Here is a 57671-nt window from a genome sequence, read left to right as displayed (position 1 = left end):
TGAGCGGCGACGGTATCTTCGCGCGCATGCAAGCGCCCCAGCGATTTGGGTCGACGACGTGGCTCGTTGTCGCCCTTTCTCTCACGAATACCGCATGTAACCTGTCTGGGCTCGGAAAGCTTATTTATGATCCGGAGCAGGCGGCGCTCGAGGAAGACGCGAAGAAAAAGCGCGCCGAGGTCGGGCAGACGGAAGACGGCTCGTGCAAAACCGCGGAGCAGTGCAAGTACCGGTGCGAGGTCCTGGAGCGGGCGCTCGATTGCTACAAAACGGGCAAGGCAGCGCTCCGGGGCCGGGATGTCCATTACGCCGGTGGCTGGCGCGTCGATCGTGTTTCGGGCTCCACCGACGACATAAACGTGCGCTACGAAGAGGACAGTGAAGGCGAAGACCTCACAATGATCCCGCTCGCACGAGAGTCCTTCAACAAGGCCTGTGCTGCCAACCACGCCGAGTCGTGTCGATATTCAGGCATCATGATCGAGAAACACTCCGCCAAAGACGCCGCTGCCTTCTACCGGAAGGGCTGTCATCTGAAGGACGAGGAGTGCTGCAAGAAGCTCGAAGGTGATGAATAACGTTCCTTGAAAGCACGCAAATAGCCCCCCGGTATCGAGCGTCATGGCTCCGGAGCCGGAGGCTTCCCCTTGCAAGACCTGCCTCCTGGGGCTTAAAGTCCCCACCAACCAGCCAATGGACGAAGAGAGGCGCCGCAGGAACCTCGCGACCGATGCGCGAGCGAGGATCGTTTTTGCGACGATGGCCCTGGTCATCCCGCTCGTGCTCGGGCTTCTCTTTCGACGCCAGGAGCTGCGGCTGCGTGCGCTCGCCGATCATGGGCGCCCCGGCACCGCGACCATCACGGCCATCACGCGACAGGGCTCGGCCTCCAATACGCATTATCGGTACGAGGTCGACGGCGTCACCCATACGTGGAACGTCGACCGGAAAAACCTCCAGGGCGATCCCGGCGAGACGTTCGATATCACCTACCTGCCCGAGGATCCGTCCCTGAGCCGTCTCGGGGTGTATTCGCAGGTCGAGCTCGACAAGGAGCTCAACTTGCCCTTCCGGCGCGGCTTTCCGCTCGGGCTCTTCGTGCTTTTTGGATCCATCGCCGCGCTTTGTCACCGCAACGTCCGCCGCCTCCAGCAGGGCGCGCCTCTCGCGACAAAACCTCGGATCTCGCCCGAGGGCGCGGGGCGCATCGTCGCGGCCTTGTTCCTCGGGTGCGTGCTCGCCGTGAACCTCGATCCGAACGTCCGCGCCGTGCAGGTCGCCGCGTTCGGGCCGGCGCCGTTCGGCCTCCCCGTGGGGCTCGTGGTCGCGCTCGCCGAGGTTCTGCTGTTCGCGCCGTTTTTCTGGGTTCTTCCGCATTTGATGCGGCTCGTCATGGATCGATTCGCGCAGGGTGGGTCGCTCTCGAAGCTCGGGATCGTGCTCGCCGTCGCCCAGGCCGGGCCGGAGGGCAGGCGCTCGCGGCGCATCGTCGTCGCCGGGCTCGTTTATTTCATCGCGCTCGTGGCCGGCTGGATCATGTTCGCCGCGAGCCGCGGGATCTGACGGCCGGCGGGCCGGCGCCGCGAGTTCGCTGTCGCGTCCGAAAACGGCCAGACATCGGGGCGCGGCCGCGCTACGAGGGGAGGGCGATGATGGATGCGGAGACCTGCTACCGAGCCCTCTGCGCGCGGGATGAGCGCTTCGATGGCCTGTTTTTCGTGGCCGTACGGACGACCGGCATCTACTGCCGGCCGGTGTGCCGGGCCCGGACACCGGGGCGCGATCGATGCGTGTTTTATCGGTACGCGGCGGAGGCCGATCGCGACGGGTTTCGCGCGTGTTTTCGCTGCCGGCCCGAGCTCTCGCCGGGCGGCGCGCCGCAGGACTCGGTGCCGCGCCTCGTCCGCGCGGCGCTCGCGCGGATCGAAGGCGGTTTTCTCGACGAGGGCTCCGTCGACGATCTCGGGCGCGCGCTCGGCGTGACCGGGAGGCACCTCCGGCGCGCGATGGAAGCCGAACTCGGCGTGGCGCCCGTCGAGCTCGCCCAGTCGCGGCGCCTCGCGCTCGCGAAGCAGCTCTTGCAGGATTCTTCCCTGCCGCTCACCGAGATTGCGTTCGCGAGCGGGTTCGGGAGTGTGCGCCGGTTCAATGCGCTGTTTTCGGCCCGGTTCGGCAGGCCGCCGTCCGCGCTCCGGCGCGCGCTCGGGGAGGCGGAGGCCGGCGTCGCCATCACGCTGCGGCTCGATTATCGGCCGCCGCTCGACTGGGATGCGCTCCTCACGTTCCTCGCGGCCCGCGCGATTGCCGGGGTCGAGTCGGTCGAGGGCGGCGTGTATGCCCGCTCGGTGCGGCTCGGCGAGCGGACAGGGTGGCTGCGGGTGATGCATCCGCCCCAGAAAAACGCGCTCCGCGTGAAGGTCGCGCCCGAGCTCGCGGGCACGCTCGGGCCTCTGCTCGGCAGGCTGCGCGCGCTTTTTGATCTCGACGCTCATCCGCGCCTCATCGCGGAGTCGCTCTGCCGGGATCCTCTGCTCGCGCCGCTCGTCGCGCGTCATCCGGGGCTGCGCGTGCCGGGCGCGTTCGACGGATTCGAGGCGGCCGTGCGCGCCATTCTTGGGCAACAGGTCTCCGTGCGCGCGGCGACGACGCTCGGCGGGCGCATCGCGAAGCGATTCGGGACGGCCCTGGATACGCCGATCGCGGGCGTGACGCACCTCTTCCCGCCCGCGTCGGTGCTCGCCGAGGCGCCGCTCTCCGACATCACGCAAATCGGTTTGCCCGCGGCGCGCGCGCTCTCCATCCAGGCGCTCGCGCGCGCCGTCACGCAGGGCGAGGTCCGCTTCGAGCGCGGCGAGGATCCCGAGGCTGCCGCGGCCGCGCTCGTCGCGTTGCCGGGCATCGGCGCGTGGACGGCGCACTACCTCGGCATGCGCGTGTATCGATTCCCCGACGCGTTTCCGGCCTCGGATCTCGGCGTCCGCAAAGCGCTTCGCGTGATATCGACGCGCGAAGCCGAAGCGCGCGCCGAGGCGTTCAGGCCGTGGCGGGCCTATGCGGTCCTTCATTTGTGGCAGGGCCTTTCAGAAGGAGCATTTGAGGAATGAACATGTTGTATGAACGCCGTATTTCGAGCCCCGTCGGCGATCTCCACGTCGTCGCTGCGGAAGAAGCGATCGTGGGCGTCTACCTGCCTGGGCACAAGGGTGCGCCGGAGATCGTGGCCCACGACGGGCAAAACCATCCGCTCCTCGCCGAGGCCGCACGCCAGCTCGCAGAGTACTTTGCCGGAGGGCGCGAGTTTTTCACGTTACCGCTCGATCTCCACGGAAGCGCTTTTCAGCGTGAGGTCTGGCGCGCGCTCGTCGAGATTCCCTTTGGCGAGACGCGCTCCTATGCGGAGCTCGCGCGGGCGCTCGGCCGGCCGCAGGCGGCGCGGGCCGTCGGCGCGGCGAATGGGAAGAACCCGATCAGCATCATCGTCCCTTGCCACCGCGTCATCGCCGGCGACGGCGCGCTCACGGGGTATGCGGGCGGCGTCGCGGCCAAGCAGTGGCTCCTCTCGCACGAGCAAGAGCACCACGCGCCCCACCACGTCATTCACTAGAACATAGAGCGGTTTGACAACCGCTCTATGTTCTAGCTCTTTTGTCCCGAGGGGGACGCCTCGCGTCCCCCTCTCGCCCGGGCAAAGCCCGGTCGATTCACCCCCCGAGGCGAGCTCGCTTTGCGATCTCGCAGAGCGCCGATCCGTTCAACTTCCCCGATCCTTTCGATTCGCGCACAGGCCGGCAAGGTCGCCAAGGAGCCGCCGCTCAAGGATCTGCTCGAAGCTCAGAGCCATCCATTCCCGGACGTCGCTCCTCGGACGCTGGAGATTTTGTAGCGACCGCGAAGAAAGTTGCCCCGCGCGGCGTTCTTCCGTCATGTCGCTCTCGATGCCCCTCCGCGCCGCCTCCTCGCTCGCCTTGACGCTCTCTGCTCTGCTCTTCGCGGGCGCGACCGGGGCGGGCTCGCCGGCGCCCAAGGTCGAGCGCGTCGACATCGATAACCAATGCAGGATGAGCGTCATACCCGTCTGGAGCGTCGAGGTAATTCGCTGGACCCCCGACCGCGGGCCGCCGGCCAGGTTCGTGGCCGATACTTACCTCGCGGAGGGGCCGGATGTGTTCATCGCGCTCGGGGTCGCGCAGGGCGCCTTTTGGGCCATCGAGGGGGTGACTCCCAGCGACGCTTGCGACGATTGCGCGCGCGTCGATCTGGTCGCCACGTCGCTCGTCGACGGCAAACGTCGCGTTTTTCACGTTCTTACCGGAAAAGATCGCGACGCGCTCGTCGGCGGGGCGCAGGCAGACGTGCATGCCCGTGTCCTCGGACGGCTCTTTCAGCTCGCGAACGGGCCTTGGCCCGCTGCAGAGTTGAAGCACGATTACAGCCTGCGTTTGCCCGAGCGGAGCCCGGAGGGCCTCGTCAAGCAATATCAAGGATGGCTCGTCGAGGTGAAGAAGGCAAAACAATGGGGGCTGCGCTTCGGCCTGAAAGTCGAAACCGTCGCGTGCTGGTGCACCTACGCATGGGAGACAAAGAAGCTTTCTCCCTGAGAGAGGAGAGATTGGGGCTTCGCCCCAAACCCCACCAAAGGCTGTCCGCCCCTGGACCCGGACCAGCGTGACGCTGGACCCATGATGAATCGACCGCGATGCGGTCGATCCAAAAAGCCCGTTGTTTTTGAGCACAGTGACCTAGCACTACTCTGCCATCCTGACCGACCCTGCCCACGACCTGACGCGTGCCGAGCTTGATCTACGGCCCTTCGTGGTCTGCCGTGGCGAAAAATTTGGCCCAGCGACTTCCCTTGCGCTGGTTTGCCTGCGTGACCGCCGTCAAACCTACGTTCAAGAATGACGAACTGGCCGAGGAACACTGGGAGCGCGAGTTCGAGCACTGGATTGCACCGTTCCTGCTCGAGTTCGGCTACCCGTCCCAGCAGAAGTGGGGACCGATCTACATACGTGGGCTGCTCGGGCCCGGCGACCGCAAGAGCATCGAGCCGATGGCCGCGCGGGTTTGCCCAGGTGAGACGCAGCAGCTTCACCACTTCCTCTCGACCTCTCGCTGGGACACGGCCGGACACGAGTGCGTGCTCCTCGAGAAGGCTGGAGCGCTCGTTGGCGGCAAAACCGCCCACCTCGTCATCGACGACACTGCAATTCCAAAGAAGGGAACGCACTCGGTCGGCGTTGCGCATCAGTACTGCGGGCAACTCGGCAAGAACGCCAATTGCCAGGCTCTCGTCTCCATCACGCTCGCGCGTGACGAGGTGCCCGTCCCGGTCGCGCTCCGGCTTTATCTCCCGAAGGAATGGGCGCACGATCCAGCGCGACGCCGACGAGCGAAGGTGCCCGAGGACGTGGTGTTCCGGACGAAGTGGCAGATCGCGCTCGCCGAGGTCGAGCGGATCGTGCGCAGCGGCATCGAGTTCGGCGATGTCTTGGCGGACGCGGGGTACGGTGCATGTGCCGCGTTTCGGCGTGGGCTTTCGGATTTAAAGCTCAGGTGGGCCGTGGGGGTGAATCCGAACCAGCTCGTCTATCCGAAGTCCGTACGTGTGACCGCGCCCGAGCGAACACGATCAGGTGGACGTCCGCCGAAGCGCGGCAAGGTGTCGGCTGCCCCGAAAAAGGCGAAGGAGGTATTTTCGACGCGCGCAAAGAACGGCTTCAAGGATGTGCAATGGCGGGACGGGACGAAAGGACCTCTCTCCGCATCGTTCGCCGCCATCCGCGTGCGTGTGGCCGACGGGCCGAAGGTCATCGGACACAATCACGGGCCAGGCGAAGAAGCCTGGCTCGTCTGCGAAGAGCGCGCGAACGGCGTGCGAAAGTATTACCTCTCGAACTACCCGCCCGACACCGACCTCGGAACGCTTGCCTCGGCGATCAAGGCACGCTGGGCTTGCGAGCAAGCACATCAGCAGATGAAAGAGGAACTCGGGCTCGACCATGTCGAGTGCCGTTCCTGGCACGCGCTGCATCATCACGCGCTCCTGACGATGATGGCCTTCGCCTTCCTTCAGCACCTACGCAACGCCGAAAAAAACGCCTGGGCGCAGCGGCCCGCCGCCTGAACCGTCGCTACCGGAGATCCGGCGGCGACTGATTCAAAGGCTTGCTGCGCCCCTGAGATGCGCGCGGTGCGGAGCGACGGTGCGGACGCTCGTGCCGATATGAAGGTGTGGGTGGTGATGGCAGAGTAGAGCTAGGCGCCCCGATCGCAAGTCCCTGGACAGGCGCGACCCGCATCTGCGATCCTGTACGCGCCAATGAGCAAATCCCGAGATCCCGCGGGCCGCCCGGACGAGGCTCCGGTGCGGCCCGAGCTCGCCGAGCTCCGCGCGCGCCTCCACGCGACCACCGACGCAGGCCGACCCGAGGCCGTCGCGCGGCGGCGCAAGACCGGGCAACGGACGGCGCGCGAGAACATCGACGACCTCGTCGATCCGGGCAGCTTCGTCGAGTACGGGGCCCTCGCATTGGCCGCGCAGCGGCAACGGCACGCGGTCGAGGAGCTCGTCCGGACGAGCCCCGCCGACGGGATCGTCTGCGGCGTCGGCAGCGTGAACCGCGCGCTCTTCGACGACGAGCGCGCGCGGACGATCGTGCTCGCTTACGATTACACCGTCTTCGCCGGCACGCAGGGCGGCATGGGGCACAAGAAGCTCGACCGCATGCTCGCGCTCGCGGCGCAATGGCGCGTGCCGGTCGTGCTCTTCGCCGAAGGGGGAGGGGGACGGCCCAATGACACGGACATGCCGCTCGTCGCGGGCCTCGATACGCCGAGCTTTCTCTCGTTCGCCGCGCTCTCCGGCCTCGTCCCGCGCGTGGGCATCGTCTCGGGTCGCTGCTTCGCCGGGAACGCCGCGCTGCTCGGCTGCTGCGACGTGCTCATCGCGACCGAGAACAGCTCGATCGGCATGGGCGGGCCCGCGATGATCGAGGGAGGCGGGCTCGGGAAATACACGCCCGAGGAGGTCGGGCCGATCGACGTGCAAAGCAAGAACGGCGTGGTCGACGTGCGCGCCCCGGACGAGGCCGCGGCCGTCGCCGTCGCCAAGAAGTATCTCGGGTTTTTCCAGGGCCCGGTCGCCGATTTTGCGTGCGGCGATCAGCGCGTTTTGCGCGACGCCTTGCCGGAGCGACGGCGGCGCGCCTACAAGATCCGGCCGATCATCGAGACACTCGCCGACACGGGCTCCGTGCTCGAGCTCCGGCGTGACTTCGGGACGAGCCTCGTGACCGCGCTCGTGCGTATCGAGGGCCGGCCGTTCGGGCTCCTCGCGAACGATCCATACCGCCTCGCCGGTGCGATCGACGCCGACGCCTCCGACAAGGCCGCGCGGTTCATGCAGCTCTGTGATGCGTTTGGCCTGCCGCTCGTCTCCCTCTGCGACACGCCCGGCTTCATGGTGGGCCCCGAGGCCGAAAAGACCGCGCTCGTGCGCCATACCTCGCGGATGTTCGTGGCGGCGGCAAGCTTGCGTGTGCCGCTGTTCACGGTGGTCCTGCGCAAGGCGTACGGCCTCGGCGCGCAAGCCATGGCCGGCGGGCATCTCCATGCGCCCTTTTTCACGATCGCGTGGCCGACGGCGGAGTTCGGCGGCATGGGCGTCGAGGGGGCGGTGCGGCTCGCGATGCGCAAGCAGCTCGATGCCATCGAGAACCCCGAGGAGCGCGAGGCGACGTTCCAATCGATGGTCGCGCACGTCTACGAGCGCGGGAAAGCCATCAACACCGCTTCGTTCCTGGAGCTCGACGCCGTCATCGATCCGGCCGAGACACGCGCCTGGATCCTGCGCGGATTGAAATCGGTCCCGACGCCCGCGCGCCCGGAGGCGCGGCGGTTCGTCGATACCTGGTGAGCGTATTCCTCAGCGGAACAAGGCCGCGCGCAGCGACGCCGCGCAAAACGCGACGGCTGTGTTCGCCTCGTCGAACACCTTGCCCATCGTCACGAAGCCGTGGACCTGCCGATCGAAGCAGACGTAACTCGCCTTCGATCCCGCCGCGGTCAGGCGCTCGGCGTATTCTCGCCCCTCGTCGCGCAGCGGATCGTAGCCGGCCGTCAGCACCAGCGCGGGCGGCAGGTTCTCGTGGTTCGGGTGGAGCAGCGGCGAGGCGCGCCAGTCGAGGTCGTGCGCGGGGTCGTCGATGTAATGGTCGTGGTAATACGTGATCGAGTCGCGGGTGAGTAGATACCCCTCTCCGTTCGTCGTGTGCGAGGGGGCGATGCGGCGCATGTCCGTCGCCGGGTAAATCAAGAGCTGAAATGTGATCCCGAGATCCCCCGCGTCACGCGCGGCGAGCGCGACCACAGCCGCGAGGTTGCCGCCCGCGCTGTCGCCGCCGACCGCGATGCGCGTCCCCTCGATCCCGAGCGCCGCGGCATTTCGCTGCACCCAGTACGTCGCGGCCAGGCTGTCGTCGACGGCCGCGGGGAACCGGTGCTCGGGCCCGAGCCGATAATCGACCGCCACGACCGCGCAGCCGGCGCCGTTCGCGAACGATCGGCAAAGCGTGTCGTGTGTTTCGAGGTCGCCGATCGTCCAGCCGCCGCCATGAAAATACACGAGCACCGGCAGGGCTGTACCGGTCGTCGTGCCCGCGGGGCGATACAGGCGGAGGGGGATCCGGCCCTGCGGCGCCTCCGCGTGGAGATCCCGCACCTCCGCGACCACGGGCGGGTCGGGCTGCGTGAACGCGCGGCGCTCGCGGTACACGCGCCGCGCGTCTGCCGGCGAGAGGGTATACGCCGGCGGCAAGCCGCTCCGTTCCATGAAATCGATCAAGGCCCGGGCCTGGGGGTGCAACATAGAAGCCGGATCGCATCAATTCCGCCGCGCGGTCAAGGAGGAAACGTCATCTTGACGGCGCGGCGTGCAGGCGGTCTCCTCGTCCGTCATGGCTCGTGCCTCCTCCCCCCGCCGGCGCTTGGTCTTCTTGGCCCTCGGGAGCCTCGCGGCTGGCTGTGGGCCTGCGCCCGCAAAACCCTCGCAACCTGCGACGTCTGCGCCGCGCGCTTCGAGCCTCCCGGTCGCGGCCTCCGCGCCACGTCCGCTCGTCCTTTGCCCCGGCGCCCTCGCCGAACCCCCCTCCGATCGAGCCTGGTTTGCGCTCGGCACCTCGGCGCCGCCGTCCTCCGCCACCCCCGCGCCGAGCCCCGGCGTCGTCTCTCCGTCCGCGGGCTCCGGGGCGACGCCGAGCGCCGTGTACGATGCCGAGGGGCGGCTCGTCGTCGCCTGGGCCGCGGCGCCCGGCGTCCGCTTGCGCAGGCTCGAAGGAGGGCGGTTCCAGGACTTGCCGCCCATTTCGGCGGGCAACGTCGGGGGGTTTGGCATCGTCCTGCTCACGCGTGATTCGGCGGGGCGCGTGCTCGTGTCTTTCTTCGAGGACGCGCGCGTGCGGGTCCATCGCATCGAAGGAAGCGCCGTGGTGGATCTCTCGCCGAAAACGCCGCCGCCCACCCGGGGGTTCAGCGTTCCCGGGCCGCCCCGGATCGTCACCTGTCCTGCCATGATTCAACCCATCGCGCCGAGCCAGCTCGCCGTGGACGGCGAGGGCCGGCCCCTGGTCGCCTGGGCCGAGCCGGGGATCGGGGCCATGCGCGCCGTCGTGCACCGGTGGACCGGCACCGCGTGGGTGACGTGGTCGTTCCCCGGAATCGGGCCCATCGATGATTGCGCGCCCCATACGCAGAGCATTACCTTGACGTCGGACCCCAAGGGTCATCCCTACATCACGTTCCGGAAAGATCGGGCCATCAGCGTCGTCGCGTGGACTGGCAGCGCTTTCACCCTGGAGTCCACGCTCGTGCCCAAGCATGACGCGATTTCCATGGGTGATCCCTGGATCGCATTCGCCCCCAAAAACGTGCGCTGGAAGGCGTGGAACGAGCAGACCGCCGACAATGGCGTGCTCCGGTATCGGGTGCACGTGTGGTGGAGCGACGAAAAGGGCTCCCGGGAAGCAAAGCAGCCGGCGGATCGGCCGCTCTTCGGGCAAATCCTCGCATTCGCGGGCGGATCACGGCCGCGCATCGCCGTGCTCGATACGAGCGGCCAACGATCCGAGCTTCGGGTCGTGGCGTGGGAAAACGACACGCCCGTCGAGCTCACGGGAGGCCCGGGCGCCGCGGATTTTCCGCCCGCGCGGAGCCACGGGTCGCTCGCCGTGGCTTTGCCCGAGGGGTCGGCCCCGCCTGCCGTCGTGGTTCGTGGGGGGAGCGAGATTGCGGCGCGGATCTGGTCTGCGGGGGCCTATCACGCGCCGGGCGGAGCTGCGGAGCCCGAGGACGGGCTCGGCCGAGGGGTGGCCGAGGGGATTCCACCAGCGATCGCAATGCGCGGGGGCAAGGTCGCCGTGGCTTGGCTCGTGGACGGCGCGAAACGCACGATCGTCGTGCGGCGCTGGACGGGCTGCACGTGGGAGACGGCGCCCGAGCTCCCGCTGGAGCCGGGGCGGCCGGGGTCCGGGCTCCGCCCGGCTCTCACGATCGATGCCGAGGGGCGGGTCCTTCTGGTGTTTTCCACGTCCGCCGGCGGGGCGATGGTGGTGGCGCGCTGGGGTGGGGGTTCATGGGAAATCTTGCACGTGGCGCGAAAGGAGGGAGCGCCGGGCGGGCCCCACGCCGGGCAAACACTCGTGTTCGGCGTCGAAATGGATGAATCCGGGGCGCCCGTCGTGGGCTGGGCGGACCGCGCGAAGAGCAAGCTCGGCCTTTCGCGTTTCCTGGAGCAGGGGCAAGCGCTCCGGCTGATTTCCTCGGACCCCGCGCCCGTCTACATCACGCCGGCGATGACCACGGACGGCGCGGGGAGGCCCGTCGTGGGGATGCTCGACTGGCAGATTGGCGCGTTCGTCGTCTACACGAAGCGCCTCGAAGGGGATCGATTCGTGGCTCTTCCGCCCTGGACCAGCCCGCCCACGCCGAACAGCGGTTTTTCCCCGGAGCGATTCGACCTCGCGGCCGGCCCTTCCGGCGAGCTCGGCCTCGCTTTCCGGTGGGACCCGGCCGAGGCGCCTTACGTGGCCCTCTTCAAAGGTTCGTCCTGGACCACCGTCCTCGCGCCGGGCATGGCCGGGGCAGGGGACGCGCCGGGGCCCGGCGGGAGCCCGGCCCTCACGTTCGACGAAGCCGGTGCGCTGCACGTCGCGTATACCGATCGCGCGTCGGGCGAGGTCCTGGTCAAACGGTTCGTCGGCGGCGCTTGGAGTCCAAACGAAGCCGGCGCGACGCCGGGCGACTCGGTCTCGCGGAGCGAGGGGGCATCGGTGGATCCTGCGATCGCCGCATCGGGCGAGGCCGTCTGCGTCGCCTGGTCGGAGCGGGAAGGGGGCGAGGGGCGCGTGCTCCTCCGATGTCGTCGTTAGCGTCCTGCGCTCCATTTCTTCCGTGCACGGCGGCCCGACCTCGACGTCCCAGCCCACGGGGTACGGCTCGATGTGCGCGGCGCGCCCGGTTCGCCGTCTGCGCCGACCGGCTCCACGTCCCGGACCTCCTCGCGCGGCGCGCCCGAGGTTTGCCGGTCGATCCGCTCGACGTCGATCCGCCGTGACGCACGTTTGGCCCCCCGGCGCCTCGCTTCTGCTACGTTGCCACGTCACACCATGGCCTCAGCCCGAGATTGTCCTTGCTGCTCCGGTTTGCCCTACACGCAGTGCTGTGCCCCTTATCACCGCGGCGAGCGTGAGGCGCCCGACGCCGTGACGCTGATGCGCTCGCGTTTTGCGGCGTATGCGCGGAAGGAATCGGCGTACGTCCTGCGCACGCTCCACCCCGACCACGAGGACCGCAAGCGGCCCGAGGCCGAGGTGTTGCGCGAGATCCGGGACGCGACCTCCACGCTCAAGTTCATGCGCCTCGACGTGCTCGACCACGACGGCCCCGACGCGGGCGGTTTTTGGCACGTGCTCTTCCATGCGCGGGTGTTCGAAAAAGGGCAGGACCGCTCCTTCGTCGAGCTCAGCGAATTCGCGCACGACGGCGTGGGCATTCGTTATCGGAGCGGAGAGCAGGTCGCCGCCGCGAAGGTGGCCGAGCCGAAAGGCCTCACGATCGGAGCGTTCCGCGAGACGTTTTCGACGCGATAGCGGGGGCCGACGGGCGCGCCCCGTGTTGCCTCATTCTCGAATCCGTTTGGCCATGGCGAGGTCGTCCGGTCCTCCGCGCTCGCGGAGGGCGCGAATCACGCGCGCCCTGTCCTCCGGCGATCGGTTTTGGCTCAATTTGAACTTGGCCTCCAGGCGATCGATGGGGAGGGAGAGGCCCACGATTGCGTCGAGCAGCTCCTCGCGGAAGGCGTCTTCGAGGTGGTCCATGCGCCACGGCTCGGGGGCGCCGCGCTCGTGGAAGGAGGAGAGATCGTCGAGCAGGGCCGACAAATCCGCTCGATCCATGGGGGCTTCGAGGCGGCCGTGGGCGTGCACGACCATGTAATTCCAGGTCGGGACCTGCTCGCGCGGGTGCTCGTACCAGCGCGCCGAGACGTATCCGTGCGGGCCCGAGAAGACGACCGTCGCGGGGTGGCCCGCAGCGGCGAGCTTCCAGATGGGGTTCGGCCGCGCGACATGGGCGCGCAGGGTGCCGTGGGGCCCCGCGCGGCGATCGAGGAGGAAGGGCAGGTGGGCAATCTCCAAGGCGCCGTCGGCCTTTGCGACGAGGAGCGCGCCGAACGAGTGGGCCTCGATGAAGTCGTGGATCTCGGCCGGATCGGATTCTTGGAAGGCTCGGGGGAGGTACACGCGGGGCGCAGCGTAACGGACGGCGCCTCTCGCCGTCGAGTTTTGGTGGGATCCCGTCAATACCGCTCGGCCAGGTGCCCGCGGTCATACGGAGGCTCGCCCGGGTCGGCGAACGTCTCCGTGGCCTCGACGATTTGCCCGCCGCGCACGACGTAAAACCCGCTCGCGTAAAACACGTCGGCCCCGCTGACGATGGTCACCCGCGCGGCCGCGTGATCCCCGGCGGCGAGCACCTCCTCCACGGTGATGTGCCAGTCCCCGGGGTAGGTCCGGTTCAACGTGACGAACGCATCCGCGCCGCGAATCCGCTCCCGCGTCTGCGGCCACGTCACGACCACATCCTCGGCGACCAGGCGCCGCACGGCGTCCCAGTCCCTCGCTTCCATGCCTTCCCATACCGATCGAACGACGAGCGCCGCATCCATGGTGCCCGGGGTTTCGCGCAGTTTCGCGTTGTCGTCAATCCACAACGTCCGAGGCAACGCAGGCGCCTGTCGGCGCATTCCGCTGCGCCATTCGCACCGCCCTCGTATACAGCCGATGGCGCAGGGCATCCGGCGTGATCACTTCGACGCCGTCGCCCAGGCCCATGAGCTGATCCGCGGCCACCTCCTCGCTCTCCAGGAGGAGGTCCACCGTCCGCGCCCCCTCGGCGTCCGGCGGGCCGGCGTCTTCGAGCATCCGGCGGACGGCGTCGTGCGGGACCACGCGCGGGAGGTGCCTTTGTGCGTCCGGGGAGAGGCGAACACGGCAGCCATAGGTGAGCAAAGACCGGTCGAACGCCGACGACGATTCGGCCCACCATGCGGCGAGATCGAAGTCGCCGGGGCGGACGAACGTCTCGGCCCGGAGGCCGGCCCGTTGGATGCGGCTGATCCGGTAGGTCTTGAGGTCCCGGCGATGCCGCGCAATCAGGTACCACGTGCCCGCCTTGAGCACGAGCCCGAGCGGATCGACGCGACGGCGGGTCGACCGTTCGCCATACGAGAGGTCGAGCCGACGACCTTCCCACACCGCCTCGGCGACGATCGGCAGCGCCGCGAGCTGCTCGGGGCGCGTGAACCACCCGGGCGCGTCGAGCAGGAATCGCTCCCGGATCCGGCTGGCGCGGCCCCGCAACTCGGCCGGCAGGGTGGCGTCGACCTTCACGCGGGCCGTCACCGCGACCGTGGCCAGGCCGAGGTCGGCCACCGCTTGCGGCGCGCCCGAGAGGAACAGGGCGCTTGCCTCCTCCGCGGTCAGGCCATCGAGGCGCGTCCGCCACCCCTCGACGAGGCGGATGCCGCCGCCTGGGCCCGCCTCGGTCCAGAGCGGAACCCCGGCCGCCATCAGCGACGCGATGTCCCGGTAGAGCGTGCGGACCGAGACCGAGAGCTCGTCGGCGAGCGCCGCGGCGGTGGCGTGTCGGCGTTGCTGGAGGACGAGGAGGAGCGCGAGGAGCCGGCTGGATCGCACACGTGCATCCTGCCAGAAAAACACTGACAGGGGATGTCAGGGATCCCTCGGCATACTCCGCCCATGACGAAGACCCAATACTACGTAGCGGCCAGCATCGACGGGTACATCGCGGACGCCGACGGGGGCCTCGGATGGCTCCTGCAGTTCAACGGCGTCGAGGGCGTGGACGCGCACTACAAGGCCTTCCTCGGCGGCGTGGGGGCGCTGGCGATGGGCGCGGCGACCTACGAGTTCCTCCTCGCGGAGAGCCGCGAGGCCTGGCCCTACGCCGACCTGCCGACCTGGGTGTTCACCCATCGTGATCTGCCAGCGATCGCGGGCGGGGACATCCGCTTCACCACCGAGGACGTCGGCCTCGTGCACGAGCAGATGGTGCGCGCGGCCGGAGGGAAACACATCTGGCTCGTCGGCGGCGGCCACCTCGTCGCCCAGTTCGCCAAACGCGGGCTCGTGAACGAGATCCTGCTCAGCGTCGTCCCGGTCGTGCTCGGCAGCGGAGCGCCGCTCCTGCCCGCCTCGATTCCGGGTCTGCTCGATCTCCAGGGCATCACCCGCTTCGGCCGCGGATTGGTCGAGCTGCGGTACGAGATCCCCGCGGGCCTCGATCGCCCGCACGCCACGCGCGCCGCCGAGACGTGACCCACGGCGCGCGCGTGGCCTGGACGGCTCGGCCGTTCTCGATGAAACGGCTCCGCCGCTAGACTCCGCTGAAATTGGACGACGTGACGCGCTCGGGTAGAGTGCGTCGCGGATGACCCCTGTCACGCGACAGCGCCTCGCGACCATCCTCGAGCGTGAGCTCGACGCCGCTTCGGTCCAGATCGTCCCGAGCGACGCCGATCCCAGCGCGGACGGGGACGGGACCACGCTGCGCTGGGACCTCGGCCGGGGGCGGCAGCTCGTCGTCACGTTCGCCGTGCCCATCGTCGACCGCGCCGACAAAGAGGCGCGCCTCGCGACCCTCATCGAGTCGTTCGCCGACCTCTTCGGCGAGGTCGCCGCCGAGGTCCCGCGCCCGCGCCCCGGGCCGGCCGAGGCGCTGCGGGCCGAGCTCTCCGCGCTCGCGGGCCGCACGGGCGCGCTCGGGGCCCTCGTCATCGACGCCGCTTCGCCCGTCGTCTGGGGCGCCTCCGAGGCCCCCACGGGCACGGACGACCCGGAGGCCGAGGCCCGCGTCGCCGAGACCTTCGCCCGCGCCCACGCGGCGGGCATCTCCTGGGCGGAGCTCGTGCGCAGGCCGGGCAGCGTCACGATCCCGCCGCCGGGCGAGCGCAAGGAGCCCGAGGAGCCGACGGCCCGCCGCTTCCGCCTCGTCCCGCCGGTGGACGAGCTCGCGCCGCTCTCGGCCGAGGATCGCGAGGCGATCGGGCGCCGCGTCCAGCTCGCGCGCGCGGCCATCACGCGCGTTCGGAAACACCCCACGATGGCGGAGCTGCACCGGGGCGAGCACCTGCACGAGGGCGTGCTGGAGGAGGGGCTCGGCTACCTCGCGCGCTCGTTCGCGACGATCTACGTCCTCGTCCTCGTCTACCCGGGCCCGTTCGACGAGCTCGGCGCCGAGCGCGCCGTCACGCGGGCGCTGCCGGCCATCGAGCGCCTCGTCGTGGCCTTGCCGCCGGACGACGCGCCGACCCACGGCAAAGGCGCCGTCGTGGCGCTGCGACGACGGCGCAAATAAAACCGCCGAGAGCATCGAACCGGTTCGATGCTCTCGGAAGATCGCGCAGCGATCTTCCCTCGGGGAACAGTTCTGCTCGCTCTGACCCGGGGTCGCCAACCCCGCGGATCTTGGCTGGATCTCGACAGACAGAGGGGTCCCCCGCCGCGAGCGTGGTGCCCTTTCCGCCGCCCTTTCCTTCGTGCGGGCCTGCTCGGCGCCCATCCGGGGGGCCAGCTCGGGGATCGCCTCATGGAGCGGACGGCACACGTCGAGCCCGAGCTCGGCCGCCGTGCGTGCGGCACGTCGGTAACGGTTGATCATGTCGCTTGACTTGTGCCCCGTTCGGTCCTGCACCCACGCCTCCGTTCGTCCGTTCGCGAGCGCCAGCGTGACGAACGTGGCCCGCGTATCGTGCAGCCGGATCCGCATCCTCGTCTCCGTCCGTGCGAACAGCTCCGGCCGGCGAACGCCTGCCAGTTCCAGATGTCCGCGGAACCGGCCGGCAGTGTCGCTCATGGTGAGCCGCTGTCCCTTCTGGCTTCCTTCGTCGTACACGAAAACGGGCGCGTCCCCTGACACACGCATGCCTCTCGCCGCGCAGTGATCTTTCCAGGCGCGCAACGCGGCGACGACCCCAGGCGACAATGCCCACGCGCGGGGCTCGTCCGTCTTGTTCACGTCGAGCACGATCACTCCGAGGTCCAGGTCGATGTCAGACCACCTCGTGTGGAGGGCTTCCGTACGGCGCATCCCTTCCCGATGAAGGAAGCCGTAAAACAACCGCCATTCCAGCGGAACCTGCGTGCAGCCCAGCAACATCGCGTCCTCGTCGGGGTAAAGCCACCCCTTCGCTTTTCCTGACTGATACCGCGGCACGAATCCCCGCGGGAGCGGATGCACGGCGATATGGCGCAGAGGAAGGACCGCCAGCGAGCAGATCCGATACACCAGTTGCGCGACGGAGCGCCGCGAGTTCGGCGCGAGACTCGCGGGCAAGCTACGCATGACGGCTTCCGCGTGGTCGAGCGTGAACTTGTCGATCGCCACGTCCCCGACGATTGGATAGACGTACCTGTCGAGCACGTACCTGTTGGTTCTTGCACTTCGTCGTCGCTTGACTCGGTCCGGATGAAGATCCGCCAGTTCGCCGCTCGTCCACCGCTTGCCGATTTCCTCGATCGTCGGTGTGCGGTTCTTCTGTACCACCTGCCCTGACGCGATCATGTCGACGGCTTTGCGCACTTCGTCGAGTGCCTTCCCGTCGCGTACCGCGGCGCGCTTGATGATGTCCGGCGCGATGTCGTCGCGCCCGCATTTGCGGAGCTTCGCGGCCAATTCCGCCAAGATGGTGAGGCGAGCCATCGCGCTTGCTTCGTCCTTGCAGGTTTCGAGCATGAAGCTCTGCCGCTTCTTCGCTCCGATCGTGAGCCGCGCGAACCACTTGCCGCGCCGCTCGTAAACGTTGCCTGTTGCTACCCTGGGCATGTTCCAAACTCCAATCAATGACGATGCAGGGAACAGCCGAGCGGCCGTGCCCTGCGGGATTCGGCTCCTTCCGCGGAGCCACGGTAGGCGCGCGAGAGACTCTCCCGTCGTGCCCCCCGGGGCCATGACGGCATCGCGGCACGTGTCAAGCAACGGATGGCGCGGGAGGGGGGTATGGCCCGTCTACGGGCCCGAGAGGCGAGAAGGCGCAGGCGACCGTGAGACCCCGCGGGGGCCGGACGGTTGTCAGAGGCGCCGAGCACGGCGGCTCGTCGCACGGGCGCGGCTCGGAGTGGCCGGCTGCGGTTGCAAGCCAATGGCGTCGAGAATGTCGTCGGCGTGCTCCGCGGGTGCGGTATCGCCGGTGGACGCGGCGTCAGTCGCGGCCGATGGGGAGGACGGGGCGGCGATCTGCTTTCGGGCGTTGTCTTCGAGCCACGCGACGAACGCGGCACGATTGACGATCCGAAGTTTCCCGAGCCGCGCGACGGGGACCGGGAAGTCCGGCGCGCGGATGGCTTCCAGGAAGACGCGCCGCGGGATGCCCGTCACCGCCTCGACGTTGCATTGCGAGAGGGTCTCGGGCGGGGGCGCGACGACTTGGAGGACGCCCCGCGGGATCGACAAGGTCGCCGTGATGTTGCTGTCCGGGCTGCGGGACTCACCGATGGACATGTCCGCCCTCCCATGGCGCGCGAAGGGGCGCCGTTGCGTGGATCCGATTCTCCCGCCCATGGGGGATGCGGGACAAGGGAAAATAGAGGTCGCCGTCGAGTTCTATATATATAGCCCGACCATACGTATAGCCCGACCATACGTATAGCCCGACCATACATATTACGCGTTGCGGTCGGTCGCCTCTCCGGGGGCGTCTCTCGGCCCGGTTTCTCGGCTCGTTCTCGGCCCGTTCTCGGCCCTTCTCGGGCAAGTCTCGGAGCCATGCCCGGGAGCCACTGGAACCCGATGGCTCTGCCCATGGGAAAGCCATGGCTTTCCATGGATCCGGGGGGCGCTCCGCCCGCTCCCCGATGCGAAAGCGAGTGCTCGAAATCCGGCTGATTTGATAGGGTACGCGTATATCCCACCTCGTGAAACATTTTCGGGGCGTGTAGCCATGGCTCCGCCGAGCAAATAGTGGATCGATTTCTGGACCCTTCATGGACCCCGAGTCTGTGAAACAAGGGGGCGGGCTCGACTCCCATGGCTCAACGCGGCGATTTCGCGGTTTGCCCGCGGAGGGCACGGTCCTTGCGCTTGCCCAGAACGTGAAATCGAATACCGTCCCGGGGACCGTGAAACATTTCCGCCGCCCGAGGCATGGCTCCGGCGAGCGAAAAGTGGATCGATTTGTGGACCCTGCTCGGATCCCGAGCCTGTGAAACAAGGGGGCGGGACCGGCTCTCATGGGCCAAACGCGGCGATTTAGCGGTTTGTCTGCGGAGGGCACGGTGCTTGCCCTGTCCGGAAACGTGAACTCGAACACGGGGCCAGCGCTGGGGAGGTGCCTGCGCGCCCCCGTCTCGACGCGAAATTGGTCAAAAACCCATTGTGTCGCTCGGCTCTTTCACTTGTCGACACGGCGAAACAAGGGTGTTGATCCCGGAGTTCGGATACGTTTCTCGGAATTTGTGGGTTTTCCTCGAACAACGCGCCGCAGAGGCTTGGACCATTCCACCATAGACGTAGCGGACACCGTCCTACGAGCCTCGCGCCGCCGCTGATTTTTGTGGCTTGCAGGCCGGCGGGTGTGCATAGTGCTCGGTTGGAGCTTCTCTATGGACTTGGGCGGGATCCAATCCCCGAGCGACACGAAGGCGCGTGCCGGTTTGCCATTGCAAACGGAGACCTCGCCTTCCGACGTCTGCACTGCGGTGGTCCTCATCGGCGTCTGCGAGTCGTCGTCGGATCTCGTGTCGCTCGGCGTGGCGTTGGGCGCGTTCGCGGCAGGTCTCTACAGTTTGCCGAGTGGCGCGCCCGCCTCGATGATCGGGCCCGTGCAGCGCAGTCTTGCGGACGCTGGATGGCGTCAGGCTGCGCAAGCGACGCTCGGCGACCAGCGGGTCCAGTTGCTTGCGAGCGCGTTCCTCGCAGCCTGCGAAAAGCGCGTGCCGCGTGCGTCGTCCAACCCGGATGACCCGGTGTGGATCGCCGAAGTCCGCGGTGTGTACGAGCAGGACGAACGCCTCCAGATGCTCGCCGACACCCTGCTCGGAATGCTTCGTTTCCCGCGTGAGGCGGCATCCGCCGCCACGCCGGCCGCGCCGGCTGCGCCTGCGCCTTCTGCGCCCCCTGCGCCGCCCGCGCCTCCCACGCCGACGCGTTCGATCCCCCTGCACGTGGAACTCGTCTTCTACACGCTCTTCGCAGTGACGAACGCCGATCGGGGGATCACGGACGCAGCATGGCAGGACATCCACCGCGCGTTCGGCGAGAACTTCGCGACATGTCAGCGCGCTCTCGCGGATTCGAACGTGCGCGCCGTCGCTCGCGTCGTCGTCGCGTACGGCCGGGCGAAGGGCAGCGGCGACGCGGCAAAGCACGCATTCTCACGAGCATCCGAGATGCCTGCCGCGATCTTGATGCAAGTGGTCGGCAACGTGCTGGCCAAGTGTCAGACCGCCCCACCGACGTCGCTCGTTCGGGAAATCGTGCTCTACACGGTCTTGGCATTGACGAACGCGGCGCGAGGGCTCACGGACGCGGATTGGCAGCACATGAGCCACGCGTTGGGCGGCCCAATCGATCGGTGCCAGTGGGCGCTCTCGGATCCGACTGTTCGCGCTGTGGCCGGGGCCATCGTCGCATGCGGTCGTGCCAAGGGCGATGCCGGGAAGTTCGCCTATTCGTCAGCATCGTACGTGCCTGCCGAACTCGTGTTGGCGGCCATCGCGGGCGCGCTGGCTCAATCCCAGGCGCCCACGGCGTCGGCTCCTACGACGGAAGCCCAGCCGCAACCCGCACAGCCCCCCGCGGCGGCAGAGCTGCCTGCCACGGGGCTCCCCGTCGCGGAGCTGCGCCCCGTGGCCACGCGCCCGATCGTCGCGCGGCGGCTTCCCTTGGCGGCGCGGCCGTGGCGGAGCACCGCGGCCAGGTCGGGCATCGTGCGGGAGCCCGTGCCGCCGGTTCCGCCGCCTCCCGCGGCTTCTGCGCCCGTGCCGCGTGAGGCGGTGCCGGCAGCTCCTCCCGCGGCTTCCACGCCTCTGCCGAGGAAACATGCGCCGCCCGTTGCGATTCAGGTCCCCGTCCCGATCTTAGTCACTGTGCCGACCGCGGTCCTCGTCTCCGCCACGTTGACGCCCGCGGCTACTCCGGAAATCGTGCCGCCCCTGCCCCCGACGCGGCCCCCTCGCAGTTCTTCACTGCGCTCGACGGATGGGCCTTTGCCCCGAGGGCGGTCCCCACCGTGAGCGTCAGTCATGCCTCGCCCGCGACGATGACGCCGCCCGCGACGACGGTCCGTGCCGTGAGAACGGTGCCCCGCCGCGCGAGCCTCTGGGCTGGCCTTGTACGGCGACGACAGCCACCTGCCGTGAGCTTGCCCCCAGCGCGCACCCGAAGCGCTGCTGCCCGTCCTCCGCGCTGCACGCTGCACATCGACGCGGGAGTAACTCTCCGTACGCCCATGCCCTGCCCCCTTTGGCCCGTGCGCCGCTACACGAGGGCGTGGGCATGTCAAGAATAAAGATGCGGGCGGTCGCGGTGGTGAGGATTCTTCTTCACAACCACGCGCACCTGGGGGGTGAGGGCACGGTGGACGACCATGGGGCCGCGGGAGCAAAACGGACCGTCCAAGACGAGAGCCTAACTTGAGCCTCCTCCCGCCCATGACGTAGGATGCGCGGCCATCCATGGCCAAGACCAACGCGGCGAAACAGCCCACCGAAGGCGGGGGCGTGGGCGACTACAAGGCAACTCTGTGGGCGGCGGCCGACAAGCTACGCAACAACCTCGACGCCGCCGAGTACAAGCACGTCGTCCTTGGGCTGATCTTCCTGAAGTACATCTCTGACGCCTTCGAGGAGAAGCACGCCGCCCTTGCCGCCGATGCGGATGCTGGCGCGGATCCGGAAGATCCGGACGAGTACCGCGCCGAAAACGTGTTCTGGGTGCCGCAGGAGGCGCGCTGGTCGTTCCTCTCCGACCGCGCCACGCAATCGACCATCGGCAAGCTCGTGGACGAGGCCATGCTCGCGATCGAGCGCGAGAACCCCGCGCTCAAGGACGTGCTGCCAAAGCAGTATGCCCGCCCCGCGCTCGACAAGCAGCGCCTTGGCGAGCTGATCAAGCTGATCGGCGACATCGGCTTCAAGGACAAGGCGAGCCGCGGGCGCGACGTGCTCGGCGACGTCTACATGTATTTCCTCGGGCACTTCGCCGCCGCCGAAGGCAAGCGTGGCGGCCAGTTCTACACGCCCAAGTGCATCGTCGAGCTGCTCGTGGAGATGCTGGCCCCGTACAAGGGCCGCGTCTTCGATCCGTGCTGCGGCTCGGGCGGCATGTTCGTGCACAGCGAGAAGTTCGTCGAGGAGCACGGCGGGCGCATCGGTGACATCAGCATCTATGGGCAGGAGTCGAACCCGACGACGTGGCGGTTGGCGAAGATGAACCTCGCCATTCGGCAGATCGACGGGAACCTCGGAGGCGAGTGGGCGGACAGCTTCCATCGCGATCTGCACAAGGATCTCAAGGCCGACTATATCCTCGCCAATCCGCCGTTCAACGATTCGGATTGGGGCGGGGCGCGGCTGCGTGAGGATGCGCGGTGGAAGTACGGCATCCCGCCCGTGGGCAATGCGAACTTTGCCTGGGTACAGAACTTCATTCACCACCTCGCGCCCTCGGGCGTCGCCGGGTTCGTGCTCGCGAACGGGAGCATGTCGTCGCAGCAGTCGGGAGAGGGGGAGATCCGCAAGAACATCGTGGCGGCGGACCTCGTCGACTGCATGGTCGCGTTGCCAGGGCAGCTCTTCGATTCGACGCAGATACCGGTGTGCTTGTGGATCCTGGCGCGGGACAAGAAGAATGGGCTTGGCGAGCGGGGGAAGCGGCTGAAGAATCGCAGCGGGAAGGTGCTCTTCATTGACGCGCGGCAGAAAGGGACGATGGTCGATCGCGTGCTCCGGACGCTGACGGAGAGCGACATCGCTGAGATCGCTGGCGCGTATCATGCATTCCGTGGGGATGCGAAAGGCAAGTACGCGGATGTGCCCGGATTCTGCAAGGTGGCGACCTTGGAGGAGATCAAGGGGCACGATTATGTGCTGACGCCGGGGCGGTACGTGGGGGCCGAGGCCGAGGAGGAGGACGAGGAGCCGTTCGAGGAGAAGATAGTGCGACTGGCGAGGACGCTGCGGGAGCAGATGGCGCACGGTGTGAAGTTGGACGCCATAATTGAGCGAAATCTCCGAGGGCTCGGGTATGACCGCTGAATGGCGTGATGTTTCGATCGGAGAGTTGGCCGCCCCAGACGGAATAGTGGGCGGACCATTTGGTTCAGATTTGGTCCGTGCAGACTACGTGGCTTCCGGCGTACCTGTAATCCGTGGTTCGAACTTGGGGCAGGGGGAGAAGCGTTTTGACGCCAATGACTTGGTCTTCGTAAGCGAAGATAAGGCGAACGTTCTCTCTCGGAATCTTGCGGTCGCTGGCGATATTGTGGTGACTCAGCGCGGGACGCTCGGACAGGTCGGTATTGTACCGCCGGATTCTCGTTATTCCCGATGGCTGGTCTCTCAAAGCCAGATGCGGCTGCGTTGCGAGCCGCAGGTTGCTGATCCGCTCTACGTCTACTACTGGCTGCTGCGTCCTGAGACGGTTCGCTCGATTCGCGCCCAGGCAATCGCCACTGGCGTTCCTCACATAAACTTGGGGATATTTCGCAGCCTTCGCGTCGCTCTTCCTCCTTTGAAGAAGCAGCGCGCGATTGCTCATATCCTCGGAGCCTTTGACGACAAAATTGATTTGCTTCGAGGAATGAACCAAACCCTTGAGGACACTTGTCGGACCCTCTTCCAGTCCTGGTTCGTTGACTTCGATGCCGTACATACAAGGGCTGCTCGTCGTGAGCCGCTCGGCATCGACGGCGAGACCGCAAAGCTGTTTCCGCGCGACTTCGAAGAGTCCGAAATCGGGCCGATTCCAGCGGGCTGGAGGATCGCAGCGCTCGGAGACTTCGTAAGCCTTCAACGTGGAACGACATACCAAAGCGCGCTTCTTGAGCACGACGGTCCAGTCCTGCTCGGGCTGGCGTCAATTCAGCGGGATGGTGGCTTTCGTGGTGATTCGCTTCGCACCTACGGAGGCGAATCCTCGGAAAAGATACTTCTGCGACCAGGCGATCTGTACGTATCCCTTAAAGATGTGACTCAGTCGGGCGATTTGCTCGGTGCGGTCGCGCGCGTACCGAAGTGGATCGCGTCAGGGCGGCTGACCCAAGACACCGTCAGGCTGGCACCGACGGCAACTTCTATCCGGACAGAGTATCTCTATTGGCTGCTCCGAACGCCGCGCTATCGACAATTTTGTCGGTCGAGAGCCATGGGCACTACAAACTTATCGCTCAGTCGCGATGATTTTCTCGGGTACCGCTTCGCCGTACCACCCCCGTCTATCCAAGCTCGCCTCCTTCCCATCATCGAGCGTATGAGCGAGCGTCTGGAAGATGCGAGTGAAATTCGGACTCTAACTGCCCTCCGCGACACCCTCCTCCCCAAGCTCCTCTCCGGCGACCTCCGCATCCGCGACCCCGAAAGTTTCCTGAAAGAGGCCGGCGTATGACCACGGTTCGCAACTGGGCCCGAGGACCTTTCGAACTCATCGTCCACGCAGAAGGGCATCTCCGCACCGGCGACGATATCGACCGCCGCATGGCGTTGATTAGCTTCGATAACGCCGTCGAGGTCTCAATCACGGCCTACTTGACGCTGAACCCCGTCCACCGTGGCGGCGCGTCGTATCCCAACGCCGACGTCGAGAAGTGGCTCAAGAATTACCATACCAAGCTCGACTTCATCGCTCACGAACTCACCCGCCGCGGCAGCCTGCCGTGGAAGGTCGAGCGTGAGGATATCCTCTGGGCTCACGACCAGCGCAACGAGCAGTATCACGGCGGCACGGGAGGCGTGCCTGCAAAGCGTGCGATCACTACGATCCGTAGCGCCGCTTTCTGGATATTCGGGCTCCTGTTCAACGTCGCCGACGTCGCGAAAGAAGTCGACGACGAGATCGCTGCGCTCGTCCCTCCCAAACCGGCCCCGCGTCCCGACTTCGACATGGCCATCGACAATGAGCACGGGATCGTCGAGATCGGTGAGCTCAACTATTACGCAAGCGAGGTGCTCTTTGCCGTCGACAGGGACGCCTACAGCGTCGTCGGCGAAAAGCTCGCCAAGGGCGGCAAGCGCGGAGGCAAGGAATGAGCACCGGCGTGGATGAGTCCATCGTCGAAGAAGCCGCGCTCACATGGCTCGGCGACGTCGGCTATGCGATCACGCCTGGCACAGCGCTCGCCCCCGACGATCCCGCCGTCGAGCGCTCTGGATATGAGCGCGTCGTCCTCGAAACGCGCCTCCGCGAGGCCATCGCGCAGCTCAACCCCGACCTCCCCGCCGAGGCGCTAGACGAAGCCCATCGCAAGATCGTCAACGTCTCGTCCCCGAACCTCGTCGATGCCAACCACGCGCTCCATTCCTTCCTCGTCCACGGCGTGACCGTCGAGTACCAGCGCGCCGACGGTTCTCTTGGATACGACCCCGTCCGCATCATCGACTTTGAGAACCCCGACGAGAACGACTGGCTCGCAGCCAATCAGGTCATCTTCGCATCCGGAAACCAGACCCGCCGGGCCGACGTCGTACTTTTCCTGAACGGCTTGCCCCTCGTCGTGATCGAGTTGAAGAACGCAGCCAACGAAGAAGCGACGCTTCTCGACGCCTACCAACAGCTCCAGACCTACAAGCACGATCTCCCCGACCTCTTCACCTACAACGCGCTCCTCGCCGTCTCCGATGGCCTCAGCGCGCGCCTCGGCACGCTCACGGCGGGCTTCGAGCGCTTCGCTCCCTGGGTGTCGGCTGACGACGAGCAGCCCACGCCGGACGGACGCCCGTCCGCGGTCGTGCCCCGTGCGCCAGTGGGCAAGACGGCGCTGGAGGTGCTGATCCGGGGCGTGCTCGCTCCCCGGAAGCTCCTCGACATGATCCGCCATTACACCGTCTTCGAGGACGACGGCGAGACGGTGGCCAAGAAGATCGCCGGCTACCATCAAATCCACGCCGTGGCACGCGGGCTAGAGGCAACCCTCGTCGCCACTGGTCCCGATGGGGACCGCAAGGTGGGCGTGGTGTGGCACACGCAGGGCTCGGGCAAGAGCCTCACGATGGTTTTCTATGCCGGGCGGCTCGTGGTCCACCCGGAGATGAGAAACCCGACCATCGTCATCGTCACCGATCGCAACGACCTCGACGAGCAGCTCTTCGGCACATTCGCGCGCTGCAAGGAACTGCTCCGGCAGGACCCCGTACAGGCCCGCGACCGCGCGCACCTGCGCGAGCTACTCCAGACCAACGCGGGCGGGATCGTGTTCACGACGATTCAGAAGATCATCCCCGAAGAGAAGGGCGATACCTACCCCGAGCTGAACGAGCGCAGCAACATCGTCGTCATCGCGGACGAGGCACACCGCAGCCAGTACGACTTCATCGACGGATTCGCTCGGCACCTGCACGACGCGCTGCCCAATGCGTCGTTCGTTGGGTTTACCGGCACGCCGGTGGAATTGGCCGACAAAAGCACGCGTGGCGTGTTCGGCGATCATATCAGCGTCTACGACATCGCCCGCGCGGTCGACGACGGCGCCACGGTACGCATCTATTACGAAGGCCGGATGGTCCCCCTGCGGATCGACGATAAGGCCCGCGATACGATCGACGATGATTTCGAGGAAGTTACCGAGGGCGAGGAGCTTGCCGGCAAGGAAAAGCTAAAAACGAAATGGGCGGCGCTCGAAGCGCTCGCCGGTGCGGATCCGCGTATCGCGCGTATCGCCCGTGATCTCGTCGACCACTTCGAGGCGCGCCTTACGGTCATGGAAGGCAAGGCCATGCTCGTGTGCATGAGCCGGCGGATCTGCGCCGACATCTACGAGGCGATCCGAAAGCTACGGCCGGATTGGCACGACGAGGACGACACGAAAGGGGCCATGAAGGTCGTCATCACCGGCGGAGCGAGCGACGTGCGCGCTCTCCAGCCGCATATCCGAACGAAGGCGAAACGCGAGGCGCTGGCGAAACGCTTCAAGGATCCGGACGACCCGCTCAAACTCGTGATCGTGCGCGACATGTGGCTGACCGGCTTCGATGTGCCGTGCCTGCATACGATGTACATCGATAAACCCATGCAGGGCCACGGGTTGATGCAGGCCATTGCCCGAGTGAACCGCGTGTTCCGCGACAAGCCGGGTGGGCTCGTGGTCGACTACATCGGGCTCGCCACGCGCCTCAAGGAGGCGATGCACACGTACTCCGAGGCCGGAGGCGAAGGGCAGATCGAACACGATCAAGCGGAAGCGGTACGTATCGCGCGACGGGAGCACGAGGTTTGCCTCGACCTGTTCGAGGGGTTCGATCTCTCAGGCTGGGTCTCCGCCTCGGCTGCGGATCGGATTTCGCTGCTCAAGGACGCCACGGACCACGTGCTCCAACAGAACGACGGCAAGGAGAGGTATCTCAAGGCCGTCGCGAAGCTCTCCTCTGCGTTTGCGCTTGCGGTGCCCCACCCGGAGGCCCTCGCGATCCGCGATGACGTTGGCTTCTTCCAGGCCGTGCGCGCGGTGCTGGTCAAGAATACGGTCTCCGAGCAGCGCCCGCCTGGCAACATGGACCATGCGATCCGGCAGCTCGTCTCGAAGGCCGTGGCCTCGGACGAGGTCGTCGACCTCTTCGCGAAGGAAGGAATCAAGCGACAGGACATCTCCATCCTCTCGGAGGACTTCCTCGCCGAGCTGCGCGACATGCCGCAGAAGAACCTCGCGGCCGAGATGCTCCGCAAGCTGATCGACGACGAGGTCAAGGTCACGGCCCGGCGCAATGTGGTCAATGCCCGGAAATTCTCGGAGCTGCTCGACGCCGCCATCAGGCGCTATCGAAACCGCGCGCTCTCCAGTCGTGAGGTCATCGAAGAGCTGATCGGTCTCGCGCGCGAGATGCAGGACGCGCGGGGGCGCGGCGAATCGCTCGGGATGTCTGATGACGAGGTTGCATTCTACGACGCGCTCCACGTGGACGAGACGGCCGAGTCCGTGCTCGGCGACGGCAACCTCCGCGTCATCGCGCGCGAGCTGGTCGAGTCGGTGCGGAAGAACGTGACGATCGACTGGACCGTCAAGGAGTCGGTGCGCGCGAAGCTGCGTGTCATCGTGAAGCGCATCCTCCGGAAACACGGCTACCCGCCCGGCAAGCAAGACGAGGCGACGCGCACGGTGCTGGAGCAGGCGGAGCTGTTCTCGGACGGGTGGCTCGCGTCCTGAACCAACCGGAACGCGTTGCCGCGTGCGTCGAGATGCTCGACCACGCGCCCGAGGAATTGTCGTGGACGGGCTTCTCCTCGCCTACGCAATGGCCGAATTCACGGATACACTTTTCACTGCGTACCGGTTTCCGAAATACTCCAACCATAAGTCGCGCGACCTTGCACCCCCAACATGAATTCCGTTGTAATCCAGTGCGTCGATGAAGATGTAATCTTTTCCACACGCGAGCCCCATCGCGCCTATGCCCTCATCTGGTCCTGGGTTGACGGCACAGAACAGATCGATGCCGACGACCACGGCTTGGTCAGCACCACTTTGGAGAACACTCCTGATGACGGAGGAGAAGCCGAACGTATCTTCGGGCTCCACAGGAAATTTGCACTCAATCCGCTCTGCGCGCTCGATTGCTAGGCGTGCGTACTGCGCGACCGTCTCCAGCAAGAAGAGGTAATTGCCGACGCGGACGTACAACCAGTTCCAGACCGATGTGAATTGGAGCCAGTCGCTTCCGCTAGGTAACAGATCCGTGGGAACTCCATTGCCGCGGTCTATGAATCCCGTTACGTATATGTCTTGTATTGCCGCCCGCTCGACGGCAGCTACGAATGCCTTGAACGCCGCAGTGTCCATCATGGGGTTATTCCTTCCTCAGCGGTCACCAGGGTGAGAAGCCAGGCAGAAGAAGCTGCTGTGGTACAGGATAGCGGATCGTTCCCGGTGCAGCTCTTCCAACTCCTGACTGCAATAGAGTAACGAACTCACCATCAGGACGAATGGCAGCCGTCAGGCCATTGCCCTCGAAGATATGCGTCGGCATGGCATCGCGATTCAAGGTCCCGAGTCCCCGGTGTCGCAAGGACCCATCGCCGATCATACGGTCGAGAGTTTCACGGAATGCCGCGCCATTGTTCGATTGGCTCCACTTTGGAAGCTTTGTTTTGACAGCTCTCTCCAGCAGAGTCTTGTGGTCGATGTAATGCCACTTGAAGTTATCCCCAGCCTTAATCCTGCACGATAGTCCGAACGGGTCATAACCGATGAGGGGATCAAGTACATACCCGTAAAGGTGCAGGCCGCCTGCAAGCCCAATCGGATCCTTACTGATATACGCCCCCGTCTCCGGGTCGTAATACCTAAACCGATTGTAGAAGAGCCCCGTCTCGGCATCCTCATACTGCCCGGGAAACCGCCACGGCAGCGTCGTCTTTTCCACCTCGGCCGCCGTCTTCCCATAGACGTCGACCTCCCCCTGCCACGCAACCCCGCCCCACTCATCGAACGCCGCGCACGGCGCCCCGACCTGATCCGTGACGATCGCCCACCGCCGCAAGCCCTGCACCTTCGCGGCCAGCGTGAACGTTCCCGGCTCGAACACCCACGCGATCGGCCCTTCGTTCGTGGAAAGCTCGTGCAGCGGGACGTCGCCATCCCAGATCCACGTCCGCTCCTCCGTGTCCGAGGTCTTCTTCACGCGGCGGCCGAGTGCGTCGTAATGGTACGTCACGATCGAGCCGTCCGGCTTCGTCACCGCACCGAGCCGTCCAGCAGCGTTCCACGCGTACTTCTCCCGCCTCCCGTCCGGCCACACTTTCGCCGTCCGGTTCCCGTCGCGGTCATACTCGTACGTCACGCCATCCGCCGCGACGAGCACGCCGCCCGTCTTGTACGTCCGCGGCTCCCCCTCCATCGCCTGCTGGATGTTCCCCGTCGCCGTGGGCCGCCGCCAACGCACGCGCCCACTCGGCTCCGTCGCGGCCGTGAGCCTGGCGCGCTGATCGTGGAAGTACCGCGTCAGCCCGCGCCGCGAGTCGTCGCGCTCCTTCAACAGCGAACCTGGCTCCCACGTGTACGCAACGCGCCGCAGCTCCTCGCCGCCGTCGAGCATCGACGCCTCCGCGACGCGCCCGATCCGATCCCGCCGCGTGCGCACCGCGATCCCGCCGGGCAACCGCCGCTCGGCTTCGAGGCCCGCCACGTCACGCGTGATCGACGTACGCCACCGATCGACGCCCGTGCCGAGCGAGATTGCGTCGAGCTCGCCCATGGCGTCGCGCAGGAACGCGCCATCAAAGCCGAGCGAGGACGACACCTCGGCCACCAGGCCCCGCGCGTCGTAGCGCCGCTCGACGACGTGCGATCCTTGCAGCTCGCGCACCACGCGCCCGAGCGCGTCACGCTCGAACCTCACACACGCGGCGTCGTTCTCGGCCTCGATGAGCGCCCCATCCGCGCGATACGCGAACTGCTCCGCCGTGCCGTCGGGGTAACGAACACACGTCACACGCCCGAGGGCATCACGCTCGAACACCACCGTCCGCCCGCTCGGCTGCATGCTCTTCACGAGTACGCCGCCCGCGTCGTACACGTACCGCTGACCGCTCCCGTCGAAGCCGATCTCCTGGATCACACGCCCGCACGCGTCGCGCGTGAGGGTGTGGATCTCGCCGGCCTCGTTCTCGATCGCCATGAGTTGCCCCTCGGTATCGTACCGCAGACGAACCGCCTCGCCCGCCTCTTCGCGCAGCGCGAGGTGATGGAACCCGGCGTAGCCAAACCGCACGTGGCGCGCGTGATCCTTCGCCTCGATCGGATTCCCCTCGGGATCGTACTTGATCCGCAGGTGGTTCCCGTCGGGCTCCTCGACCTCGACCAGCCGGAGCGCGTTGTACCTGTACCTCGTCACTTCGCCCCGCGCGTCCCGATGCTCGACCACGCGGCCCAGGATGTCGTGGACGAGCTTCTCCTCGCCCCCGTTCGGGTAACGAATGCTCCGCACGTTCTTCGCGTCGTCATACTCGATCGCGAGCCGTCCCCCCATCGGATCGGTGACCTCGCGGAGCAGTCCCCGCTTCCAGCGGTATCGCGTCTCCTCGCCAAGCGGATTGATCGCCGCTCGCACGCGCCCCGCGCCATCGTATCGCCAGCGCCACTCCGCGCCGCACGGGTTCACGTACCGCACGAGCCGATCCCGCTCGTACTCCATGCGCTCCGTCGTTCCATCGGGACGCACGACCGCCACGTAATTCCCGCGCTCGTCGAATTCACGCCGCGTCTCACGCCTGAGCGGATCCGCCTCGGCGGCCTCCTGCCCGCTCTCGGGATCGTACAGATAGCGCGTGATCTTTCCTTGCTGGTCCGTCACCTCTACGACGTTCCCCAGCTCATCCCGCTGGAATACGCGAAGGTTGGCGAGGCTGTCATCCACGAACGTCTTTCGGTTGCGCTCGTCGTAGCGGATCACGTGATCGTAAATGCCTCCGTCACCCCACGTCCGCACGCACTTCGCATATTCGTTGAGTCCGTCATATTGGAAGTAGAACGACAGCCCTGTGCGATCGGTCTCCTTCACCAAGAGATGCCCCTTGTACGCGTACGTCTCGGCGTTCCCGAGCGCATCGACCACGCGTGCTAAGTTGCCCAGTTCGTCGAACTCGTACTTTACGTGACGCACCCATCCCTCGCGTGGATGCGGCACCTTGATCTCGCGCAGCCGATCCTTGCCGTCGTACACCAGCCGAAGCTTCCGATTGCCGCTATCGGTTACCTGCGAAAGCCTGCCCCGTTCGTCGTAGTCAAACTCGATCGTGATGCCATCCCTCGTCGCAATCCGTTGGAGTCGGGCACGCGTGGGGTCCGCCGCACCCTTCACCCGCGCGAAGTGCAGCACGAGCCCGTCGCGCGTCTCGATCTCGAATCTGTGCCCGCGGCGAGCTTTCAACGTTAGCCGGTTGGTCGGCTCGTACACGCTTTGACCCGACCTGATCATGCGATCGGGGAGATGGCCGAGCAGAAACTCGATCTCGCGCCCGTCCTCCGCCAGGTACACGACCTTGCCCCGCTCGCACCACACCGCCTGATCGAGGCTATGCGACCACCCATACCCGAGGGGCCCATCCCGCCACGACCGCGACGACGAGTAAATCCTCTCGATCACGAGCGGCAGCGGTCCCGGCAGCTCCAGATCCCGCTTCTCCGTGAACATGCGCCCCGTCGCGACATCCACGGGATGCCCCGTGGCGAAGCAAATGGCCGTGTGAATACGGTCGCGATAGCGCCGCGGCGCGATATGATCGACGGCCTGGCGCAGCCCTTGGCTGATTCGAGCCCACTTCCCGCTGCGCCGCTGCGCAGCCCGCAGCTTCCGGAACAACTTGCCACCCGCGCGAACCACGGCCCCGAGCGCGCGAAGCGTGGCCTTGATCCCGGCTGCAAACGCAATCGCCTTCACGTCCGGCACCATCGGCCGATTCACGAGCACCGGCGCGCCCTTCGGCACTGCAAGCACAACGCTCGTCGGCAGACGGACGGGATCGCTGCACGACAGCGCGAGATCCCCGAGCCGCACAGCGAGACTCCCGCCGAATGTGACCCCCAGCGATCCGAACATCAACATCGCATCATTCCCGGGCCCCGTGGGCGGCAGGAACGTCACGCCCGGCGCCGGGACGTGGGGCATCGTGAGCAGGTTCGTCCCGAGCGTGCCCGTATTCGCCACGGGCATGCCATTGGCGAACACGAGCCCCGGCCCGGCCCCCGCAGCCGTTCCGATGGCCGCCGACACAGCGACCCCGACCGGATCGAAGACCATGCCGACGTATGCCATCGGCACGAGCGTCGGGACCGGCGCGGGAGCCGGCGGAGCGGGCACGCCGACCATGTGAAAATCGAGCCCGAGGACGGGATCAAACTGCGTCGCGACAAGCATCGTTCGTCTCCATCGACGGCGTATCCGCCTCGCTCTCGCCCATCGTCTCCATTTCGACGGCGACGCGCTCGAGCCAGTCCGCTCGGTCTGCGCTCCCGTGCTCGCGGAAGATTCGCCCGAGCGCCCGCGCCGCTTCCGGCCCACTCGACAAGCGCCACTCCTCCGGCTCGCCGTCACTCGCAATCTGGACCGCCCGCCAGAATGCCCCTGCGGCATGCTCGAAATCGCGCTGCGAAACGAGCACCTGCCCGGCCATGCGATACGCCTCGATCGCGAACATCCGCTCCCCCTGCGCAGCGGCGAGCTGCCCGGCCTCGGCGAATGCGAGCGCTGCCTCTCCCGGCTTGCCCGCCGCCAGCAGGCCGGAGCCGACCGCGAGCTGCGCCTGCGCGGAGAGCGCCGGCAGCTCCGCCGCGTCGGCCTCCGCGCGAGCCTCGCGGAAGATGGCTGCCGCGGTATCCGGCGCGCGCGCCTGCATCGCGAAGCCGCCCATGACGAGCCCCATCATCACGGCGAGTTTCCCGAGCCCTGCCGTGCGACAGAGCGCCTTTGCCTCGCGCATGAAGGCCACCGCCCGCGACGCCTCACCCTTGATCATCGCTGCCGCCGCTCCCATGACGAACCCTCGAAGCTCGCGCATAGGCTCGGGCCGCAGAAGTGCCTCGGGAGTTCCTTTCTCGATTGTCTCGACGCGGGCCTTCTCCCGACCCTCCGCGATTATGCGGGCTTGCTGCGGCGTAAGCGGCGGAGTTCGGACCTTGTGCGGAGGCGGAGCCTCATCCGGGCCTGCCATACCCGCGATCCGCATCCCATCGGCCCCAGGGGGAGCAGATGCCGCAGCCGAAAACATCGCCTCGACGTCGCGTTGCACGTCGCCCGTGTCGAGCCGCGCATCCACGACGAGCGCTGCCTTGCCGAGCTTCTCAGCGATCGGCGCGCAAATGGGTTCGTCCAAGTCGACGATAACCCACCGAACGCGCGCGAGGTCCGGGCGCTCGACGAGCGCGGCGATGTCCTCCATCCACTGCTTCGCATCGTGCACCCAAACCGGCGAGAGCACGACCACGAGCCCCGCGAGCGGGGCGCCGAGACAGCCGAGGGCCGCGCGCAGCTCCAAGCCAAAGCGCCCCAGCGCGGACGGCGCGCGCGCTTCGCCCGGCATGGCGCGGACCGTGACGCCTTCGCCGCCCTTCTCGTGCAGCTCCGCGATTTCTTCCATGTCGGCCCGCAGCTCCTCGCTGCGGATTTCCCAGCCGTCATCGGTCGTCTCGGTTGGTGCTTCGAGAAAGACGAACGGGCAAAGATTGTCCTGGTGATGCTCCGCCGCGGCGATGTGTTCGAGCGCCGAGATCCGGATGGGATCCGACGTCGTGACATGCATCATCCGCAGTTCCGGCTCGGCGATGAACGTCTGGATTGCCTCTGCCACGTGGACGAGGGGATCCGTAATGCTCTTGAACATGGCTGCTTCCCTCAATTCACGCAGGCAATGCCCGTGGCCACGTTGAACGCGCCGCCACTGACGTCCACCTTGCCCCCGGACGACGCGACCCCGCCGCCATCCGCTGCGACAACGCCGCCCGGTCCCGAGAGGATCGCCGCTGCGCTACCCGAGACCGTCGCGGTGCTGCCGCACATCGTCGCCTCGGCAGGGCTGCTCATCATCGCGTTTCCATCGAGAAGGACTGCGCTCCCCCCGGTCGACGACATACACGCGTTGCCGTCGAGCAGGACCTGGCTGCCCGCGGCAGACTTCGCGCAGACATTCGCATCGAGCAGCACTTCCGCGCCGCCCGTCGCCTTTGCAAGCGCGTTCGCATCGAGGAACATGCGCGACCCAGCGGCCGATTGCAGGAGCGCATTCGGATCGAGAACCAACGTCGCCCCACCGCCGGCCGTGATCGTGATCTTGCCGGGCTCGATCATCACGAAACTTCCGCCACACTCCAGCCGGATCGAGGTGGGAGCCTGGACGCGCACCGTATCCGACGTGTCGAGCGCGTAATTTCCTCGCACGGTGACGGCGCCCCCGCGGACGCCTCCGGGCTTCGGCTCGTCGCCGTCGATGATCGTCCGGTGGTTGCCGCGAACGTGGACGTGCTGGCTGCCATCGACGGTGAGGCCCTGGTTTCCGTGCACGTGCTCCGCGTCGTCCCCGTCCACCGTTTGCGTCCGCTTCCCATGCACAACGGCGGAGCGGTCGTGCTCTACAACCTCATTGTAATCACGTTGAGCGTGCACGTAGAGTTCCTCCGCGCCCGTAGCGTCGTCGAAGCGGATCTCGTTATGCCCGTCTCCGCCGAACGTCTTCGTGCGGATGCCGCTGCGCGTTTTCTGCTGCGGAAGCGCGTACGGCGGCACGTTCGCGGCGTGGTACAGGCTCCCGATGACGAAGGGCCGATCGGGGTCGCCCTCCAGGAACGCCACGACGACCTCGTGCCCTACACGCGGCAAGAACTGCGCACCCCAGCCCGCGCCAGCCGAGGCTTGCATGACGCGAAGCCAGCACGAGCTGCGCTCATCCTTCTTTCCCTGGCGATCCCAATGGAATTGCACCTTGACGCGGCCATAGGCATCCGTGTGCAGCTCCTCCTTTCCGGGCCCCACGACGATCGCTGTCTGCGGCCCCGAGATCACGGGCCGGGGAGTCGTACGGGAAGGACGAACCCTCACGTCCGCGCCCACGACCTCGAAGCGGTTCTCGTAGGACGATTCCCCGTCGGTGAGGATAGCGTCCGGGATCGGCGCGGTGCCCTGATGCTCGACCCGCATGACCAAATAAGCCCCATTCATGCGATCGTCAGGATGGTCCAAGAGCAGGAACGTCTTCCCCGGAACGACCCGGCACGAATCGCTCTCCCCGGCCCCGCTCTGCGCGCGGGTCCGCAGCTCCTCGATCCGCATGGCCGCGAACTCCGCGCCTCGCTCTGGCGTTTCGTAGCGCCCCGGGTACTCGTAGACCTCCAGATCCGCGTCATCGTCGGCCTTCTTCACGGTTTCGAGCGAGAGAGCGGGCTTTTTGAATTCGTAATCCCGCAGCGTGACCTTGCCGGAACGCACCCGCTCCGCCCACGCGAACCTGGACACGTGCTCGCCATGCGCCATGGCGCCAAGCGGTGCACGGAAGGCGAGCGTTCCGCCGGAGATCGGAGCGTGCGCCGTGGGCCCGTCAGCCATCACGAGAACGCTGTCTTCGTCGAAGAAGTAATGGATGCCCTCTTCTTCGAGGAGCCGCGAGACGAATGCCCAATCGGTCTCCCGGTACTGCACACAATAGTCCCGGCGCGGCCGATCCTTGCCCAGTGCGAAGCGATAGCTGCCGCCACGGATGCCAGCGGAATCGAGCACCGCGGCGATGATCTCGGGCGCGGACTTCTCCTGAAAGATTCGGTTGTCTTTGCGATGGAGAAGTCGCGCGACATCCGGCACGAGCACGGTCCTGTACGCGGTCCCCGTCTTGCCGTCGTCGAGCTGCACGAACTCGGCGATCATGCCGCGAACTGTCCGCGTGCTCTCGCCCGTATCGAACGTCAGGCTTGCCGTTTGGCCGGCATGATTGACCATGGCCGCGTGGATCGTCTGCGCGATGGCCAGCGGATTGACCGGGAGGGCCCCGACGCCCAGCTTGTCGAGCAACCCGCCGACGATTCCCTGCATCGGAAGGCCGCGAACGACGTCGATCTCGAATCGAAAAAGCTCGGACACACCTTCGGAGCCGGAGAGCCGAACGCCACGCAATAGCTCACCAGCCCCCTCAATCGAAAGGAGGATATTCATTGCCCTGACCCCTACGTACAGGTTCTCCGGAGATACGGAGATCCTGGTTAGGCGGCAGGTTGTCCGACCGACATGCTGACCGTCAAGGATAGAAGTGCGAAGGGTGCTTCGCGTAGGACATTGTGCGTCCTATGGCCTAGCATGCGCAAGAATTGGGCCGTGGTGTGGATCACTACGTGTCGGGGTTCTGACGTCGGCAGTGCAGCGGATCGAATCGTAACGTACCAAGTAAAATCACATTATGTTCGGCGGTTGAGCGAGCCGCGTCGATTTTCGGTTACCGTTCTCCTGCTGCGGGCAAGAGGCGAGTGTGGGGAAGAAACTGAACCAACCTGATCCTCTCGCCGAACTCCTCGCCCTTCGTCCGGACCTCGTCCACCGCTTCGCGCGCCTCCGCTGCGGGCGCGCCGACGCCGACGATCTGGCGCAAAACACGTTGATCCGCGGCGTCCGCAGTCTGCACACCTACCGGTCCGACGGGGAGCTGCGGCGCTGGGCGATGGGGATCGCAAACAACGTGTACCGGCGCCATCGGCGGACGGTGCGTCGTCGAAACAAGGTGATCGCGACGGAGCCCAACGCCGCGGTGGAAGCGTTTGCCCCCGGCCCCTCGCCCGACGTGAGCGCGCAGCTCGGCGAGGCGCGGGAGCGCCTCTACGCGGCGGTCGACGCGATGCCCGATGTCTTGTTCGAGGTGTTTTTCCTCGTCTACCTCGAAGAGTACACGCTCGATGAAGCACGCAAGGAACTCAGGATCTCGAAGAACGCGGTGAAGATGCGCGCGCTTCGCGTGCGCCGATACCTCCGCAGAGAGATGCGCGACTTCCGCGACGCGTACTACAGCGTCGTGCCCCCGATGCCGCCGAGCGGGCCGCTCGCTCTCCTCGTGCAGAGGGCCGCGCCGATGCTCGGGCACGTGGCGAGCGTGATCATGGCAGCTCTGCTCCTGCTTTTTCCACACGACGAAGCGCCCACGGCCGCGTACGTCGGCGTCGCACGCGAGGTCCATGCGAGCGCGGCGAAGCTCTCGGTCGCGAGTGACGCCGCCCTCGACGAACCCACGGTCGAGCCTCCGAACGCCGTCGCCGCGAACGAACCGACGCCCGATCCCGAGCCGCGGTCAGCCCACCCGCAACGCAAGGAGATCAAGTTCAAGCTCCCCGAGATCACGCTCGTCGACGTGCGGTAGCCGCTTCTCGCCCGAGGCTGGATGCCGTATCCGTAGGGCGTGCGCGCGCGTCTCGTCCCGATCGTGCTCGTCGTCGCTCTCGCCTCGCCCGCGCGGGGCGAGGGGCCGCAGTTTGTCCACGCAGATTCACTCGCGCTTGCGGCGCGGGAGAGCGCGTTCGCGGCGCACGTCGCGAAGGGAGATCGCGAGCGCGCGCAGGGGCGTCTCTACGATGCGGCGGCTGCATACGCGGAAGCGCTGGCGATCCGGCACGATTCGGTGGTCGCCGGGCGGCTCGGCGTGCTCATGGCGCACGACCGGCCCGCGCACGCGGCGGAGCTGCTCCTCGACGCGATCAAGCACGCGAACACGACCCCGGCCGAGCGAAAGACGTTCTCTGACGCGTACGAGGTCGTCAGGACGAAGGGCGCTTGGGTCGACGTGATCATCTCCCACGCGGGCGCGCGGACCACGCTCGACGGCAAGCCGCGGAACGAATCCGGATTCTCGGCCTTCGCGATGTTCGTGCTCACGGGCGAGCATGAGGTGCGCGCGAGCCTGCCCGGGTACGTGGACGACGCGAGGACGTTCCGTGTGGTGCCGAAGGAGGACATGCGGATCGAGCTGACGTTGAAGCCGGTCGCGGACTTCGACAGCCAGCCGAGGATTCTCACGCGCGAGCACCGTTCGTCATCGGTCGAGACTCCGAACGAGCTTGGGCACGAGTCCGCTTCCGACGAGCCGACGTACACGAAGCAGGAAGATCCCTTCGGGTACGAGGACCCGAAGCCGGCGGAGAAGCCCGCGGAGACGCGCTGGTCGATCGGAGGCGGACCGGTCGTCGTGCTCGGTGTGGCGTCGTGGATGCCGGCGGTAGGCGTCGTGGCGGGAGGAAGTTGGAGGTCAAACGAGTATGTGTCGCTCGGGCTCGAGGGGCGCGCAGCGTGGCTGACGACGGGGGTGGGCGGGGAGCCGATCAGCGCAATGACCGCGGGCGGGATCGCGAGCGCGTGCGGGCACTACCGCTGGGCGTTCGGGTGCGTGCTCGGACATCTCGGGGTGATCAGGGTCGACGCCTCGAAGGAGAGGTACGTTGAACGCTCAGACTCGTTCGTGATGCCCGGGGGTGGTGGACGCGCGGGTGTGAAGTTTGTCCCTGCGCGTTCCTTCGCTGTACAGGGCTCGGTGGATGTGCTTGGTTTGTCCCGAGGGGTGAAGGTTGGCGTGGGAGACCGTGTGGTCTCGGAGACGCCGCCCTTGCTGGTGAGTGCGCAAGTTCTGGGCACGTGGGAGTTTTAAGCCATGCGAAGGATGGTCCTCGGAGCGATCGTTGGACTCACGAGCGCGTGCACGGCGCCGCCCGCGTTCTTCGATCCTGACTGCGATCCGGACGCGCCCTTCCCGGGCGAAATTTGCCTCGCCTTGCTCGACGCCGGCACGGATGCGAGCGACTCCGGCGCAGACGCGAGCGACGACGCAGCACAAGCCGCCACGTGCCCCGGCCGCTGCGTCCCCGAGCCCAGCAGCGAGTCTGCCGGCGACTGGCCACGCACTCCGATGCTTCTCTGGCTCGGTCCGCGCGAGCTTGCGCCCGCGAGCTGCGACGAGGCGCGCAAGCTGGGCGGCTACGGCGATGATGTGGAGTTCTTCGAGAAATACCGACGCTTCGAGTACCTCGAAGCGCCGCCCGCAGCGTGCGATCCATGTACGTGTCCGGCCCCGGAAGGTTCGTGCACCAAGCTTCCCGAGACGATCGAGGTCCGGGCCGGCACGTGTGCGGAGGACGGAGCGCCCGCGCTCCCTTTCGGCGGACCCGTCGGCTGGGACGGCTCGTGCACAAGCACGAACGCCCTGCCGGCGGGGGCTGATTGTGGCGGCGAACCTTGCGCGCAGTCCGTGTACGCCTCGCCGCTCCCTGGTCCCACGGGCGAGGCGTGCCCGTCGATCACGAAGCCGGCCACGTTCACCAAGACCACCGAGTGGCTCTGGACGGGCCTCGCCTGCGAGGCGAAGGAGCGCGAGGGCACATGCGATCCGACCACGTGGCGATGCATGTACGATCTTCCCTACCCGTGGTACCAGTGCGTCGCACTCCGGGGAAAACACGACACGTGTCCCGGCAACTACAACCAGTACAAGCCCATCCACCTCTACGGGGAGCAGCCGGTGGACACGCGTGGCTGCACGGCGTGCGAGTGCGGCGGTAACCCGGTCGGGAGCGGGTGCGCCGCAAAGATGCGGCTCTACAGCGATGGGGCGTGCTCGTTGGAGGCGGACACGGTTGGCGTGGCGTCAGCCGGCGAGCAGTGCGTCAACGTTCTCCCGCCTGGTCAGGCGCTCGGAAGCAAGGCGATCACCGACCTCTCCTACGTGCCCGGCCTCTGCCTCGCGACGGGCGGTGAGCCCACGGGTGCAGCCTTGGAAGACCCCGCCGACGCCGTGACGTTCTGCTGCCTCGCGCCGTTCGAGTTCGCGAAATAAAAAATCCGGTTACCGTTTGTCGTGTCCGGGCAAGAGCGTAGGTGAGGGGGCGATGTGACAAGTCGCTCTCGGCGGCCTCGCGTGGTTGACCCCTACGGCGAGCCCGCGACGCGCGGCGCAGAGCGTCGCCCCCTCGCTCGTCCCGAGCCGACCACGGTCCTCCTGGCCTCGTAAACGAAAAGGCGCCGTGTTCGGCCTCGGGCGGGTTTGTCCGATAAACGACCCGCAGAAGAGGGCGATGGGGGATGCGTTGCAGTCTGGGCGGCACCTTCGCGCTCCTATCGTCCTCTCCTGCCGGTCGTTGCGACCGAAATAGTCACCGATCCGAGGCGGCTGCGCCGCGCGGCGTTTCCTCGTACGCGCACGCTCCACGCGACGCAGCCGCCTCGGGCCGGTGACTTCCTGGAGGTAACCGATGAGCGCCGCACCGCACTTGGATGACGACGACGCCGCGACCACCGTCATGGACCGATCGGCCTTGCCCCCCGCGAGTGGTACGCGCGTGTCCGTCGCGTATTCCGAACCGCCCCGGGACACTGTCGTGGATCCGCTCTCGCGGTGGCGTCGGGCCGGGGCTGCGCTGGGGGCTGCATTCCGCAGCTTTGCCCAGCGATTCCGGAGAATTCGCCTCTCGGATCGCCTGCCCCCGCTTCCGCCGCCGCGATCCGCGCGAGCGACCCACGTCTCGGTTGGGGTCGTGCCCCATGACGAGCGTGGCGAGCAGGTGCTCCTCGACATCATGCGCGCGGCGCGGCCGTACCAGGATGCCGCGGTTTACGTGGCGAACTACGCAATCGCTCTCCGGAAGCTCGGGGACGACGCGCATGCCGAGGGCATCGTCCATTTCGCCCTGTCGCGAATGCGGCCGGATAACGACGGGTGCGTCTCCGTCGCACGTTTACGTGATCGGCTCTCTGACCTGTCGTACTCGGGGACGCTCGCGCCAGCGCTGACGCGGCTTTCGGCGGCGGGAATCGTCACGCTGACGGTCACCGAGGACGGCGCCGCGCCGCGTGTCCGACTGCGCATCCCGCTGTGATCTGGCCGGTACGAAGGAGTCCGAAACCGATGGAAACGGAGCTTGCATTCGCGAGCGATGGCACGATTTACGTCCACTTCGAGGACGAGCCGCCCGCGGGCCGACGCGTGTTCATTGGATATGCGCTCACCGCCGAGGAACGCGCGCAGCACGGCACGCCGGGCTTGCTCCGATGGGCCTGCCTCCAACTCCTCGCTCTCGGGAGCGATGGCAGCATCTACGTCGAAGAGGGGGCGCTCGATCCCGAAGGGCGCAAAGAGTTCAGGGGTTACGCGCTGACGCCCAAGGAAGTTGAACGTGTCTTCCGGGAGTTCCACCGAATGGCGTTCAACGTCACCATAGCGGCGCGGGCGACGTGATGCTGAGCCCCGAGGTCGACGATGACGCAGAGTAAATTCATGGTTGAACTGCGGCCGTATGGCAAAAGCTGGGATGTCTTTGCCGAAGGCCAGCGCATCGGCCATGTGCGACCACGTGCGAAGGACGGATTGCTTTTCGTCTTTTGCTTTGGTCGGCGGATCGGCCACGTGCGGGCCGGCGAAAACTTCATGGGGTTTAGCCGGTACGTGGTATTCCCCTTCACGCCCGTCCCAACCTTGCAAGAGGCTATCGCGTTGCTCTTCACTGAGTACCGGCAGCTCGTCGTGAACCTGGGCGAGGAGCCCGATCCGGAGCTGGCGCGGCGCTATTCTGAGGGGGAGCGATGACAGCGGCGAGGAGGCCCCGCCAGCGAGCTACGCCGGAGGCTCGTGCGTCGTGCGCCCTTCGAGCTCCTTCCGAAGTTTCCGGCGCTCGCCCTTCGGCAGCTTCCGGGCCAGATCGGCGATCCGATCCAGCTCGTCGTCTTCCGGGAAGGTGATGACGCAGAACGGAGACACGCCGAGCGCGGCTGCGATGCGTTCGACGGTCTCGATGGTGATCGCCGCGAGGCCCTGCTCGATGCTCGACAGGTGGCCTTTCGACAGGGCGCCAGCTTCGGCGAGATCCTGCAAGGACATGCCGCGCTCGGTTCGCAGTTCGCGGATACGAGCGCCAACTTTCAGGCAGAGCGGCTTGGGTTCGGTTCGTCTCGGCACAGTTCCTCCCAACTCGCGCATGAGGGTGTCCGAGATCCCTACCACAGCTCCCTCGCTGAGACAAACCCCGCGGACAAACGATCCCGCGAGCCCCCCCGGATGCGAGGGGGCTCGCGGGAGGATGGCTCATCGTCGCTTCATGGCCCGGAGAAGCACGGCGACGGCCGTGTGCGCTGCCCGCACCGCTGCGGTGTCGTCGGGGTCGGGGTCGGGGAGCATCCCGAGGAGCTGATCGGCAGCCTCATGCGCCACGACCGCGGCGTCGAGGTCGCCCGCTGCCGCCGCCGTGACCTCACCCTGCACGAGCACAGCCAGAAGGGTCCTGCGCGCCGCTCCGGGGACGCCCCAAAGGGCGGCCACGGGTTCCGAAGTGGCACCAACACGCGCCAACGGCGCCGATCCGTCATCAGCAGGACGCGGATCCAGCGGGTTACGCCGGGTCAGGGGTGCTAGAACTGTTCTCGGGGGGTGAATCGTCCGGGCTTTGCCCGGACGAGAGGGGGACGCGAGGCGTCTCCCTCGGGACTAAAGCGGGTGGGATCCCACGAGGGCGGCCACCTGGGCCGGCGGCTTGCCCCCGGTGACGCTCACCTCGGCCTTGCCCTCGCCGAGCTTCACGTCGAGCGCCCAGCCTTCCTTGATCGGCAGCCCCTTCGTCATGAGCTTGCGCGTCTCGGCGTCCGGCGTAAAACCTTCGAGCTGCATGCGGTCGCGGATGTACGTGCGCTCCACGGGCACCGTGAGCGGGCATTTCCATTCCGTCGTTTTTCCCTGGGGCGGCACGCACAGGGTCACGGTCCGGACCGTCTCCTCCTCGTATTCGTCGATCCCCATGTCCGAGTCGTGCCGATCCCGCCGCGCCTCGAACCAGAGCACGGTCGTCTTGCCGGCCGTCTTTTCAGTTACCGTGGGGATCGAGAGCTCCTCGTAAATGCCGAACGCACCCGGGTTGTGCGTCGATCCGATCTTCCCGACAGGAACAAACCCCTTGTCGCCCTTGGCGACGAGGATCCAGTCCGTCTGAAAGACGCCCGTCTGCGCCTCCAGCAACGTGAGCTCGGGCCGGGGGAGTTTGGGCTCTTTCACCGGCTCGCACGGCCGCGGCGCCTCCGGATCCCCCGGCTCCGGCTTCGTGAGGCAGGCGCAGACGTCGGCGATCTTCACCGCCGCGGTCTGGCAGGGCAGGGGCTCGGCCGCCGGCGCCGCGGGCGCCTTCTCTTGCTTCGAAAGCTCCGCGATCCGCTTCTCCACCGTCTCGTTCGGCCGGAGCGCGACCGATTTCCGGTAATGGTCGAGCGCGGCCTTCGGATCCTTGCGCTCCTCGGCGATACGGCCGAGGTTGTAATGCGCCATCGCCTGGAGCTTCGGGCTCGTCGTGCGGCGGAGGGCCTCCTCGTTCGATTGCTTGGCGCGGTCGAGCTCGCCGGCCTTGAACGCCGCCCAGCCGAGCTCCGTCAGCGCGGGCGCGTCGCCCGGCACCACGGCGAGCGCCTTTTCGAACTCCTTGATCGCCTCCGGCCATTGCGACTTCCCGCCGAGGAGCCGCCCCTCCGTGAGGTGCTTTCGGTACGCGCGCATCTTCTCGGGGCTCGGCGCCTCGCGGGTCTTCGGGCGCTTCGGCCGGGGCAGGTCCGCGCCGAGGGCCGCGCCCGTCGGGGCCGCCGAAGCCGACGCCGTGGGCGCCGGGGCCTGGGGCGTGGCCGAAAGCGCGGGCGGCGGGGACACGCCTCCATCCTGGCAAGCCACGAGGGAGGCGAGGGCGGCGAGGGGAATCGAAGCGCGCATCGAGACCATCGCGGCTCAAAAGACACGAGGCCGCGCGTCCCGTCAAGGCTCGGCGTACACTGCGCGGCAGGACCCCTCGCCCCGGAGGCCGCATGGCTCCCCGAATCCAGCACGCTCGCACGATCCTCCCGCTCCTCGCGACGCTCCTCGCCGCGCCGCTCGCCCACGCCGCGCCCCCGCCCGAGGCGTCGACCTTCCTCGACGGAGGCCAAGCCGTCACGGCCGAGCGCCTCGGCGCGGCGGCCCTCGATCCCCGCGGCCGAAGCCTGAAGCCCGTCCGCCTTCGGTACGGATCGCGGTCGTTTCTGGCCTCGATCGACCACACCGCCGTCGTCCGCCTCGATCCGGGCGGCGAAGAGGCCCTCGCGCGCCGCGGCTATCGCCTCGTCGAGCCGCTCATGCCCTCGATCGGCCTCTTTCTCGTGGAGGACACGGCCGGCGAGGACGGCCTCTCCATCGCCGCCCACCTCGCGCGCCCCGACGCGCGCACCGAAGGCGTGCGCGACGCCGTGCCGAACCTCTACGTCCGCATGGAGCGCCGCGGCGCGCCCTTTACCCCGAACGACCCGCGTTTCTCCGGACAATGGTATTTCGGCGACGAGAGCATGCGCATGTCCGAGGCCTGGGGCATCACGCAGGGCGACGCGGCGACCACGGTCGTCGTCATCGACAGCGGCTGCGATCTCACGCACCCCGATCTCCAGGGCAAGCTCGATCCGGGCGTCGACGTGGTCGACGGCGACGACGACCCGAGCTACGACCCGGCGTTCTCGGGCGCCGAGCACGGCACGGCGTGCGCCGGGATCATCGGCGCGGCCACGAACAACGGCGTCGGCATCGCGGGCGCCTGCCCGGAATGCCGCCTGCGCTGCGTCCGCATGCTCGCCGACGAGGCCACGCCGCTCTCCGCGCCCATCAAGGCCTTCGATTTCGCGCTGCAAACGGGCGCCGCCGTCGTCTCGAATAGCTGGGGGTACGTCGAGGCCATGCCCGTGCCTGCGGCGCTGCGCGACGCGATCGACAACGTCTTCGACAACGGCCGCGGCGGCAAGGGCGCGGTCGTGGTCTTCGCGGCCGGCAACGACAACCGCAAGCTCGGCGACGACGAGCTCAACGCCGTGCGCGGCGTGCTCACGATCGGCGCGATCAACCAGTTCGACGACAAGACGTTCTTCACGAATTTCGGCGCGTCGCTCGACCTCGTCGCGCCCATCGGCACGCTCACGACCGACATCGTGGGGCCGGGCGGGCTCGATCCGACCGATTACACGCTCAACTTCGGCGGCACCTCCTCGGCGTGCCCCGTGGCCGCCGGCGTGGCCGCGCTCGTCGCGAGCGCCGCGCCGGAGCTGCGCTCGGCCGAAATCGTGGACTTGCTCGTCGAGACCGCGAGGCCCGCGCCGTACGCGACGCCGGACGCGGCCGGGCATGACGTGGTGTTTGGTCACGGCATCGTGGACCCGGTCGCCGCGCTGACAGCGGCGCTCGGGGACGTGGAGCCGCCGGTGACGACGCCGAATCCGCCCGCCGAGACCGAAGAGGACGCGGGCTGCGCCTGCCGGGCGGGCCGGGCGGGCGGGGACACATGGATGGCGGGGGCGTTTTACGGGGCCTTGCTCGCGGGCCTGTCGTTGCGACGGCGCGCGCGGCGGTGACCGAGGAGCACGAGGGCCCCGAGCGCCGCGAGGCCGGGGCTCGCGGGGGCGGGAGAAAACGCGCAGCCGCAGTCGCCGGGGTCACCCGGGTTGATGGGATCGCCGCCGCCGCCGCCGCTGCCGCTCCCGCCTGCGCCGCCGCTCCCGCCGCCACCGCCGCCTCCGCTGCCGGAGCTCTCGACGGCGGTTTTGCAGGCCTCGACCTCGTCGGGGGAGCCGATGCAAAGGGTCGGCTTGCGGGAGTTGCCCGCTTGGGCGGTGTTCACGACGACGACGACGAGATCGTCGGCGCTCGATGTATCGATCGGATCGGCGCCCGCGCGCACGTCGAGCGCCCGAACGACGGGGCCGACCGTGGTGCCCGTGCGGGTCGTGACGAGCAAGGCGAGATCGTCGACCTGCTCCGCGGCGTCCTCCGGCGTGGCGAGGGCCGCGGTCATCTGCCCGCGCCCGCCCGTCCCGACCCGGTAGTACTGGGAGGATGCATAAAACACCCGCAGGACGTCCGTGTACGGCGCGGCGACGCTCTCCATGTGGACGGGCGCATACTTGGCGCCGTCCGTATACCCGCGCGTCGGATCGGCGCTCTGGGCCGTGAAGAGGTTCCACGTGGCGAACTCGACGAACGCCGCGGGGAAGGACGCGCCGTCCGCTGCGGCGAGCGTCGGATCGAGCACGTCGAGCCAGTTCGGATCGGCCACGTCGTCCGCGCCGTCCTCGGTCTTTTCGAGCAACGTGCGGATCGTGCCGTCGCCGTATCGCTCCTCCAGGAACTGGAAGAAGATCGCGCTGCCGTAGCTGAACGGATCCACGGGCCCGGGCAGGGGCACGTCGAGCGAGCGGTCGACGTTGTCGAGGTAGCCGTCGATGAACGCCTCGAAATCGGGGAGCGTGGGATCAAACGACTCGGTGGCCCATACCGCGGTCCCCTCGTTGAAGACGCTCCCCTGGCCGTGATCGTAGGCGGCCTGGACGGCATGAAAAAACTCGTGGCTGCCGAGGATGCGGTTCGCGACGAGCGTCGACGGGTAGCTGTACCCCTTGTAATCGTTCTCCTGGACCATGTAGCCGGTGCATTGATCCGGCTTGTCCGGCCCGCACGTGTCGGTCTGGTAGGTGCCGTCGCCGATCCCCGCGAAATCGACGAGGTAGACGTCGAACCGGCCATCCCCCCCGTTGTCCGGCAGCCCCTCGTCGCTGCGCGGCGGCCGGAACCCCATCCCCTCGTAATGGCCGAGCACCTCGTCGTAGACCGACGCCACCTGCTCCACGAAATCGGGCGCGCCCGAGCCGTCCGCGTCCGCCAGCGGCACCGCATGCGGGCCCGCGAGCGTAAAATGGACGAGGAACTTCCCCCCGGGCGAGCCAAACGTCTCCACGACGTCACCCGGCTCGAAATTGAATTGCAACCCATTGCCCGGCGTATCCGGCCGGTCGAGGGGCGCGAGCGCCGGCCCATCGCCTCCAAGCCCCCCCAGCCCCGCGCCCTCCGGCCCGCACGCGGCGAGCACAGAGAGCGCGGCCATCCCGACGAGGCGAGCCGCCCTCACGGCAGGAACGCCCAGCGGATGCGGAAGTTCGCAGAGCCGGTGTTCATCATCGGGATCGAGTCCGTCATGTTGCACTGCTCCTGCACGGACGGCTCGTACCACGTATCCACGATGAACTTCACCGCCCGACCGTCGGCGAGGCGAATCGCGTAGACGGTCCCGGTCATCTTCACGCACGAGGTGTACGTCCAGAAGCCCGAGAGCGCGGTCGCCGGAGACCCGGGCAACCCCGACCCATCCGGGATCAACTCGCAAGCCTCGGAGAAGTACTCGTCCTTGCGGAACGGGAGATCGGGCGCCTCCGAGACCTCCTCGTACTTCGTGTCGACCTTCGTGCGCGTGGCCGTGACGCAGGAGGGGCCGGAGTTTCCGCTGTTGATCCGCACGACGTAGCGCCGGAACGCGATGTCCCAGTCCATCGACGCGATCGAATCCTCATCGGAGATCTCGACCTTCTGGAGGCCCGTCTCGGTGAACTTGCCATACACGTACGAGTCCGGATCCGAGACGAACGCGCCGCCTGCGGTCGCGTCGACCCCGGTGCGGAAGCCACTGCCGTCCGGCTCATTCGTGATGAGGCCGGGGGCGATGTCATTCTGGAGGTTCATCCCCTGAATGACCTGATCTTCACAAGGAACCTCGGACGGCTCGCTGCAACCAGCCGGCTCGCCGCCGCCGGCACCACCGGCACCACCGCCACCGCCGCCACCAGCCCCGCCGCTGCCGCCAGAGGCGCCAGCGCCCGAGGGCTCCGCCGGATCCGAGCCACAGGCAGGAACGAACACGAGGAGAGAGCCCAGGAGAGAAATAGGTAGGAAGAAACGCATCGAAGCGATGCTACCACGAGATCCGTCCACATGGCGCGCGCTCTGGTAAGATGGTCGCCCATGGACCGCACGAGCTGGGAGATCGCCGGGCACCGCAGCGCCGCATTCGTCGCCCACCGGGCACAGGCCTGCTCCGAGCGGGCCCCGTCGCGGCCCGCCACGCACGACCACGCCGTCCTGTGTTTTTACGTAGGCGGCTCGGCGATCGTCGAGCAACGCGGGCGCCACAAGCTCGGCGCAGGAGACGTGCTCGTCGTGCCCGCAGGCGAGCCGCATCGCACGCTCACCGCCGCAGACGCGGAGCTCTGGGGCCTCGGTCTCTGCATCCCATGCCTCCCCTCGCGAGAGCTCGGCCCCCTCCTCGCGCCGTTCGAGCGCGTACGAAGCGGCGCCTCCGCAGTCGTGACCGTCCCTTCCACCCGACACGAGCACCTCCTCAGCCTCTTCCGCGAGCTCGGCCAGGAGACGAGCGCCCCCCAAACCCCCGCAGGCCCTCTCGTCGTCCAGAGCCTCGTCGCCCTGATCCTCGCCGAAGTGCTACGCGCGCAGCCGTTCCCCACGCCAGACCCCTCCACCGCAAGCTCGCCGCTCGTCGCCGAAGCACTCGATTACATCGAGAAGCATTGCATGCAGCCCATCTCGCTCGCCGACGTCGCCCGCGCCGTACGGCGCTCCCCCGCACACGTGACAACAGCGCTCCGGCAAGCAACCGGCAAGACAGCCGGCGCATGGATCATCGCCGGTCGCATCGCAGAAGCCGCGCGGCTGCTCATCACATCCGACGAACGAATCGACATCGTCGCCGAACGAGTCGGCTACGCCGACCCAACCCATTTCATCCGCGTCTTCCGCCGCGCACGCGGCATGACCCCCTCCGCATTCCGAGCAGCGCACCGCCGCGGCGTCGCAGAGGCATCTACGAGCAGCGCTCGGCGGTAAGGTCGCGCCGGGGCGCTGCCCCGGACCCCGCGGGGGGCTGTCCGCCCCCTCGACCCCGGACCAGGCACGGCCTGGACCGAAGGTGGAAGAACTGCGCGGTGCGCAGTTCTTCCAACGGGCCCGTGGCAAGACCATGGAGGTGGGTTTCGAGCCGGCGGCGTACACGCTGCCGGTTGAACCTGCGGCGCTGTGGCCTTGGTGGGCGGGGTCGCCTGTGGTCTTGCCACTGGCCGTTCGATGAACTGCGCGGAGCGCAGTTTATCGACCCCGGGTCCAGCGCCTCGCTGGTCCGGGTCCAGGGGTGGACAACCCCTGGTGGGGCCTGGGGCAACGCCCCAGCTCCGCGCTTCACACTCCCTTGGCGTGCGCCGCTCGACCGGCCGGCCGCCGCGTGCTGCCTCGCATGCAGGTTTGGATGGCTTCGCGCAGGTTCCGGAGTGTCGTCACGCCTTCGAATCCGCTGCCGAAGCAGGAGATGAACGTTTGCGCCAGGCCTGGGCGGATTCCTGTGACGAAGCCTTCGGCGCCGAGGAGCCGGATGGCTCGGAGGATTCGTGAGAGCCGCTCCGCTGTCCCCTCGTCTACGGCTTCTACGCCGGTCAGGTCGAGGATCACGAACCGCGCGGCGTGGGCCACGACGGCTTCGAGCAGCCGCGCTGTCATGTCGTCTGCGCGTGCTTGATCGAGCTCGCCCATGACGGGCAGTGCGAGCACATCGTCCCACACCTGGATGATGGGCACCGAGAGCGCGTGGATCTCCGAGCGCTGCTTCTCGATGATGGCGAGCTTCTCTTCGAGCTCCATCTCGCGACGTTTGTAGTCGTCGATGTCCTGGAAGGCCCCGATGACCCGCGTCACCTTCCCGTTCTCCATGATCGCCGTGCCTGAGGTGCGCACCCAGATTCGACGGCCCTTCGCCGTGATGATCTGCAATTGTAGATCGTAGGGTTTGCCCTCGCGGGCGCATGCCTCGAAGGCTGCCCCGATGAGCGGCTGATGCTCTGGCGTGTAGAACGACACGTCGACGTTCGGATCGAATCCGACGGGCAGCTCGTGGATCCGGTACGTCTCTTCGGTCCAGTACTGGGTCGACGTCGCGAGATCGACGTCCCAGGCTCCGACTTTCCCCGTCGATTGCATCTTCTGGAGCAGATCGCGCCGCCGCTTCCATTCGTCCACGGGGCCCTGCGCTTCGACCTCGACGCCGATCGCGTACACCTTTCCGCCGAGGCGACGCAGCGAAAACACGAGCGACCGGTGGCTCAGGTCCCGGTGCACGAACCTCGCATTGAGCTTGAGCTCTGCGTCGTCTGCGCTCGCCCGCAGGAACGCTTGCAGCGGCGCTGCGTCCTCGGGGACCACGAGCCGGGTGAAGTCCTCGGCCGCGAGGGATGACTCCGTGTACCCGAGCGTCGTCCGAAACGCCTCGTTCGTGCGGATCATGCGCCCATCTTGGCGAAGCACGCAAAGGAGCTCCCGGGACGACTGGAAGAAGAATTCGTACTTGAGGTCGTGCTCGTCAGGAGAAAGAGACATGCAAGGGAACCCTCGTCAATGCGCTGCGTGGCCTGCTGTCTCGCAGCGACCCGCCCCCCCCGGGGCTTTCCTTCGTCAGGGCGATTCGACGCGCAGGAACGTCTGGAGGTGCAGCGTGCGCTTGGCGATCTTCCAGCCGTGCGGGGTGCGAACGACGATATCGTCGTACCACCCGTGCGCGACTTCGACGGAGCTGTTCGCTTCGAGGACGTGCGTCGCCTGGAGGTACGTCTTCATCGTCCCCGTGTTGCCTTGCACATTGATGACCACGTTGCCGTTCAGGTGCTGCGTCGAGGTGTACCCCGCCGTGTCGAACTCGTTCTTTGCGACGTCCGCCCACGCGGACGGACCGGAGATCAGGCTGGGGGGGCCGTTCGGGTCGTCGCCGGGATAATAGGCCGCGACGACGGCGTTTTGCGTGAAGCATTGCAGGTAACGGCTCCGCCCACCTTCGAGATCGCCGCGCCCGATGGTGTCGGTCGCCTCGGCATAACAGTAGGTCAGCTTCTCGATCTCCGCCTCGTCGACGAGGCGCTGCAACGCGGCGGGAACCCCGCCTTGGGGAAGTCCACCACCGGGATGTCCACCCTCGGCGGGCTTCGCGGCACCCAACGCGGTCGCCGCAATCGCACCCGCGCACATCGCTGCGCCCATGCGACCCCAAGAAGCCCGTGAACCCGATCGGCTGTCCTGCTTCATTGTGAACCTCCTCGAACCTACGAAGGTAGAACGCGCTCGTGCGCCGGGTCAAGGGCCCTGCAAACGTCCACGCCACCTCGACCGCTTTCTCCAGAAATCGGGGGGAGGGGCTTGTCCTCCGACGAACATCGCTCCCGCACACGCGCATCCCACCCTGCGGATGACGCGCCGCGGTGGTCCGTCTCAATGCTTCACGTTGGCCACGAGCTCGGCGGCGCGGAAAAACTCCTCCGACCAGGGAGGCAACTCGCGCGGGGCGCGCTGGCGCACGAGGCGAATGGGATGCGCGACGCGCGCCAGGATCTCGGGCTGCATCTCGCGGTCGGACCACCCGAAAAACCATACGCCCTCCAGCCGATCGAGCCCGATCATCCGCAGCACGATCCGGCCCTCGATGCCCTGCTGCACCCAGCGAAAATGGCCGGCGAGCACGCCCTCGTGGAGCTTCCATCCGAAAAACTCGCCGGTGAGCCGGGTCGCGCCGCGGAACGCATACGGCGCGCGCATCTCGCCGCCGATCATCCGCACGACGAGGGAGGTATCGTCCGTCTCGTCCCGCCAGAGCCCCTCGACGAGGTCGGGATCGATCGACTCGCCCGGCTTGTCCTCGGCCTCGAAGGCCCGCTCGATCAGCGCCCGCGTGTCGAGGGCCCCGTCCTTGGGCGGGGCCTCGGCCTTCTTCGGCGACGCGCTCGCCGTGTCCTTCGGGCGGCTCAGCCTTGCGAGGCGCGCGGTGCGCCCTTCGAGCCCGCCGCGGAGGAGCGACAGGACCGGCGCGAGCGCCAATTCGAGGTTGCCGGCGTCCGAGAACGTCGCGGTCCGGAGGCCTGCGAGGTCCGGGGGGAGGTCGAGGGGGACGTCCCGTGAATGGACGAGGAGCATGCGGCTGCGGCCGAGGAGCCCTGCGAACAGGCCGATCTGGAAGAGGACGCTGTCGCGGGGCCGATTCCGCCCCGCGGCGGCCTCGCTCGAAAGCTCGGCGGGACCGAGCACGAGCAGGGCGTACTCGATGGCGGGCGAGGCCTGGCAAAGCTTCTCGAGGGAGAACGCGCCTTGCGCCCAGATGGTGCAATCGGCCTCCTCGGCGAGACCACGCTTGAGCTCGCGGGCCACGGGCAGCCCTTCGAGGGAGGCCCCGATGAAGATACGGGTGCGGCGATTCGACATGGGCATCCTCGTTCCCGGCCTCGGAGGGAGGCGCGGACGGGTTCGGGGGGACGTGCCCATGATGCCCAGCCGCGCCCGGCTGTCAACGTGGACGCGAGGCGCGGAGCACGGGTTTTTCTTGACCGCCTTCCCGGACAAACGTATCCGGGGCGCGTGCCTTCTCTGCCGCACGAGGCGATCCTCGAGCTCTTCCGCAACCGCCCCGTGCTCGCCGCCGAGCTGCTCGCGGAGGTCTTCTCCGTCTCCCTCCCGGCCTTCACCGAAGCGCGTATCGAGTCCGCCGACATCGCAGACGTCATCCCACGCGAGCTACGCGCCGATTTGCTCGTCCTCTTGCTCGACGGACAGGCCGTCCTCGTCATCCTCGTCGAGGCCCAGCTCTCCGCGGACCCGGACAAATCCTTCGCTTGGCCGGCCTATGTCGTCGGCGCGCGGGCGCGCTACCGTTGCCCGGCGTGCTTGCTCGTCGTCACGCACGACGCCACGCTCGCCACGCGCCTGGCGCGGCCCATCGTGCTCGGCCCGGGAGAGGCCCGCCTCACCCCGTTCGTCCTCGGGCCGCAGGGCATCCCGGTCGTCACCGAGGAGGCCGCCGCGCACGAACGACCGGAGCTTGCCGTGCTCTCCGCCATGGCGCACGGACGAACCGACGTCGGGCTCGACGTCGCCATCGCCGCCATCGCAGGCAGCGCGGGCATCGCCGACCCGGATCGCAAGGCGATTTACATGGATGTCGTGCTATACTCCCTGGGCGAGGCTGCACGCAGGGCCATCGAGGCGCTCATGTTGAAGAACTACCGACCCCAAAGTGACCTCGGTCGTAAGTTTTTTGCCGAGGGCCACGCCGAAGGGCTCGCCGAAGGACACGCCGAAGGGCTCGCCGCAGGACACGCCGAAGGACACGCCGAGGGCCTCCTCGAAGGCGAGCTCCGGCTGCTCCTGCGCCAGCTCGAACGGAGGCTCGCGCAGAGCCTGCGCGCCGACGAGCGCGCTCGCCTCGCCGAGCGCGTGCGCGAGATCGGCGCCGAGCAGGTCGGGGACCTCGTGCTCGATCTGTCCCCCGAAGAGCTCGCCGCCTGGCTCGCGTCGAAGCACTGATCCCCCACAAAGCCCCCCCGCGCGTCGTGTGGACACCTCAGCCCGTCGTTGACGCGGCGTCCGTCTCCGTCGTCGCCTTCTTCCCCCGCCGCGTGGCGCGCGCCGCCGCGAGCGCTTTGGCGTGCGCGATCGCGTCCGTCAGCGGAGCGAGCAGAGCGCGCCCCTCGCTCTCGCGCTCGACATCCCCCGCGGCCGCGCGGCTCGCGACGTACTTGCGCAGCCGCCCCACGACATCGGCCCACGCCGCCTCGGCGTCTCGGCCGAGGCTCACATGCTTCCCCAGGCTCCCTCGCGCCGCGGCCCGCTCCGCGAAGGCGGCATCACTCGCCGCGACCGCGGAGGCGAGCCGATCCAGCCATTCCATCGGAAACGCGATTCCGACCAGCGTCGCCGCGTGCTCCGGCGCGCGGAGGACGGTGAGGATCCCGCGGACCTGCGCGTTTTGCTCGGGGATGTGATCGTCGAGGAAGCTGCGACCTGTCGGAAACGCGGCGGCGTGGAGCGCGCGTGCCGAGGTCACGTACGGCCCTCGGCGGCGGTGGGCCTCGATGTAAAGGAACCCCTCGATGTGGCGGGCGCAGGAATCGACCTCCACGTCGGCCTCCTCGACGTGGTTTGCATGGGCGGCGCGCGCGGCGCTCGTCTCGACCTTGCCGGTCACGTGGGCGGAAAGGCGCGCCGCGACCACGTCGAGCAGAGGCACGAACGCGTCGAGCGCGGGCTCGGGCGGCCCGTGCTCCGCGCGGAGGAGGAGGTTCTCGTGGAGCTTGCGGCCGATCGTGGCTTTTTCGGTTCGGGAGAACCGGAGGGGGGACGTGCTGATTCGCATGACGGAAACACCTCGCTGGAACGGAGCGCAGGCGGGATGCCGCGCCGCGGGTCCGGCGGGAGGCATGGCAAGCGGAATGCCAGCCTGAAGGAGCGGCGCAGGGCCGCGGGATCCGCGTCGATCGAGGTCGGGGGCTCGACCGAAGAGGGAGCGAGGTGCACCAGAATGGAGCGGGCGCGCTCCGGAATGGAGCGGACGAGGTCCCGGGGAAGGTCCAGGCGCGTGGAGGTGCTCTCGACGCCCCTGCAGGGAGAGGTGGCACGCGCGGAGGTTCCCGTGACGCGCGTCGAAGCGCCCTCGAGGCACGCGGAGGTGCTCTCGACGTGGATGCACGGACCGGTGGACGTGCACGAGGGAGCTCTCGACGCGCGTGCCTGCTGCCTTCGGGAGGTGGTGAGGAGCCGTCGACGCCGGTGCGCGGAGGGGCGGCGCGCGGGGAGGGGCTCTCGACGCGGATGCGGGGTCCCAGGAGGGCGTGCGGAGGTGCGCGCGACGCGGATGCAGGGACGGATCGAAGGCCGCGGCATTGGTTTCGGCGTGGGTGCAGGCAGGTGGCGGCGTGCGCGGAGGTGCGCGCGGAGGTCCGGCGGGTCGCGGGCGGGAAGGGTGGGTTTTTCTTGACCGCCTTCTCGGACAAACGTATCCGGGGCGCGTGCCTTCTCTGCCGCACGAGGCGATCCTCGAGCTCTTCCGCAACCGCCCCGTGCTCGCCGCCGAGCTGCTCGCGGAGGTCTTCTCCGTCTCGCTCCCGGCCTTCACCGAGGCGCGGATCGAGTCCGCCGACATCGCCGACGTCATCCCACGCGAGCTACGCGCCGATTTGCTCGTCCTCTTGCTCGACGGACAGGCCGTCCTCGTCATCCTCGTCGAGGCCCAGCTCTCCGCGGACCCGGACAAATCCTTCGCTTGGCCGGCCTATGTCGTCGGCGCGCGGGCGCGCTACCGTTGCCCGGCGTGCTTGCTCGTCGTCACGCACGACGCCACGCTCGCCGCGCGCCTGGCGCGGCCCATCGTGCTCGGCCCGGGAGAGGCCCGCCTCACCCCGTTCGTCCTCGGGCCGCAGGGCATCCCGGTCGTCACCGAGGAGGCCGCCGCGCGCGAGCGACCGGAGCTTGCCGTGCTCTCCGCCATGGCGCACGGACGAACCGACGTCGGGCTCGACGTCGCCATCGCCGCCATCGCAGGCAGCGCGGGCATCGCCGACCCGGATCGCAAGGCGATTTACATGGATGTCGTGCTATACTCCCTGGGCGAGGCTGCACGCAGGGCCATCGAGGCGCTCATGTTGAAGAACTACCGACCCCAAAGTGACCTCGGTCGTAAGTTTTTTGCCGAAGGACACGCCGAAGGGCTCGCCGCAGGACACGCCGAAGGGCTCGCCGAAGGACACGCCGAGGGCCTCCTCGAAGGCGAGCTCCGGCTGCTCGTGCGCCAGCTCGAACGAAGGCTCGCGCAGCGCCTGTGCGCAGACGAGCGCGCTCGCCTCGCCGAACGGGTGCGCGAGATCGGCGCCGAACAGGTCGGCGACCTCGTGCTCGATCTGTCACCCGAAGAGCTCGCCGCCTGGCTCGCGTCGAAGAACTGATCCCCCACAAAGCACCCGCTCGTCGAGCGGCAAGCTCCGGAACGTCTCCGGCTGCGAGAAGGTCCCCGGGGTCGTGATGAGCTCCGCGAGGCGCGCATCCGCGAGCCGGATGCACGCACGGCGCTCGGTCGGCAAAGGCCCAGGGCAGGGGAGCAAGGCCACCATCGCCCATATCGACCGGCGCTCCTCCGGCAAGAGGCTCTCGTACAGCGCATGGCCAAAGACGAGGGCAAGCGCGCTCCCTTCCGCCATTTCGTTTTGCACGGCCGACGTGTCCCGCGCCTCGAGCGCCGCCGTGATGGCAGAGACACGTCCCTCGACGGCGAGCAGGAGCAAGCTGCCCTCGTCGAGCATCGCGAGCCCATCCTGCTCACGCGTGCGCCGATCCGGCAGCGCCTTCGGCGCATCCCCGAGCCGCGCCGCGACCGTCCGGTGCTGCCGCGCATGCAGCGCACGCTTGCCCGCCGGAAACGTGGCCCATACAAGCGCATTCATGAAATCGTGCCAGTTCGAAGGGCGCGTCGGCACCCACCCCTCGACATGGATACGAGCGTCGTAAAGCGAGGAAGGGTCGACCGGCCTGCGGCGGCGGCGACGACGGGGCCGCGGCGGCTGGAGGCGAAAGCGAACGCCCGCGGCCTCGGAGAGAGCCTCGTCCACAGCCTCGACCGCCGGCCATTCGAGCGCGCCCTCGAAGCGCGCCGCCACGTCCTGGAGGGGCCAGTAGAGGGAGCTTTTCCGGAAGAACCGCGAATCCCAGGCGATCACGGGCCCCAGGGTAGACCGCCGCGCGGCATCCGCGCTAGCGTGCGCCGCATGCGTCTCCTTTCTGGACTCGTGCTCCTGCCCTTCGTCGCCCTCGCCGCCGCCTGCGGCGCCTCGCAGCCAGCCGCAGAGGCGGTCAAGGCCGAGGAGTCCCCGCAAGCCGTCTCAGCGCCCACGGCCGAGAAGCCAGCCGAGAGCGGGAGCATCCCCGAGGCGATCGCGGCCGTCGTCGCCGCGCCCGACCGCGCCGAGGCAGATCGCGCCCTCGACGCAGGTCGCAAGCCCGCCGAGCTGCTCGCCTTCCTCGACATCCGCCCCGGAATGAAGGTCGCCGAGATCGCGGCCGGCGGAGGCTACACAGCCGAGCTCCTGGCCCGGGTCGTCGGAGAGACCGGCAAGGTGTACGCGAGCAACTCCAAGTTCATCCTGGAGCGGTTCGCAGAAAAGCCCTGGGCCGAGCGTCTCCAGAAGCCCATCATGAAAAACGTGGTCCGCGTGGACCGCGAGTTCGACACCCCGCTGCCGCCCGAGGCAAAGGATCTCGACGCGGTGGTGATGGTGCTTTTCTATCACGACACGGTCTGGATGAAGACGGACCGCGACCAGATGAACAAGGCCATCTTCAACGCCCTGCGCTCCGGCGGGGTCTACGGGATCGTCGACCACAGCGCGAAGGCCGGCAGCGGCACGTCCGAGGCGCAGACGACGCACCGAATCGAGGAGAAGGTGCTGCGCGAAGAGGTGGAGCGCGCCGGCTTCAAGCTCGCCAGCGAAGGGAATTTCCTGCGCAACGAGAAGGATACGCGCGACTGGAACGCCTCGCCCATGAAGGCAGGCGAGCAGCGCGGGACGAGCGATCGGTTCGTGCTGAAGTTCGTGAAGCCGTAGCGCCGGGGTTTCCACCCCGGACCCCGAGAAGGGGGCTGTCCGCCCCCTTCACCCCGGACCAGGCACGGCCCTGAGCACTGGTCTCATCTTACGAGCCCATTCTCCCTGAGGACGCGCAGCATCTCTGCTGCGGGAGCTAGGCGTTCCAGGCCGCGACTGATGGTGACGGAGCCGGGG

General features: G+C 67.6%; 45 protein-coding genes and 2 pseudogenes. 27 read left to right on the top strand and 20 right to left on the bottom strand.

Translation table 11 applies throughout. The features are described 5' to 3' along the window. Positions 1-26 precede the first annotated feature (26 nt). The 7 genes and pseudogenes from E8A74_RS43275 to E8A74_RS43245 form a co-directional block, all read left to right on the top strand. Positions 27-578, top strand: coding sequence for a hypothetical protein (locus tag E8A74_RS43275; RefSeq protein WP_136935007.1), 552 nt, complete (start codon positions 27-29; stop codon positions 576-578). 181 nt (positions 579-759) lie between these two features. Continuing rightward, entirely contained in the window at positions 760-1563 is an 804-nt protein-coding gene (locus E8A74_RS43270; RefSeq protein ID WP_136935006.1) for a DUF3592 domain-containing protein, read from the top strand. Positions 1564-1649: 86 nt separating this feature from the next. After that, complete coding sequence (locus E8A74_RS43265; protein ID WP_136935005.1) at positions 1650-3104, top strand: DNA-3-methyladenine glycosylase 2; 1455 nt, start codon at positions 1650-1652, stop codon at positions 3102-3104. Positions 3105-3106: 2 nt separating this feature from the next. Continuing rightward, positions 3107-3604, top strand: coding sequence for a methylated-DNA--[protein]-cysteine S-methyltransferase (locus E8A74_RS43260; protein ID WP_136935004.1), 498 nt, complete (start codon positions 3107-3109; stop codon positions 3602-3604). Between the two features lie 319 nt (positions 3605-3923). Beyond that, complete coding sequence (locus E8A74_RS43255; protein WP_136935003.1) at positions 3924-4598, top strand: hypothetical protein; 675 nt, start codon at positions 3924-3926, stop codon at positions 4596-4598. A gap of 272 nt (positions 4599-4870) precedes the next feature. Next, entirely contained in the window at positions 4871-6124 is a 1254-nt protein-coding gene (locus E8A74_RS43250) for an IS701 family transposase (RefSeq protein WP_170229824.1), read from the top strand. Positions 6125-6352: 228 nt separating this feature from the next. Continuing rightward, positions 6353-7915: pseudogene (locus tag E8A74_RS43245) on the top strand (acyl-CoA carboxylase subunit beta); the annotation flags it as partial. Positions 7916-7924: 9 nt separating this feature from the next. On the opposite strand, the gene E8A74_RS43240 reads toward E8A74_RS43245, so the two are convergent. Beyond that, positions 7925-8866: an alpha/beta hydrolase gene (locus tag E8A74_RS43240; RefSeq protein WP_136935000.1), complete on the bottom strand. Its 942-nt coding sequence runs from the start codon at positions 8864-8866 to the stop codon at positions 7925-7927. An 88-nt stretch (positions 8867-8954) separates the two neighbouring features. Between E8A74_RS43240 and E8A74_RS43235 the strand changes: the two genes are divergently transcribed. After that, on the top strand, positions 8955-11423 hold the full coding sequence (locus E8A74_RS43235) for a hypothetical protein (protein ID WP_170229823.1): 2469 nt from the start codon (positions 8955-8957) through the stop codon (positions 11421-11423). A 237-nt stretch (positions 11424-11660) separates the two neighbouring features. Further along, entirely contained in the window at positions 11661-12143 is a 483-nt protein-coding gene (locus tag E8A74_RS43230) for a YchJ family protein (RefSeq protein ID WP_136934998.1), read from the top strand. 30 nt (positions 12144-12173) lie between these two features. Here the strand turns inward: E8A74_RS43230 and E8A74_RS43225 are convergent, their stop codons facing one another. The 3 genes from E8A74_RS43225 to E8A74_RS43215 are packed head-to-tail and all read right to left on the bottom strand — an operon-like array spanning position 12174 to position 14249. Then, entirely contained in the window at positions 12174-12794 is a 621-nt protein-coding gene (locus E8A74_RS43225) for an FMN-binding negative transcriptional regulator (RefSeq protein WP_136934997.1), read from the bottom strand. Positions 12795-12850: 56 nt separating this feature from the next. Next, positions 12851-13219, bottom strand: a complete 369-nt coding sequence (locus E8A74_RS43220) for a nuclear transport factor 2 family protein (RefSeq protein WP_170229822.1) — start codon at positions 13217-13219, stop codon at positions 12851-12853. 34 nt (positions 13220-13253) lie between these two features. After that, entirely contained in the window at positions 13254-14249 is a 996-nt protein-coding gene (locus tag E8A74_RS43215; protein WP_136934995.1) for a helix-turn-helix transcriptional regulator, read from the bottom strand. Positions 14250-14312: 63 nt separating this feature from the next. Between E8A74_RS43215 and E8A74_RS43210 the strand changes: the two genes are divergently transcribed. Both E8A74_RS43210 and E8A74_RS55230 read left to right on the top strand, forming a co-directional pair. Next, entirely contained in the window at positions 14313-14891 is a 579-nt protein-coding gene (locus tag E8A74_RS43210) for a dihydrofolate reductase family protein (RefSeq protein WP_136934994.1), read from the top strand. Positions 14892-15003: 112 nt separating this feature from the next. Continuing rightward, the gene (locus E8A74_RS55230) at positions 15004-15930 is read left to right on the top strand and encodes a hypothetical protein (RefSeq protein WP_136973260.1); all 927 of its coding nucleotides are present in this window, start codon (positions 15004-15006) and stop codon (positions 15928-15930) included. Positions 15931-16218: 288 nt separating this feature from the next. Here the strand turns inward: E8A74_RS55230 and E8A74_RS56190 are convergent. Together E8A74_RS56190 and E8A74_RS43200 are read right to left on the bottom strand one after the other, a co-directional pair. After that, positions 16219-16731 (bottom strand): annotated as a pseudogene (locus tag E8A74_RS56190) (tyrosine-type recombinase/integrase); the annotation flags it as partial. Between the two features lie 912 nt (positions 16732-17643). Further along, complete coding sequence (locus tag E8A74_RS43200) at positions 17644-18072, bottom strand: hypothetical protein (protein ID WP_136934992.1); 429 nt, start codon at positions 18070-18072, stop codon at positions 17644-17646. Positions 18073-19172: 1100 nt separating this feature from the next. Here E8A74_RS43200 and E8A74_RS43195 point away from each other — a divergent pair. The 5 genes from E8A74_RS43195 (at position 19173) to E8A74_RS43175 (ending at position 27922) form a co-directional block, all read left to right on the top strand. Next, complete coding sequence (locus E8A74_RS43195; RefSeq protein ID WP_136934991.1) at positions 19173-20804, top strand: hypothetical protein; 1632 nt, start codon at positions 19173-19175, stop codon at positions 20802-20804. 441 nt (positions 20805-21245) lie between these two features. Next, entirely contained in the window at positions 21246-22826 is a 1581-nt protein-coding gene (locus E8A74_RS43190) for a class I SAM-dependent DNA methyltransferase (RefSeq protein WP_136934990.1), read from the top strand. After that, positions 22789-24174 carry a restriction endonuclease subunit S gene (locus E8A74_RS43185; RefSeq protein WP_136934989.1) on the top strand — a complete coding sequence of 462 codons (1386 nt, stop codon included), beginning with the start codon at positions 22789-22791 and terminating at the stop codon, positions 24172-24174. Before E8A74_RS43190 ends, E8A74_RS43185 begins: the two co-directional genes overlap by 38 nt. Beyond that, complete coding sequence (locus E8A74_RS43180) at positions 24171-24815, top strand: hypothetical protein (protein WP_136934988.1); 645 nt, start codon at positions 24171-24173, stop codon at positions 24813-24815. The genes E8A74_RS43185 and E8A74_RS43180 overlap by 4 nt, the downstream gene beginning before the upstream one ends. Next, a complete protein-coding gene (locus tag E8A74_RS43175; protein WP_136934987.1) occupies positions 24812-27922 on the top strand; it encodes a type I restriction endonuclease subunit R in 3111 nt (1036 codons plus the stop codon). The genes E8A74_RS43180 and E8A74_RS43175 overlap by 4 nt, the downstream gene beginning before the upstream one ends. Before the next feature lie 81 nt (positions 27923-28003). On the opposite strand, the gene E8A74_RS43170 is transcribed toward E8A74_RS43175, so the two are convergent. The 4 genes from E8A74_RS43170 to E8A74_RS43160 are packed head-to-tail and all read right to left on the bottom strand — an operon-like array spanning position 28004 to position 36335. Continuing rightward, positions 28004-28558, bottom strand: a complete 555-nt coding sequence (locus E8A74_RS43170) for a hypothetical protein (RefSeq protein ID WP_136934986.1) — start codon at positions 28556-28558, stop codon at positions 28004-28006. Between the two features lie 22 nt (positions 28559-28580). After that, the gene (locus E8A74_RS43165) at positions 28581-32630 is read right to left on the bottom strand and encodes a DUF6531 domain-containing protein (RefSeq protein ID WP_170229820.1); all 4050 of its coding nucleotides are present in this window, start codon (positions 32628-32630) and stop codon (positions 28581-28583) included. Next, positions 32608-34092 carry a hypothetical protein gene (locus tag E8A74_RS53390; protein ID WP_170229819.1) on the bottom strand — a complete coding sequence of 495 codons (1485 nt, stop codon included), beginning with the start codon at positions 34090-34092 and terminating at the stop codon, positions 32608-32610. Before E8A74_RS53390 ends, E8A74_RS43165 begins: the two co-directional genes overlap by 23 nt. 11 nt (positions 34093-34103) lie before the next feature. Beyond that, positions 34104-36335, bottom strand: coding sequence for a type VI secretion system Vgr family protein (locus E8A74_RS43160; protein ID WP_170229818.1), 2232 nt, complete (start codon positions 36333-36335; stop codon positions 34104-34106). Positions 36336-36717: 382 nt separating this feature from the next. Here E8A74_RS43160 and E8A74_RS43155 point away from each other — a divergent pair, with 382 nt between their 5' ends. From E8A74_RS43155 to E8A74_RS43130, 6 genes are all read left to right on the top strand, one after another. Next, a complete protein-coding gene (locus tag E8A74_RS43155) occupies positions 36718-37596 on the top strand; it encodes an RNA polymerase sigma factor (RefSeq protein ID WP_136934983.1) in 879 nt (292 codons plus the stop codon). A gap of 39 nt (positions 37597-37635) precedes the next feature. Then, on the top strand, positions 37636-38874 hold the full coding sequence (locus tag E8A74_RS43150) for a peptidase associated/transthyretin-like domain-containing protein (protein ID WP_136934982.1): 1239 nt from the start codon (positions 37636-37638) through the stop codon (positions 38872-38874). 3 nt (positions 38875-38877) lie between these two features. Then, entirely contained in the window at positions 38878-40056 is a 1179-nt protein-coding gene (locus tag E8A74_RS43145; protein ID WP_136934981.1) for a hypothetical protein, read from the top strand. 724 nt (positions 40057-40780) lie between these two features. Continuing rightward, a complete protein-coding gene (locus E8A74_RS43140; RefSeq protein WP_136934980.1) occupies positions 40781-41095 on the top strand; it encodes a hypothetical protein in 315 nt (104 codons plus the stop codon). A gap of 29 nt (positions 41096-41124) precedes the next feature. Continuing rightward, positions 41125-41454, top strand: a complete 330-nt coding sequence (locus E8A74_RS43135; protein ID WP_136934979.1) for a hypothetical protein — start codon at positions 41125-41127, stop codon at positions 41452-41454. A gap of 21 nt (positions 41455-41475) precedes the next feature. Further along, complete coding sequence (locus E8A74_RS43130; RefSeq protein ID WP_136934978.1) at positions 41476-41802, top strand: hypothetical protein; 327 nt, start codon at positions 41476-41478, stop codon at positions 41800-41802. A gap of 27 nt (positions 41803-41829) precedes the next feature. On the opposite strand, the gene E8A74_RS43125 is transcribed toward E8A74_RS43130, so the two are convergent. From E8A74_RS43125 to E8A74_RS43115, 3 genes are all read right to left on the bottom strand, one after another. Continuing rightward, positions 41830-42192: a helix-turn-helix domain-containing protein gene (locus tag E8A74_RS43125; RefSeq protein WP_136934977.1), complete on the bottom strand. Its 363-nt coding sequence runs from the start codon at positions 42190-42192 to the stop codon at positions 41830-41832. A 105-nt stretch (positions 42193-42297) separates the two neighbouring features. After that, positions 42298-42531, bottom strand: a complete 234-nt coding sequence (locus E8A74_RS43120; RefSeq protein WP_136934976.1) for a hypothetical protein — start codon at positions 42529-42531, stop codon at positions 42298-42300. A 165-nt stretch (positions 42532-42696) separates the two neighbouring features. Then, positions 42697-43956 (bottom strand): tetratricopeptide repeat protein, encoded by a 1260-nt coding sequence (locus E8A74_RS43115; RefSeq protein ID WP_170229816.1) that lies wholly within the window; start codon positions 43954-43956, stop codon positions 42697-42699. 92 nt (positions 43957-44048) lie between these two features. Here E8A74_RS43115 and E8A74_RS43110 point away from each other — a divergent pair, with 92 nt between their 5' ends. After that, positions 44049-45611, top strand: coding sequence for a S8 family serine peptidase (locus E8A74_RS43110; RefSeq protein WP_136934974.1), 1563 nt, complete (start codon positions 44049-44051; stop codon positions 45609-45611). Here the strand turns inward: E8A74_RS43110 and E8A74_RS43105 are convergent. Together E8A74_RS43105 and E8A74_RS43100 are read right to left on the bottom strand one after the other, a co-directional pair. Beyond that, entirely contained in the window at positions 45560-47137 is a 1578-nt protein-coding gene (locus E8A74_RS43105; RefSeq protein ID WP_170229815.1) for an MXAN_6640 family putative metalloprotease, read from the bottom strand. The genes E8A74_RS43110 and E8A74_RS43105 overlap by 52 nt on opposite strands. 20 nt (positions 47138-47157) lie before the next feature. Next, the gene (locus E8A74_RS43100; RefSeq protein ID WP_232380002.1) at positions 47158-47946 is read right to left on the bottom strand and encodes an HmuY family protein; all 789 of its coding nucleotides are present in this window, start codon (positions 47944-47946) and stop codon (positions 47158-47160) included. 102 nt (positions 47947-48048) lie between these two features. Between E8A74_RS43100 and E8A74_RS43095 the strand changes: the two genes are divergently transcribed. Further along, entirely contained in the window at positions 48049-48927 is an 879-nt protein-coding gene (locus tag E8A74_RS43095; RefSeq protein WP_136934971.1) for an AraC family transcriptional regulator, read from the top strand. Between the two features lie 348 nt (positions 48928-49275). Here the strand turns inward: E8A74_RS43095 and E8A74_RS43090 are convergent, their stop codons facing one another. The 3 genes from E8A74_RS43090 to E8A74_RS43080 form a co-directional block, all read right to left on the bottom strand. Next, a complete protein-coding gene (locus tag E8A74_RS43090) occupies positions 49276-50463 on the bottom strand; it encodes an STAS domain-containing protein (protein WP_136934970.1) in 1188 nt (395 codons plus the stop codon). 75 nt (positions 50464-50538) lie between these two features. Continuing rightward, positions 50539-51003, bottom strand: coding sequence for a nuclear transport factor 2 family protein (locus E8A74_RS43085; RefSeq protein WP_170229814.1), 465 nt, complete (start codon positions 51001-51003; stop codon positions 50539-50541). Between the two features lie 342 nt (positions 51004-51345). Further along, the gene (locus tag E8A74_RS43080; protein ID WP_170229813.1) at positions 51346-52329 is read right to left on the bottom strand and encodes a TIR domain-containing protein; all 984 of its coding nucleotides are present in this window, start codon (positions 52327-52329) and stop codon (positions 51346-51348) included. 153 nt (positions 52330-52482) lie between these two features. Here E8A74_RS43080 and E8A74_RS43075 point away from each other — a divergent pair, with 153 nt between their 5' ends. Next, the gene (locus tag E8A74_RS43075; RefSeq protein ID WP_136934967.1) at positions 52483-53427 is read left to right on the top strand and encodes a hypothetical protein; all 945 of its coding nucleotides are present in this window, start codon (positions 52483-52485) and stop codon (positions 53425-53427) included. A gap of 37 nt (positions 53428-53464) precedes the next feature. Here the strand turns inward: E8A74_RS43075 and E8A74_RS43070 are convergent, their stop codons facing one another. Further along, a complete protein-coding gene (locus E8A74_RS43070; protein ID WP_136934966.1) occupies positions 53465-54256 on the bottom strand; it encodes a hypothetical protein in 792 nt (263 codons plus the stop codon). 652 nt (positions 54257-54908) lie between these two features. Here E8A74_RS43070 and E8A74_RS53385 point away from each other — a divergent pair. Further along, positions 54909-55841, top strand: coding sequence for a hypothetical protein (locus tag E8A74_RS53385; RefSeq protein ID WP_170229812.1), 933 nt, complete (start codon positions 54909-54911; stop codon positions 55839-55841). On the opposite strand, the gene E8A74_RS43060 is transcribed toward E8A74_RS53385, so the two are convergent. Next, positions 55800-56609, bottom strand: coding sequence for a DUF3025 domain-containing protein (locus E8A74_RS43060; RefSeq protein WP_232380001.1), 810 nt, complete (start codon positions 56607-56609; stop codon positions 55800-55802). The two genes, E8A74_RS53385 and E8A74_RS43060, sit on opposite strands and share 42 nt — an antisense overlap. A 48-nt stretch (positions 56610-56657) precedes the next feature. Between E8A74_RS43060 and E8A74_RS43055 the strand changes: the two genes are divergently transcribed. Beyond that, positions 56658-57494: a class I SAM-dependent methyltransferase gene (locus E8A74_RS43055; RefSeq protein ID WP_136934965.1), complete on the top strand. Its 837-nt coding sequence runs from the start codon at positions 56658-56660 to the stop codon at positions 57492-57494. The last annotated feature ends 177 nt before the right edge of the window (positions 57495-57671 follow it).

This window comes from Polyangium fumosum (assembly GCF_005144585.1).
Lineage (GTDB): Bacteria > Myxococcota_A > Polyangia > Polyangiales > Polyangiaceae > Polyangium > Polyangium fumosum.
This window is presented reverse-complemented; position numbering and strand designations above follow the sequence as displayed.

What these genes read in the sequence shown, in the direction of transcription:
- E8A74_RS43265 (WP_136935005.1), top strand. Translation starts at nt 1,650, where the DNA reads ATGATGGATGCGGAGACCTGCTACCGAGCCCTCTGCGCGCGGGATGAG.
- E8A74_RS43175 (WP_136934987.1), top strand. Translation starts at nt 24,812, where the DNA reads ATGAGCACCGGCGTGGATGAGTCCATCGTCGAAGAAGCCGCGCTCACA.
- E8A74_RS43110 (WP_136934974.1), top strand. Translation starts at nt 44,049, where the DNA reads ATGGCTCCCCGAATCCAGCACGCTCGCACGATCCTCCCGCTCCTCGCG.
- E8A74_RS43080 (WP_170229813.1), bottom strand. Translation starts at nt 52,329, where the DNA reads ATGTCGAATCGCCGCACCCGTATCTTCATCGGGGCCTCCCTCGAAGGG.
- E8A74_RS55230 (WP_136973260.1), top strand. Translation starts at nt 15,004, where the DNA reads ATGACCCCTGTCACGCGACAGCGCCTCGCGACCATCCTCGAGCGTGAG.
- E8A74_RS43070 (WP_136934966.1), bottom strand. Translation starts at nt 54,256, where the DNA reads ATGCGAATCAGCACGTCCCCCCTCCGGTTCTCCCGAACCGAAAAAGCC.
- E8A74_RS43260 (WP_136935004.1), top strand. Translation starts at nt 3,107, where the DNA reads ATGTTGTATGAACGCCGTATTTCGAGCCCCGTCGGCGATCTCCACGTC.
- E8A74_RS43055 (WP_136934965.1), top strand. Translation starts at nt 56,658, where the DNA reads ATGCGTCTCCTTTCTGGACTCGTGCTCCTGCCCTTCGTCGCCCTCGCC.
- E8A74_RS43200 (WP_136934992.1), bottom strand. Translation starts at nt 18,072, where the DNA reads ATGTCCATCGGTGAGTCCCGCAGCCCGGACAGCAACATCACGGCGACC.
- E8A74_RS43235 (WP_170229823.1), top strand. Translation starts at nt 8,955, where the DNA reads ATGGCTCGTGCCTCCTCCCCCCGCCGGCGCTTGGTCTTCTTGGCCCTC.
- E8A74_RS53390 (WP_170229819.1), bottom strand. Translation starts at nt 34,092, where the DNA reads ATGTTCAAGAGCATTACGGATCCCCTCGTCCACGTGGCAGAGGCAATC.
- E8A74_RS43125 (WP_136934977.1), bottom strand. Translation starts at nt 42,192, where the DNA reads ATGCGCGAGTTGGGAGGAACTGTGCCGAGACGAACCGAACCCAAGCCG.
- E8A74_RS43115 (WP_170229816.1), bottom strand. Translation starts at nt 43,956, where the DNA reads ATGCGCGCTTCGATTCCCCTCGCCGCCCTCGCCTCCCTCGTGGCTTGC.
- E8A74_RS43105 (WP_170229815.1), bottom strand. Translation starts at nt 47,137, where the DNA reads ATGGCCGCGCTCTCTGTGCTCGCCGCGTGCGGGCCGGAGGGCGCGGGG.
- E8A74_RS43090 (WP_136934970.1), bottom strand. Translation starts at nt 50,463, where the DNA reads ATGTCTCTTTCTCCTGACGAGCACGACCTCAAGTACGAATTCTTCTTC.
- E8A74_RS43230 (WP_136934998.1), top strand. Translation starts at nt 11,661, where the DNA reads ATGGCCTCAGCCCGAGATTGTCCTTGCTGCTCCGGTTTGCCCTACACG.
- E8A74_RS43170 (WP_136934986.1), bottom strand. Translation starts at nt 28,558, where the DNA reads ATGATGGACACTGCGGCGTTCAAGGCATTCGTAGCTGCCGTCGAGCGG.
- E8A74_RS43210 (WP_136934994.1), top strand. Translation starts at nt 14,313, where the DNA reads ATGACGAAGACCCAATACTACGTAGCGGCCAGCATCGACGGGTACATC.
- E8A74_RS43095 (WP_136934971.1), top strand. Translation starts at nt 48,049, where the DNA reads ATGGACCGCACGAGCTGGGAGATCGCCGGGCACCGCAGCGCCGCATTC.
- E8A74_RS43190 (WP_136934990.1), top strand. Translation starts at nt 21,246, where the DNA reads ATGGCCAAGACCAACGCGGCGAAACAGCCCACCGAAGGCGGGGGCGTG.
- E8A74_RS43255 (WP_136935003.1), top strand. Translation starts at nt 3,924, where the DNA reads ATGTCGCTCTCGATGCCCCTCCGCGCCGCCTCCTCGCTCGCCTTGACG.
- E8A74_RS43135 (WP_136934979.1), top strand. Translation starts at nt 41,125, where the DNA reads ATGGAAACGGAGCTTGCATTCGCGAGCGATGGCACGATTTACGTCCAC.
- E8A74_RS43165 (WP_170229820.1), bottom strand. Translation starts at nt 32,630, where the DNA reads ATGCTTGTCGCGACGCAGTTTGATCCCGTCCTCGGGCTCGATTTTCAC.
- E8A74_RS43195 (WP_136934991.1), top strand. Translation starts at nt 19,173, where the DNA reads ATGGACTTGGGCGGGATCCAATCCCCGAGCGACACGAAGGCGCGTGCC.
- E8A74_RS43275 (WP_136935007.1), top strand. Translation starts at nt 27, where the DNA reads ATGCAAGCGCCCCAGCGATTTGGGTCGACGACGTGGCTCGTTGTCGCC.
- E8A74_RS43130 (WP_136934978.1), top strand. Translation starts at nt 41,476, where the DNA reads ATGACGCAGAGTAAATTCATGGTTGAACTGCGGCCGTATGGCAAAAGC.
- E8A74_RS43240 (WP_136935000.1), bottom strand. Translation starts at nt 8,866, where the DNA reads ATGTTGCACCCCCAGGCCCGGGCCTTGATCGATTTCATGGAACGGAGC.
- E8A74_RS43145 (WP_136934981.1), top strand. Translation starts at nt 38,878, where the DNA reads ATGCGAAGGATGGTCCTCGGAGCGATCGTTGGACTCACGAGCGCGTGC.
- E8A74_RS43220 (WP_170229822.1), bottom strand. Translation starts at nt 13,219, where the DNA reads ATGGATGCGGCGCTCGTCGTTCGATCGGTATGGGAAGGCATGGAAGCG.
- E8A74_RS43180 (WP_136934988.1), top strand. Translation starts at nt 24,171, where the DNA reads ATGACCACGGTTCGCAACTGGGCCCGAGGACCTTTCGAACTCATCGTC.
- E8A74_RS43270 (WP_136935006.1), top strand. Translation starts at nt 760, where the DNA reads ATGGCCCTGGTCATCCCGCTCGTGCTCGGGCTTCTCTTTCGACGCCAG.